Raw genomic sequence first — 57,671 nt, forward strand, 5'->3', positions numbered from 1 at the left:
CAGCTACTTTCAATGAATAATTATAACAATAGAAAAACAGGTGGAGAAAAACGAGTTGTTTTTCTCCACCTGTTTTATTTTCGGGACTTATTAGACAGCCCCTTCTTTTTTGTTTCATCTTATTCCGTCCATAACGACTTGTCCCTTGAATAGGTCAATTAGGATGATGCCGATACACGTCAAGGTCGATTTTTCCTTAATCTGTGATTTCGATTCCTTCGACTTTCAGCAAGAAAATTTGTTCAGTCGCCGGCCCTTCTTGTTTGAGTCCGATTTCTCCTTTGGCGTTAATTACCCGATGCCAAGGAAGATTGTATTTCTTGCTGCTTGAATGAAGAATGCGTACGACTTGCCTTGCACTACGCGGACTTCCCGCCAGTTCCCCGATCTGCCCATAGGTCATTACTTTTCCATGTGGAATATGTTGTATGATTTCAATTACTTCTTCAGTAAAGCGCTCCAAAAACGTCACCTCTACCTGATTTAATTAGCGATGATTGAACATGCTTCATCCGTCATGAACACTCCGTGGTGCTTCATTAACAAAGACTTTAATGCAGGATTCATCCTGCATTCATCATAGGCGCAAACGGATATCATGCTATTATCTGCAACGATTTGGTTTGCCCTTTTTTCATATTCGGTTATGTCATCGATCAATGTATGGTCACTTTTTCCCCACTCAACATGGCCCCATGTTTGTAAGGACACATCACTATCTTGATATCTTTCAACATTCTTTAAAAAATAATCAACCATCGTCGAAGGATAAAAGTTGCCTTCAAAGCAATAAAAATCGAAATTATTAATATGATGCACTTTCTTGAGCTGTTCCTCATTTAATTGTGCTTGTAATTTTTTATATACGAAAGGAAAAATCCGATCATTCTCGGCAACCATAATATCATTCCCTTGCTCCACACCGGAAATAATGAACATGGTTTCGTTATGTATATAGGTGTCTAGTTCATTGAAACAGTAGAACACATGGCCTCCATTTGATTCCTGTAGTTCTTTCATTAATTGTTTCATATTGTTATCCAAAATGGTCTCCCCTTTTAATACACCTTTACACTGTATTCCATCTAACTTTACCTATTCTCTTCGCAGAAGTAAAATTCCTTGAACATTATGACCTGTTTTTTTATACAAAAAAAACCGACACCAAATCTCATGGGTCGGATTTCACTTCTTTTTATAAATGATCATTGCGCTAAAACAGTATATCTGTTCATGCTCCTCTTCACCGGTCGTGGCGACATTGTACTTGATATCAACGATTTGACTATCCCGGATATCTAAGAGAAAGTCATTCATTTCCTCTTCCAGATCCTTTTCATGCTCATAATCAAATAATTTCACTTGAATCATTGGCTCTCCCCTGCCCTTCACGATTGATGGTTATTGAGCAGGGTGTCCATTTCTTTCGACTATTATACGTCTATACTATAATTTGATAATAACTTGACCACCTCATTGCCCACATCTTTGGTGGAAGAGTTCCCACCCATGTCAGGAGTGAGCACCTGTTGATTGACCATCACTTGTTCAATCATATCCAACACCTTCTTGCCCCAATCCTCGCGACCGAAGAAATCTAGCATCTGGCTTGCGGACCATATAGCGGCAAGTGGATTGGCGATACCTTGCTGGGCAATATCTGGTGCTGAACCGTGGATTGGCTCGAACATCGATGGATACACCCGTTCAGGATTCAAATTGGCTCCGGCGGCCAACCCCATCCCCCCAGCAATGGCGGCTCCCAAATCAGTGATGATGTCTCCAAATAAGTTGGAAGTGACGACGATTTGGAACCTTTCCGGCTGTTTGACAAAGAACATGCTCGCAGCGTCGACCAAGTAAGAATGCGTCTCAACATCGGGATATTCTTGTCCGATTTCTTCAAACACTTCATCCCAAAAAACCATTGAATAGTTTAAGGCATTCGCTTTACTGATACTCGTGAGCGTTCTCCCAGATTTCCGGGCCAATTCATAGGCATAACGGATAATCCGTTCCGTACCTTTACGTGAAAAAACGCCTGTCTGTAGCACGACTTCCTCGGGCTTCCCCTTAAACAGCCAATCTCCTGCACCCGCATATTCTCCCTCACTGTTTTCGCGGATGACCACCATATCAATTTGGTCAGGGGTCACATCCTTTAGGGGACATGGAGCACCCTTCAGCAATTTGATGGGACGTACATTCACGTATTGATCGAATTGCTTCCTTATCTTTAACAACAGTTCCCGTAGTGAAATGTGATCGGGGACACCTGGATAACCGACAGCCCCAAGATAGACAGCCTCGAATTCCTTCAATTGTTCCAGCCCATCATCCGGAAGCATTTTTCCATGCTCCAAATAATATTCACACCCCCACGGAAAATAGGTGAATTCAAACGAAAAGTCGCCGGCTAATTCAGCCACTTTTTTCAATACTTTTACTCCTTCATCCATTACTTCAGGACCAATTCCATCTCCCGCGATAACCGCTATTTTATGCACCTTCACTGACGGATTCCCCTTTGTCTATATATTCTGATTTCATCATCCTTATTTTAACATATCAATAGAAAAAAGAGCCCTCCGAAAGAAGGGCCCTACTCATTTAGCTCGGAAATATGCACGTCTTTCTGCATACCCCTTACACTGTGCACAAACATGTATTTTTTTTCGATCTTCGTTCAGATAGGTCGTGACGTCTTTCGTCTTCCGTTTACAAAAGTAACAAGGCTTCTTGAAAAACCCCATCACTTAACGATGACTTCCCCTGTCCAATGCATCATTCCGCCATCCATGTTCGCCACTTTATAGCCTTGCTCCTGAAGGTAATGGCATACATTCTCACTACGGCGGCCTGAACGGCAGATGAAGATATATTCTTTATCCTTATCGAAGTAGTCAAGGTTGTCAGGGATATCATTCATGCGAATGTGCTTCGCCCCTTCAATCATCCCTTCTTGCACTTCCTCGTTTTCACGGACATCGACAAGCTCGATCGCTTCTCCCGCCTCAACCTTTGCTTCAATTTCTTCTGGTGTAAAAATTTTAATTTGTTCCATTATAAGCACCCCAAGTTATCGTTTAATTTGTCTTGTATATTATAACAAAACTTTCAGGAAAACATGACTATTATGGATGGCATATAACAGACCAGTTAATTGAAAGGATACTTTTCTCCACCTCTGGCATACCGTTGTGGTCATAACACGTATTGGCAGCCTCCATGATTCCTCGATGGGTGAAGTATGTATTGGTAAACAGCAGCGACAAAATCAAGAAAAACGTCAAAAAACCAGTTAACACCATATATTGTTTTTTGCTCAATGATACGACCCCCTTCTCCTCTCAAAGATACCAAATCCCATTATACATGAAATTGGAAGAAAAAGGGATGGTGTACCGTCCATTCAGAGGAATTGTTGCGAGTTATTGCAGCCTCTTGGGCAACCTCATAACGGTTATTCAGACAGCCTCTTGGGCATGAGTACGGTAATGTGCTGGACTCATCCCTTTTATTTAGCCTTAATTCTTTTGTTATTAGAGTACATAATATATTTTCTAGTTCTACTTTGAAGTTACCTACACTTTAAGATTTAGAATTCCTATGAGTACTGCCTCTTTCTTTAAGGTTATGTCGGTAGTTTTTCATTTGATAGAGTCATCCTTGGTTTTTTCAACTGCTTGTGTGCCAACCTCACCCTAACGAAGTTAAAATTATGGCAATGGCGTTAAATGTACCATGAATGATCATGCCAGGGAGAACTGATTTGGTTTTTTCGTAGGTCCAAGCAAAGAGGAGCCCGGATACAAAAGTCACCGGCAAAACATTATAGTTCGGAATATGTACGATCATGAAAATGAATGAGCTAAGAAACAATCCGGCCTTCAAGCCCCATTTACTTCTAAACCATCTATAAAGGAATCCGCGATATAAGATCTCCTCGTATATAGGGGAAATGATGGCCGCCGATACGAATCCAATCACGAAATTGATCGGGGTCAGTTGAGACTGCACGCTTTCCGTTTTGCTATTTTCAACCCCTACCCCCATGATGTCCATCACGATGATCATCAAGATGCTAACCACAATCAATAGGATTGTCCAGCCGATTATGTTCTTCCCATAGCTTCCTGGAAACCGATTTAACCCCACCTCATTCCATTTAAGGCCCTTTGGCCTTAAAGTGATGAAATAGATGGCCAGCATGAACATGATTGACATGATGAACCCTACCAATGTTCCTGAATACAAATCATTTTGAAACAAGTTCAATAAGAAATTTGCCAATAAAAACTCAATGAAAAATGGTACAACGATTAAAACAAGTACGAGAATGGAGACGAGTTCCCTCCAAGACCATGGTATAGTTTTACTAGGCATCTTCAAAAATAATTCCCCCTCCGATAACGTTATCATCAGTTTAAAAGGTGACGTAACGTCACCTGCAAGCACTATTTTTAAAAAATGCAAAAAAGCATGGAGATTTTCGCAAAGTCTGTGTTATGTAATAAATGTATAAAGGCAGTTACCATTCATGTATAATTTGTACAATTAATGGTAACTTGAAGGGGGATATAATTGACTACTGAATGGGCGAAAAACAAGAAGAAAACTGGAAACAAGATCCTTAAAATTTTCCTTTTCATTGGATTATTATTTATCGGTATGATAGGGTATGGTGTTTATTGGGCGTTTTTTGATATGAACAGATTACCAACAGGAGATTATCTTACAGAAGAAACTTCCCCAGACGGAACCTATACATTAAAAACCTATCTAGCAAATGGAGGAGCTACTACTTCATATTCCGTACGAGGCGAATTAGTATTTAACAATCGCAATGGTAAGACGAAAAACATCTATTGGAATGACCGTGAAGAAACTGCCAATATTAAATGGATAGATGACGACACAGTAGTAATTAATGGACATAGACTTAATGTTCCTAAAGAAAAATTCGACTTTCGAAATCTATGATAGAAGAAAAATCTCAACCTCTATTGTTGAGGTTTTTTTGCACTTCTAAACATCTCAACCGTAGTAAGATTAGATTTTTGACATGCTGAAGCATGGTTAAGAAAGCAAAAGGCGATTTGAACACACAAAGAGGGCCGCAAGCAATGCTTACGGCCATCCTGTGTACTTTTTTTAATGTTTGAATGCTAATTCATACTGTTTCGGAAGATCGATCTTTTTGTTGAGAGTTTTAGAAGCTTCTAGCGTCCAGTAAGGATGACGCAGCATGCCTCTTCCAACCGCAACCAAGTCGGCTTCTTCATTACCAATGATTGAGTTTGCTAGGATTGGATCTTCCAATCGGCCTACAGCGATCACCGGGATGTCCAGCGCTTTTTTGATTTCCCTTGCTAATGGCGTTTGATAGCTGGCATGCGTACCTGGTCTTCCAGCAGCACCAATCGGGCCTTCTCCGCCAGAGCTGACATGGAACATATCCACTCCCGCCTCTTTAAAGACTTTCGAAAACTCGATGCTCTCTTCAATTCCGTATCCGCCATCCACATACTCTTTAGCAGAAATACGCATGATCAAAGGCATATCAGCAGGCATTTCGCTTTTCGCCGCCTTGATGACTTCCACTCCGAATTTGGTAAGGTCTTTTCCGTATTCATCTTCCCTTTTATTCGTAAGTGGAGACGTAAATTGGTGAATGAGATAGCCATGCGCACCGTGTAACTCAATGGCATCAAACCCAGCTTGTACAGCTCTTCTGACTGCCAGCCGGAACTTCTCGACCATTTCCTTCACTTCTTCTGTTTCCAACGCTCTTGGCGTTTTGTAGGTTTCATCAAAGGCAATGGCAGAAGGGGCTACAGGAATTTCTGCATCTTCTGCTTTACGTCCTGCATGTGCGATTTGGATACCAATTTTGGATCCATGCTCGTGCACTTCATCGACAATCTTAGTGAAAGCACCGACTTGATCGTCAGACCATAGACCAAGATCACGGTTGGTAATTCGGCCAGCCGGTTCGACATCGGTCATTTCCACGATGATCAATCCTGTGCCGCCAATGGCCCTGCTCACGTAATGATGCTGATGCCAATTCGTCGGTATGCCATCTTCAGCATAGACAGAGTACTGGCACATAGGGGGCATAACAACTCTATTTTTAAGCTCTAGATTTTTTATAGTATAAGGTGAAAATAAATGATTCATTTTATCAATCTCCTCCATTAAAAAAATTAATGCATGCACATGCATTTATATCATGCCGAAAATTCAGTGTCAACCAATTCAAATCGGACCGCTCTCTAAATACCCTATTGTCAATGTCCCCTCCTATTGGTACATTTAATGCATTGAATGGTATCTTAAAATAAATCGGAGGTAGGCGAAAAGAGATGTCCAATGAACAATCCCTTATGAATACTTGGCTATCCTTTACACATATTCATGCCATGCTCTCCAATGAACTTGATAGAGCCTTGCAGGAAAAGCACCAAATGCCGTTAAATGAGTTTTACGTTTTACTGTACTTATCACAGTCCCCCGAAAAAAAACTGAGGCTCCTGGAATTGCAGCAGCTTGTGGGATTAAGCCAAAGTGCCATGTCCAGACTTTCCGTCAGGATGGAAAATAAAAGCTGCGGGGTTATAAAAAGACTAGGGTATGAAGACGATCGCCGCGGTGTGTGTGCCCTTATAACGGATAAGGGAGAGCAGCGACTTCAAGAGATATTGGAAACGGTCAACGAAACGCTTACTACATCACTGTCAAACAGTGACATTGCTTCAGCCCTTACTTTTTTCATGAATATCAAAAAGTCGAGTAAAGATGATTGAATAGAAAAGAGATAGACCACAAAGCTTGTCTATCTCTCCATAATTAAAAGTCGAAGTTGTCAGGATCCGGGCCAACCCGATGATTCTGGTTCAACTTATTTATTTCTGCCATATCTTCTTCCGTTAATTCGAAATCAAATATGGAAGCATTCTCGACAATGCGATGCTCTTTAGTGGATTTTGGAATCGTGACGATTTCATTTTGTAAATCCCAACGTAAAATGACTTGCGCAACACTTTTGCCGTACGTAGACGCAATTTCTTGTAATCGCTCATCATTCAGTAGTTCTCCTTGCATCAGTGGAGACCATGCTTCTAACTGAATTCCTTGATCTTGGCAAAATGCTTGAAGTTCTTTTTGCGTTAACCGCGGATGGCATTCGACTTGATTGACCATCGGCTTCACTTCGGCGTCTTCCAGTAAATCTTTTAGATGGTGGATTTGGAAATTACTTACCCCAATCGCTTTTACCTTGCCTTCTTTATAAAGAGTTTCCATTGCTCTCCAAGCTTCTTTGTACTTTCCTTCTACAGGCCAATGAATTAGATAGAGATCCAAATACTCCAAGCCTAGTTTCTTTAAGCTTGTTTCGTATGCTGCCAGTGTCGATTCATAGCCCAATTCGGAATTCCACACTTTTGAAGTAACGAACAAGTCTTCTCTTGCTATTCCCGCTTCCTTTATTCCTTCACGAATGCCTTTTCCGACTCCCTCTTCATTGGCATAAACGGCTGCAGTATCAATGCTACGATATCCATGTTTTATCGCAACTTTGACCGCGTTCACTAATTCCAGGCCTTCTTCCACTTTAAATACACCTAGACCGAACCAAGGCATTTCGACGCCATTATGTAATGTCGTTGTTGCTTGTAAACTATTTACCATAATCAGAAACCTCCATTTTTCATTATGCACTAAAAGAAATGGATACTGCTTTTGGGCACCATCCACCTCACCATCAATTATGATATATTTTAGAAGTAAAATACAGTAATCCACCTTAAAGGATAAGGTGGATGGTGGTTTTCAGCACTGGAGGATAGTGTTTGAACGAGAAACTGAAAATTGACAAAGGGAGGAACCCTTGTGTCCCGTGTAGAAAACTATATACAGCAGGGGTAACAAAAGGAAATGATTAATAGGAGGAAAACATGAGAATACTTTTGGAGTTAATCCGGATTCTTTTAATTTTCGGCATTGCCGGTGCTTTTTGTTCGTCCGTATTAGCGAATGTTTATCAGAATTTCGGCATCAGTTATAATCAGTATGGCTATTTGGGTTCTGTGGCTATACTGATATTATTGTTTGTTTTATATCGAAACAAGCTGCAATTCAGCGGGTGGTACAAAGGAAAAAAAGAGAAGCTCCCAAAAAGAGTTACACGGGCTCTATTCATTTTTTCCATCGTATTATTATCTTTACCTCCCCTTTTACAATTTACAAGCTGATTGGAAACGTGATTATATAGTGAGTTGGGGTGAACGATGTGCGGAAAGTGATTAATCTATTGATTCTCTTTCTTCTTCTCGGCGGATTTTGGTACGGATATGGAAAAGACATTCAGGAGTCGGGAGTAAAGGCAGGAATCGAATCTTTCACGACGGATGTTCGCTCCCTCTTAACCAAACCTGAAGTATCAAATGCCATTGAAAAACTGAATACAGAAGTCAACCAGTTGATCGACAAATTGACCGATACAATCAATCAAGCAAGAGATGAGGAACAAACCGAAACGAAAAAGGTGGATAAACCTGACTTGAAGGCCCCTGCTGAATCCTCCTTTTCGGTCCGTAATATCGAGCTTGGCGACACAAAGGAATCTGTCGAAAAGCTGGCAGGAGATGCTAAACGCCATTCCCTGAACGAATATGGGGTGGAGTGGTTTGCCTATCATGAGAACTATCAAAACTTCTTCATGGTCGCATACGACAGTAAGGATAAAGTGGTCGGTCTCTATACAAATCAGGATTTAATTTCATCCAAACAAGGGATAAAACGAGGCACATCCAAGGAAACGGTGACGGAGAAACTGAGTGAACCCATCACAAAACTGCTTAAAGGGAATGTCTATTACCAGATCCAAAGCAATGGTGAATACGATATGTTCAAGATGGATAACAGCTTCGTCACGATTTTTTATGATAAACATGAGAAGAATACCGTCACATCGATCCAAATCATCAGTGCAGGTCTTGAACAGCAGAAGAGCACTTATTTCGCCCCCGCTAGCACCGAGCTTAAACAGGGTTTTGAATATCAACTCTTTGACTTGACCAATGCTTCAAGGGTCAATCACGGCCTTTCTGTCCTTTCATGGGATAAACAGGTTAAAGTGACTGCTCAAGATCACAGCAAAGACATGGCCGTCCATCAATACTTCAACCACACCAATCTTGAAGGAGAATCCCCCTTCGATCGGATGGAAAGTGATAAGATCACGTTCCGGATGGCCGGTGAAAACCTTGCCGCTGGTCAGAACAGCAGTATCTTTGCCCACGAAGGATTAATGAATTCAATCGGGCATAGGGAAAATAAATTACAAAAAGACTTCTCCTCACTTGGGGTAGGCGTCGCCTTTGAAGAAAACGAAAAACCATATTATACAGAAAATTATTTAGCAAGATGAGCATGTTCAAGCCGTCATCAGGGATAACCTGGACGGTTTTTTGTTTTTTTGTTAAATTATCTGATAATTACACACTTTAACTTGACTACTACTTTATTCCTGTTAGATAATACATGAGAGTTATATATTGGAAAATAATCATCACTAGGAATCCTTCTGATTCCCCATATTAAAGACCTAAAATTAACCATCAAAAAAAGTCATAGAGACAAAAAAAATCGGCTATTATGTCATAGAACTAAACCCAATCAGTCATTCTACTTTCTAGCTTGCAATGCTCTGGGTTATTTAAAGAACAAGGTTAGATTGGAGGATGATCATGGATCGCGAAGAAGAGCTTCAACAGGAGCCCCTTGATAGTTTATGGCTAGAACTCATTATAGAAGCGAAACAATGTGGGATAACGCTAGAACAGATCAGAACATTCATCGAACAGGATCCGAACGGTGAGGAATCGAGCCAAATGCGATAAAAGAGGTGAACTTCCATTAGAGGTTCATTTTTTTATTTTTACATCTATATCGGTCAAACGCCCATACTAGTTCTTATATAACCAAAATCAAGGACGTGAGTTTAGGTGGATTTTTTCTACAGCCAAGAAACACTTACCGGCCTTCAGTGGATCTTGAGAGCGATAGTTTCTTTCTTTTTTTTACTCTTTGCGGTCAAGATGATGGGGCGCCGAGCCATATCCCAGTTAAGGTTGATTGATTTTCTAATGGCCTTAATCATTGGAAATATTCTTGCCCATCCATTATCTGATGAACAGTTAGGCTTAAAGGGTCCCATGATCACTACTCTCGTACTGGTTATTTTATATCTTATCAGTGTAGTGGGGAGTCTTCATTGGGTCAGTCTGCGGAATTTTTTTGAAGGTTCCCCTTTGCCTCTTATAGAAAACGGACAAGTCATCCATAAAAACTTAGTCAAAGCACGAATTTCTATCGATATGATATTATCCGAATTAAGAAAGGCAAATATTGAAGACATTCAAAAAGTTGCTTTGTCATTTTGGGAACCAGATGGGACTATTTCTTTCTTCTTACTTCCCCAATACCAATCAGTGACCCCCGCTGATATACAGTTGACTACAAAGCCATTTTCTTTTCCTATAACCATCATTAAAGAGGGAAAGATTGATTCTCATGAATTAAACCGAGTCGGTAAAGATGAAGGTTGGCTGAAAAAGAATATAACCGTATACAATGCAGATGTAACCGATATTCTATTGGCAACTATAGATACTAACGGTAACCTCAAGATTTTCTTATATGGTTAAATTTCGAATCCAGAGAGATTTCAATTCATAGGAAAAGGCCACCAAATCGGCGGCCTTTTCCATTTTCCACTTACCAGTTCAGGGTATTTAAGAAGCGGTACACGTCCTCATACACTTGCTCGCGTTCTTTCCCCAATGTGATGATGTGCCCTGATTGCTCGTACCAGATTAATTGCCTATGTTGCGTATCGACTTCATTGAATATTGTCGGTGCACTATTCGTATAATCAGGACCATCCAATCGGCCTTGTTGAACAAGGGTCGGCGCCGTGATCAGGTCCAAATTCTCGCTCGTATCTTCAATGATATGCAAAACATCTTTCAATGATTCCATTGGTTCTTGTTCTAGGAGCTTAATTTCGGCATCGATTTGCTCTGCATCTTTGCCTTCAAATTTCTTATAGGCTTTGGCATAACTAATCATCCGATTATGTAATCGCCCGACATCTCTTCCAACCATAGGGGCGCACATGGAAACAACCCCCTTCATAGGGAATTCAGTTCCCATTTTCAAAGAAAAGACCCCGCCGAGTGAAATCCCGATAACAGCTATATCCTCATACCCTTCCTCTTTAAGGAAACGATATCCCTCCACTACGTCTTTCCACCAATCCTTAGGACCGGTATGAATCAGTTCCTCAGCTGGCACCCCGTGTCCTTTATAAAGAGGTGCGTGGCAGGTATAGTCGCGGTCATTTAGATAACGACCCAATTTTTTCATATCTGCCGTGCTTCCAGTAAATCCGTGAAGTAAGAGAACTGCTCTATCTCCACCTTTATATGTGAATGTCTCAGGTGCAACGACTTTCATACTATCTGCTCCTTTTCCTCTAGTTGTCTATGTAGAAATTTTAGATAAGATCATTTCTATAAAATATATCAATGTCATTATAGTATCTTGGCCTTACTTAGGACAAGTCATCCGGCTCGAAGCACATTTTACTATGACTGATTCTAATTAGCAATCTTAAATCTATATTTAAAAATTTTTAGAATCTTTTACCTTGTAATACGAGGTACATCGTATTACACTATAAAAAAAGGGAAAAGTTGGGTGATTATACTTGGATAAGGAAATGATGAAGGGCAGCATTGACCTCCTCATACTTTCGCTTCTTTCACAAAAAGAATTATATGGCTATGAAATGACGAAAGTTTTAAGAAAGATGGGCGAAGGACAATATGAAATCAGTGAAGGCACGCTATACCCTGCTCTTAAGCGTTTAGAAAGGAAGGAATACATTGAAGGGTATTGGCAAGAGTCCGAGGCAGGACGAAGGAAATATTACCGACTTACCGACAGTGGAAGAACGGAACTGGAAAGAAAACGTAACAGCTTCTCCTTCCTGGAAGGTTTAGTACGGAAAAGTGCGGAGGATTTCTGATGAAGACAAAATCTGAACGTTATATTCAAAAAATAGTCAATCAAACCGATTGTACCAAGGAAGAAAAAGAAGACATGTATGAAGAAATGCTTGTTCATCTTGAGATGAGCCAAGCCGATTTGGTCAAACAGGGGCATTCCCCTAAACAAGCGGAGAAAATGGCGATAGACCTTTTTGGAGACGAATGGGAAATTGGTAGTCAAATTCAACAGGCGCTCTTTCCGTATCGAAAAGAGCTAATGCTGACACTTTCCATCGTGTCCATTCTTTATACGTTCTCCGTATACTCATTACAACTTTTTCAAAATGGCGATGCTTACATCGGCTGGCTTCTTTTTTCGATACTGACTAGCGCTCTCTTACTCTCGCTCACTCTTAACCTCTTAGTCTCTATCAATCGCAAAATTTGGATCAATACAGCTTTAGTGACCCACACCCTTGTCTATCTATATGGCTGGGGAGTCGCTTCTGACCTCGACTTCACGATGTTTCCCTTATTCAGCCTGATTATTGCGGTGATTCTCTTGCTATCTGTGTATCTTATTTATAAAACAGCCTTGGTCTTGCCAAGCTATACCGGTAAGTCTTTAAGAAAAGCCAAACGGCTCCATTTATTTAATATAACACTTGGCATCTTGATTGTGGCTGCCACCATCTTTTACTTATATATCTTCCTGATTTTCTCAAGTGAGTTGCATCCCTTTATGTTGCTATTTTCCATCCCGGCCATTCTCTGGGTATTCCTATACATCTTGCAGATCAAATTATTGAAAAAACACCCAAAGGCTTCAACTATATGCACCATATTACAGTTTGTACTTGTAATTTCCATTGTTCTAACGCTGTTCAATTTTTACTGATAAGGAGCTCTTGAAATGAAAAAGAAATCGATTTACTTCATTCTGATTTCTCTCGCTTTCGTGACCGTTTTATTTGTCATTGCCGGCTTGGTCTTTAAAAAAGAGGAAAATGAAAAACAACAAGGTCTTACCAATCAATACGACGTTTCCAGTCAAGGAACGTTTGCCTATGTCACGCATGATCAAGGCAAACCACAATTAAACCTTTATAATCCGGACTTATCCTTGGAGGAAAAAGTCATCGAACTCAAAAACGATGAACAAATACTCGATCCCACCTTTTCCTCTGAAGGAGATACGCTCGCGTTTATTACAACAGATAAAAACCAAGGTGAAGATTCAACGAGTACAGTCCACTTGCTTGATCTGGGATCCAAGAAAGTCAGCGAATTATTCGATGCGGATTTTCTCCTCACAGAACTTGAATTCTCAGATCAGGACCGTTCCCTCTTTTATATCGGAGCGGGGACCTATAAAAACTATTCGCCAATCGCGGGGCCACGTCCACATGACCTCGATATCTATGAGTTTGATTTCGATAAGAATGAGTCTACCCAATTGACCACGTTCAAAAAATATGGTCTCAGTTCTCTAAATATCGCTGGGAACGGAAAAGCCGCATATTATCAAACGGACGATGATGACAATGCTAAAACGGCTGATGAAATTTTCGAAACGCATCAACGAATCTTTAAAATCGAATTCAAGAATAAAAAAATTGAAACCGTCTCCGATCCTGAAAGAGAGGTCGATGTGTTCGATTTTATAATGGGACCGGATGAAAAAACGATGGTTTTCCAATCTATCTCAAACGAGGGATCAGGGGATACTTTCATATATGAGCTTTATACGTATGACCTTGAAACCAAGACCGAAAAACAGCTCACACACTTAAATGAATACACCGAACGCCCTGTCTTTAGTAGCGACTCCAAGACCGTGTACTTCATGGTAGATAAAAAATTCGGTGTAAGTGATCCGCAGTATCACCTATATAAAGTGGGCATCGATGGAGATGCTCCAAAGGAAATTATCTTACCCCAAATGAATAAATAAGGAGGGGTTTGATGAAATATAGTAGGTTATCTATCGCTTTTAGCAGCATTGGAATAATTGGGGTTGGATTACATTTCTTAAATACCTTTACTCAGGGCTATTTCTTGTTTGGTTTCATAGTAGCATTAGTCGTGGGAGCCATTCTTAGTTTTATCGCCATAGGCGTAAAAGAAAAAGGCAGTATGAAATTCTTTTCTGTTGCCTCACTCTTTATCCTTTTATTATGGGTAACCTGGTATGAACCTTTTGAATTGATTCGGATGCTAACCTGGTTAAAGAACTAACAACCATAAGAAAACCCCGTTAGGACAACGGGGTTTTCTTATGGTTACGACCACATGCATACTCACGATTCTCGCTTATCCGGATTATGCTTTCTGTAATTGGCACATGAAAACTTCAGGCATTCTCCCTGGACTTGCGGACCATATTTCTCGCGAAAGGCCTCCAAGCAATAGCATTTGTCTGCTTCTTTTTTTGCATCATCCATCGAGCGCATTCCCTCCCGTACTTAACCGTTTTTCGAGTCTTACATGAATTTTACCCAATAGCACAGCACCGATAGACTGAATGATCGTTTTAACGAAGATCTGTCCAAAAATGGCTGCCGGTACTGCAGACCAAGGCAAAATATTCGCCCCCAATGGACTAAGCCCAATAACGACGAAAATCGCGGAATCCAATAAACCTCCAACAACCCCGGAGTAAAACACCCGCCAGCTCAAGGGTAACTTTAACCGGGTGTATATCTCCGTATCTGCCGTTTCCGCCACCACGAAGGATAGCGCAGAAGCAAATACGATCAATAATGTGTCCCCTAATAAGAATGATACACTTGCTGATAAAATCAGTGCTGTGATAATGCAAAGATAGGTCTTTGCCCTACCAAATTTATTTTGAACCAAGTCACGAAAGATGAAAGTCCCTCCGATGAACAATGTTCCCATCGGAATGATGAACACACCAAGTTGTAATGGTAAAAAAGCTGCTGTGACCACATTTGCGGTGACGATGGATAGCAAATACAATAAAATTCTGGTCATTTCTTCCAATCTCCTTATACAGGAAAAAACAGCACCCTAAGAAAGAGTGCTGTTCTCCTTAGTTTTTTTGAGAGGGTAGCTAGAACCTCTTCCACCTTAAGCGGATTTATTATTTTCCTTCTTAATCTTATCCTGAATGTGGAGGTAAATCAATAATTTTCAAATTAACTAAAAACATGTATTTTCGGACTGAACTCTAATTTTTTGCAAAGATTTCGACAATAATCATTACTAATCAAGTAAAAAGTGTAAATATTTATCTTTTTAGGTCGATATTCACAATAGGATGGACCTATTAATAGGACGAATGTCGAAAAATAGGCCTTGCACTATATAAGAGTATAAGAAAGGGAGAGCTAGTTTGAGTACATTTGAAGACGAATACTTCGTATACAAGAAAGTTAGAACGTCCGAAGAGTTTGAGACGTTCCATCAGATTAAAAACACGGCTTGGGATGAAATGGGGTTCGAAATCGAAGCTGCCAAAGAGGGGTCTGATCTATTTTTAATGATTGCGGATGATGGACTTCCGGGAGGAACCTATGAATTCATCCCCTATGGTATGGATACTGCTCCCCTTATCAAAAAACTATTTGAAGACGTGATAACAGACGACATGAAGGTAATGGAACTCGATAGCTTAGCGGTCTTGCCTCCATATCGAGGCAGGCTAGGTAAACATGTATTTTGTGCCATTATTGATTATGCGGAGAAGCACAATGTTACCCATTTAGTCGCTCTTACTGACCCTAAAGTGTTTCGTTCCCTATCGCATTCTTACCATATCCCTACCCTTCAAGTCGCGGGAGAAATTTTCTACAAAGGTGCCTATACCATTCCCACCGTTTTCAATCTAAAAGAAGTGTATGATAACAAACACCTGCAAAAATATGAATGGTTATCTCCTGTTATGGAAGCGAAAGAAGGTGTACTGAATGCAAGGTGAAATGCTAATGATAAGAAGAAACAATTGGGTCGTTCTCTTTTTCGCAGGTGTGGTTACAGCCATTCAGTTATTAAATTTAATCGTTGGCATACCTTTTATACTTGTGGCAACGGTCCTTGGCATTCTCCTATGTATACTTGGCCCATTAGCTTATATATCGAACCGGCCTCAATGGAAAGAAAAAATGGCATCTTTTACGAAATATTTCAATTTCATCATCATAGGAGTCTCGATGTTCATCATCATTGCCCTTGATCCTCATCTTATCAATATTATGAGTTTGTATTTTTATGTGGCTGTGATGGGCATATACCAAGACAAGATTATCAACATATGCACGATTGTTATTACGCTCTTCACCGTTTCCTATTATTTCTTTACACAAGGTGAGCTTATTTTCCATACAACCGATACGATGGACTTAATATATTTCTTGCTCACCTTTTGCATGGTGTCGGCCACGTCCGCTCTCCATTCCCTTTTTAATAACAAATTACATAAGGAAATGGTAATGCAAAAGGCTGAAGCCATTGAATCGAAAGAAAAATTGCAAGGAATTCTGAATGGAGTGAACCGGTCAGTCACCACCGTTAAGGGCTATCAACAGGAATTGAATCAAGCGACAGACGAGACTAACCTGCGTAGTACAGAAATTGTCGCTCTGTTGGACGAGATGCTTGGTAGCTTCGATTTACAAGTGGAGAATTCCAATCAGGTTCACGAAGGCATGTCCTCTACAAATAGTCGAGTCGAGGATATGACACATTCTATAGCCGACATGCACAAAAATGTGGAGTCTACGAATGTAGCGACGAAGCAAAGTGTCCAGCGTATCGATTTACTAGAAAGCGACCTAAAGTCTTTCAACGGTGACATTCATCATACGGTACATCTAATGAAAGAACTGACGGAAGAAACGGAATCCATCGAAAAGATCAGTCAGAGTATCGGAAACATTTCCAAGCAAACAAACCTTCTCGCTTTAAATGCCTCCATCGAAGCGGTAAGAGCGGGCGAACAGGGCAAAGGCTTCGCTGTCGTAGCCGAGGAAGTAAGGAAATTAGCTGAATCCTCTAAACTCTCGACCGAATCCATCGCTAGTCTATTGATGAGCATCCGTTCCAAGATCAATCAAGTATCTGAAACCATTTCCCGGTCTCAACAATCGATAGAAAATAATACGCAGGGTATGGTTGAAGTGAAAGGGATCTTCTCAACGGTAAATACCAACATGAAAAATATTACCCACCAGACTAAAGACTTACAAACTTTTATCTTGGATGTTCAAGGGCTGATGAAAGAAGTTAGCGTAGGGGTAGAAATTAACCGACATTCCACAGAGAATAACAAAGGAAGTCTCGAAGATTCACTTACATTAGTATCCAATCAACAACATGACATACAAGAGTTATCAGATGGATTCTCTAAACTCGAAGAAAGCATTGCTCATTTATTAGTTAAGCAGTAAAACTACGTACACCTACCTTTGACGAAAATCCTCGCTAATCAGCGGGGGTTTTAATCTTTCCTCCTTCTTTTCTAACATTAAAAAACACCCTCCTAAACTATCCATTATATTACAAATGTTTTATACTAACAGAAAGATATTTAAGGGGGGGAATAAGATGACAAGGCATTACCTAAGAGAAAGCTTCAATGAGCATGCCTCTCAATATGATGAGCAACGGCGTAAGCTTATTCCGTGCTTTGACGACTTCTACTCAATACCCATTACGGTTCTCGATACGAAAAATGAAAAACCCCATGTATTGGACATTGGTGCAGGCACCGGACTGTTTTCATCCTTTCTAAAAGAAAAATTCCCAAAAGCAAAACTGACTCTAATCGATATTTCCGAGAAAATGATGAAAATTGCAAAAGACCGCTTCAAAAGTGAAAGTGATGTCGAGTATTTAATAGCCGACTATACGGATTATGTTTTCGATAGGAAGTATGACTTCATCATCTCCTCCTTATCCATCCATCATTTAACGGACGATGAGAAAAGGAATCTCTTTAATTGTCTATACGATGCCTTAAAGCCTAGTGGAATGTTCGTGAACGCCGATCAAGTGCATGGTCAAACCGCCCATATCGAGTCACTTTATAAAGAAGATTGGGCGAATAAAATCAATAGTAGCGGACTGACGTTGGATGAAGTGGAAGCTGCCCACGAACGGACGAAGCTTGATAAAATGTCCACACTTGAAGATCAAATTCAATGGTTGCAACAAAGCGGGTTTCAGGATGTCGATTGTTTATATAAGTACTTTAATTTCGTTGTGTTATACGGAAGGAAAACGTGAATCAGGACGAATCGATAATGGAGGAATATACAATAAGAAGAAAAGCGGTATTTTTCCCTCATTGAATCCTCCATATCATAAAAAACGTAAGGCTTATTCCCTTCCGCCTGAAAGTTGGTAGTCACCTATAGATGATTTGAAGCTTTACCTCCGCTTTGCATTGGAATGAATGGAAATTCCTTCGTTTCCAATCACCTCTCCATAATCGAAGAAAAAAGCAGTGTGAATCCTTTCACACTGCTTTTTTCTTACACGCCCCGTTTGTTTCCCCATATATACGTATGCAATTGGGGTAGCACCTTCACATCATTCAGTTCGTTGTCTGCTATTACCTGATTAATTAAACGTTCGTATTTTTTCAAAAGATCACTGATTAACTGCCGGTCATCTGTCGTCGTACTATCATCGTTACCCACCTGCAAGTAAAAAGGAACATTGGGATACCGCTTATGTACGTTCTTTGCATACAGATAATCAACCTTATCAAAGACGACAACCTTCAATGAGAATTGGTTGTCGTGCCTTTTATCGGTTAGCTCTTGTATGATTTGATCGAGTACTTCAAAATCGGTTTTCATCTTTGAACTTGGTGGCTTGGGAGAAATCGTCAATTCATCAATATCGTGAAACCAATCCTGCCAACGACTCCCTTGCGTTTCAACGGCGATTTTGATGTTTTTCTCTTTTAAAAGCACAATCAAGCCGTCGAGATTTTTCAGCAGACCGGGATTGCCTCCCGATATCGTCACAAAAGAAAAACCCTTTCCTCCCTTCGCTTTTAGCTCTGTCCAAATTTCTTTAGCCGTCATGGGGATGATATCTCCCTTTCCTGTGCCATCCCAGGTAAAGGCGGAATCACACCAGACGCAGGAATAATCGCACCCGGCTGTCCTGACAAACATCGTTTTCTGTCCGATGACCATTCCTTCCCCTTGAATGGTCGGTCCGAAAATTTCCATCACAGGAAGTTTACTCACAATCCATCCACTCCCTTCTTGCTTCGGCATAACTCGTCGGTGTTTCGTATAGCCGGACAAATTCGACGCGGGCCCCTTTAACATCCTTGTTCTTTAGGGAATGCGCCATTTTTTCATAAATCCAGACGACGATATTTTCAGCGGTTGTATTCATAAGTGGCAATGTTTCATTCAAGTAGCGGTGATCAAGATGGATTTCGATTTCATTTTTCCAGATCCCTTTCAGTTCACCAAAGTCAATCATCAATCCGCGGGAGTCATTAAAGCCACTTACACCGAAAATGACTTTATAGGTGTGGCCATGCAGATTCTTGCATTTCCCTTCATAATCATGAAGATGATGAGCTGCATCAAACGTGAATTCCTTGCTCACTAACACCCGTCTTTGATGATAGTTCAATTGATTACGATGAATGTCCTGTTCTATTTTTTGAAGCTTATCGACAATCTTGAAACCATACATTATAGACTCACCTGCCGTCTACTCAGATAGTCATCCAAACCATTTTTTCGAAGCTTGCAAGCCGGGCACTGTCCACAGCCATCAGCCATGATTCCGTTATAACAAGTGAGCGTCTTTTCACGAACGAAATCGAATGCTCCGAGTTTGTCCGCCATTTCCCACGTTTCTTCTTTATTCAGCCACATAAGCGGCGTATCTATCACAAAGTTCTGGTCCATCGAGAGATTCAAAGTAACATTCAATGATTTAATGAACACATCGCGGCAGTCAGGATATCCACTGAAATCCGTTTCACAAACCCCAGTTACAATATGCTTCGCTCCAATTTGGCTTGCAAGCACTCCTGCAAACGACATGAACAGTAAATTCCTCCCCGGAACAAATGTTGACGGTAACTCCCCGTCTACTCCATCCACAACGGCAATATCCCTCCTGGTCAATGCATTAGGTGCCAATTGATTCAACAAGGACATATCCAGAACATGATGGGGAATCCCCAGCTCCTTAGCAATGTCCCGTGCGCATTCAATTTCCAAGCTGTGCCGCTGATTATAATCAAACGTCACCACTTCCACTTCATCAAATCTCTCCATTGCCCAGAACAAACAGGTGGTACTGTCCTGTCCTCCGCTAAACACCACTACTGCCTTTTCTTTCTTCATCATTTGGGTAAAACTCCTTTTCACAGAAAAAAACAGCACCCTAAGAATAGAGTGCTGCTTCTCCTTAGTTTTTTTAAGAGGGTAGCTAGAACCTCTTCCGCCTTAAGCAGAATATCTTTATTGCTAAAGTAATCATAACGTATATCTTATTGGGTTATCAATAAATATCCATTTTAAAATGATATTCCCAATTACACTATTTCCTTATTTTTTTCATTGTTAAACTTAATATATTCTTTACCTTTTCCGATATACAAAAGGTAAACTACTATACCGAAAAAGGGGACATCTACTTGAAACGAATTAAAACAAAGATATTGATTACATTTATGTTAGTCATTTCTTTATGTATCATCTTGGGGGCCTACAGTATTTACAGTAGCAATAAGTCTCTTACCAATTCTAGAGATATTATCGACCACGAGTTACCTCTTCTTATCAAAGATGAGCAATTACTATATAACATGTCACAAAGAGTGGCAATGGCTAGGGGCTATATTTTATTTGGGGATAAAAAATATAAAGAAGATTTCCTAGCTTATACTGAAGATAGCAAAATCCTTCAGGACGAACTCTTGGCTATATCTAATTCTGAAAGAACGAAGAAATTGATTGAAAAAAGTATAGATTGGAGAACCATGCTTGAAGAACGCGTCTTTACTCAGTATGAGCAAGGAGATGTAAAGCAAGCTAAACAAATATTATTAAATGAAGTGGCACCCATCAGCATTGAAGTAATGGCTGGTTTTAAGGAGCTCGCTTCCGAACGAGAAAAATTGATCGCTGATTCTGGTGAGAACATTGTCAGCAGTGGCGAATCCGTTAAAAAGACGAGTATTATTTTAACCGTTATTACCATCATAGCCGGAATTAGCTTTGCTCTTATTACTGCCAATCTCATTACAAAACCCCTTCTAAAAATTCGCGATAGAATGAAGTTAGTGGAGAATGGTGAACTGAACCACGAACCACTTAAACAGACAACACAAGATGAACTCGGGGAATTGACGCTTTCAGCCAACGAAATGCAGAGAAACCTTCGCGAAATCATTGAAAACATGTTGAATGTTTCTGAATCCGTTACGAGCAAAAGCGAAGAGCTGACCCAATCGGCACATGAAGTTCAACAAGGAAGCAGTCAGATAGCAACCACCATGTACGAACTATCGGAAGGTTCGGAGTCACAAGCCAACCAGGCATCCGAAATTGTCCGTATGATGGAAAAATTCTCAAGCAAAATTCAGAAGGCTCATCTAGAAGGAGAAGAAATTACCCAAACTTCCACCGAAATCCTATCCTTGACCAAGGAAGGAATGACGTTAATGAACAATTCGGTGCAGCAAATGCAAACGATTGACGGTATCGTCAAACAGGCCGTAGAGGAAGTAAAAGGCCTTGATTCGCAATCTCAGGAAATTTCACAGCTTGTTCAGGTTATACAAGACATTTCCAATCAAACCAATTTACTTGCCTTAAATGCAGCCATCGAGGCTGCACGCGCAGGCGAACATGGAAAAGGATTTGCCGTCGTCGCTGAAGAGGTACGGAAACTCGCTGAACAAGTTACAGACTCTGTTGGGGATATTACAGGAATCGTAACAGCTATTCAAACTGGTTCAAAAACCGTCGTCCATTCCTTGGAAGAGGGTTATACACAAGTAGATGAAGGCACCAAACAAATTACCATCACGGGCCAAACATTTGAAACAATCAACCAGTCAGTCGGAGCCATGAACACAAAACTACAAGCTATAACCAATGACTTACACTATATCTCTACCAATAGCAAAAAAATTAACCAAGCCGTCGAAGACATCGCTGCTGTGTCAGAAGAATCAGCAGCAGGGATTGAACAAGTTTCAGCCTCAGCGCAGCAATCCAGCTCTTCAATGGATGAAATCACCAACCATGCCAGTGAACTTTCTATATCGGCTGAACAGCTAACAGATCAAGTTAAAAAGTTCAGATTATGAGATGAGAATCAACTTCCTACATGTAATTGTAGGAAGTTTTTTTATCTATATATCTCCTCCTCTTCCCTATAACAATTATTTCCTCTTCATTAAAATTGTTTCACTACCATGAATATGGGGAATAAACTAATAACAGCATAGAACAAATAAAGAATAAAAATGAATCTTCTACAGAGAGAAAAAACTCATTTTCGCTTTTATTTTTTGAATATTCAACGTATAATAAATATTACTCCAGTAATATTTATATCAGAAAACAGTAGAATTACTACTTCCTCTCTAGAAGTGTTAGCACGCTTTTAAAAACATCTGAACCATACCAACTCTTAATTACTCTCATGACGATACCCGATTAACTGGAGACTTTCTAAAGACACGGAAAGATCTCACACATTAGCAAAATCATAATTTATAATCTAAACCTAATTCTAAATAACCACTTATTATAATTTTTATTACTTTTTTTATAATAAAATGTTATTTTCCACCTAAAGTATGTTACTATTAACCTAATACTTTTTAACCAAAACAAGGAGGAATTCATATGAAACGATTTTTCAAATTCATAGCAAAGTTAAACGAAGGGAAAGCCCAAGAAGAATTCTTTCGCAACGAATATGAAAATTACTTGAAGATGAATTCTGCCAATAAAGGGAACAGAAGATTAGCACCTATGCTTTATGTGATAGATGGTGGCAAAAAGGACGCACGACCAATGGTTTCTGACAGAAAGAAATCTAGTTGAATACAGTCGTAAAATAGTCCCTAGCATTCGTTAGTAAAGATACATTAGAACCTTAACCCTTATATTTTTAAAAATAGTATCATCCGAAAGCTCAGAATTTTATTCTGAGCTTTTTTGTTTTATCTCACATTAACACTATATTAATAGAAGAAACTAGTCATCGGCACCCAAAAACTAGAATAATCAATTTTTAAATTGTATAGCCCCAAGGGTATAAATAGACTTTTTGGCCAAAAAAAACAAAAAAAATCAGTGTGTGCTTCAGCCCATTTTTATCCAACTTTAATCATCATAGACAAAGGGGGTAAATAGAATCATCTCATGAAAGCAAACTCCGATTCTTCCATTTAATGTTATAAACCGATGACTCAACTGGGTATTTACAATTAGATAACCCTAATATACGTACCTTTCCACTACTAAATAACTATTCAAAAATAGCTAATAGGTTATAGGCATGACTACCTGTTTGTCAACTATAAACTGTTCAATAAATGGATTTTATTAGGAATTTACTTCTTTATTCCCTGCCCATTAAGATTATCATTAGGTATTTCTAGTTATAATTTTATTGAAGAAACTGAAACTACCTTAGTGATTATGGCACTCATATATAGATAATATTGTAAAAGGCGAAAAAAAGGTATTCTAGAATATAAAAATTTACTGTTGCTTAGTAGGTTTAAAATCATGTAGTGTGTATTCAGTAAATCAAATATATAAATAAAGAGAGGTTAAAAAATGGCACCGATATTTATTTGTGCATTATTTTTGCTTGCCTATGGAATCGTCGAACAAAAACGCCATCAAAAGCGTCTCGACTCCATTCCTGTACGTGTCAACGTTAATGGAATTCGAGGGAAATCCACTGTAACGCGTCTTATTACAGGTGTGATCAAGGAAGCTGAGTACAAGACAATTGGTAAAACAACCGGAACATCAGCAAGAATGATCTATTGGTTTACGGACAAAGAAAAACCGATTAAACGACGTCCAGAAGGACCGAACATCGGGGAACAACGTCGCGTAGTAAAAGAAGTTGCTGACTTAGGAACTGAAGCACTAGTTTGTGAGTGTATGGCTGTTCAGCCTGACTATCAACTAATCTTCCAAAATAAAATGATCCAAGCAAACATTGGCGTTATCGTAAATGTTCTTGAAGATCACATGGATGTCATGGGGCCAACATTAGATCAAGTTGCAGAAGCTTTTACTGCAACCATTCCATATAATGGTCATTTAATAACAATCGAAGGCGAACATTTGGAATATTACAAAGAAATTGCCAAACAACGTAATACAAAAGTGATCGTAGCGGATAATTCAAGAATTTCAGAAAAATTCCTTCGTGAATTTGATTATATGGTATTTCCTGATAATGCCTCTCTAGCTTTGGCTGTGGCAGAAGCTTTGGGCATTGATGAGAAAACTGCATTCCGTGGCATGTTGAATGCACATCCAGATCCAGGTGCCATGCGTATCACTAAATTCGGAGACGCTGTTCAACCCACTTTCTTCGTTAATGGATTTGCCGCTAATGATGCGTCATCTACGTTAAACATTTGGGAGCGTGTAAGCACATTCGGATACAGTACAGAAGCCCCTATCGTAATCATGAACTGTCGTCCTGACCGTGTAGACCGTACAGAACAATTTGCTAGAGATGTACTGCCTTACATAAAATCAGAAATCGTCATTGCTATAGGTGAAACTACATCACCTATAACGAAAGCATTTGAGCAAGGAAAACTGGATACAGTAGAATATTGGGATTTGGAAGAATGGTCAACAGAAGAAATCGTTGCCAAACTCCGTCCAGTCATGAAAAACCGTATCGTATATGGTGTCGGTAATATTCATGGAGCAGCAGAACCTTTAATTGATGCAATTATGAAAACTAAAACGAAGCAAAAAGCGAGTTAAGTAGGAGGAACCTTAATGTTTGGATCGGATTTATACGTGGCCCTAGTACTAGGGGTAACACTGAGCCTTATTTTTTCAGAAAAAACGGGTGTTGTGCCCGCCGGACTTATTGTGCCAGGTTATTTGGCATTAGTATTTGATCAATGGCAAGTCATGCTTGTTATCATTATAGTAAGTATCTTAACTTATTTCATTGTCGCACACGGACTTTCAAGATGGGTTATCTTATACGGAAGAAGAAAGTTTGCTGCGATGATGATAACGGGGATATGTTTAAAACTTGTTTTAGATTTCTTCTATCCCATCATGCCTTTTGAGATCTATGAATTCCGTGGTATTGGTATAATCGTCCCTGGCTTGATCGCTAATGCCATCCAAAGACAAGGAATGCCACTTACACTCGGCAGCACGCTTTTATTATCCGGAGTAACTTTCGGTTTAATGAACGTGTATTACCTATTCTGAGGTGGATAAAATGAAACGTACTTTAAATTTAAGAGAAAAAACACTTATCTTTACAAAGCGGACGAAAAGAAAGAATCTCAAATATACAGCTATTGTTCTTCCAATCTTGATTATCGTTTTAGTCTTTACTTCTTGGTTGGCACGGACGAAAGACGTGGAAGTTGTCGCGTCAAAACCAAACGATACTATTACAATGTCAATGGTCGGAGATATCATGATGGGCCGTTATGTAGAAGAGGTCACAGACAAACATGGTTTCGATTACCTCTTCCGTTACATGAAGCCATATTTTAATGCTTCAGACTACGTTAGCGGAAACTATGAACACCCTGCCCTAGCAAAGGATGTTTCCAGATACGAAGAAGCTGACACGGCCATTCGTTTAAACTCTTATGGAAACGGTATTGAAGCAGTCAAAAATGCAGGTTTCTCCGTCATGAACCTAGCTAATAACCATATGATGGACTTTGAAGAACAAGGATTGACCGATACGATTAAGCAATTCGAGAATAAAGATATGGATTATGTAGGCGTCGGTTCGAATATTACAAAAGCGAAAGAAAACATTAACTATCAAGACGTTAAAGGTGTACGCGTCGCTACTCTCGGCTTTACCGATGTATATGGTAAAAACGGGGTAGCCAAGAACAATCAAGCAGGGTTATTGAATTCTAATCCTGATCTATTATTCGAAATGATCGGTAACGCTAAGGATCCGAAGAAAGGCAATGCAGACTTAGTTGTAGTTAACATGCACTGGGGACAAGAATATGCTACATCCGCAACGGGTCGACAAACTGAATTAGCCAAAGCCGTGATCGATGCTGGCGCTGATATCATCATTGGCCATCACCCCCACGTGGTTCAATCGTTCGACGTGTATAAAGATGGATTGATTTTCTACAGCTTAGGTAACTTTATATTTGACCAAGGTTGGACCCGTACAAAAGATTCAGCGATGGTACAATACCATTTAACTGATGACGGAAAAGCGACTGTTGATGTACTTCCATTGCAGATTAAGGAAGCCACACCAAGACCAGCCACCTCTTCTAGTGATATATCACGTATTTTCCGTTCATTGACGAAGGAAACAAGCGACAACGTGCAATGGGCTAAGAAAGATGATAAGATTGAAATTAAATTGGATCATCAACGTGTTTTCGATCATAAGAAAGAACGTGAACAAGAAGAAACTGCATTAAAAGAGGCAAAGGCAGCGAAAGAAGCAAAAGCAGCCAAAGAAAAGAAAATAAAGCAAGAAGATAATGTTACCCAAGAAACCAATAATCAATAATCAATATGCACGAGCGTACAACTAGATATCGCGTGAATAAGAGTCTCACAAGCTAGCAAAACTATAGTTAGTAGACATACATCTTAGAAGGCACATCGAAAAGAGGCGATCAATCAGTGGTTTATCCTTTCACACGGAAAGTGCTCCTTTCCCTCTGTTTGCTCATTTTTATAGCAGGATGTTCAAATACTGACCCTCTTTCTGACACGAATGATACGAATGATCCCAATAAAAAATCAAATAAATCTTATGGAGTTAGCTCTTCCAACCCTATCGCAGTAGAAGTAGGGATGGAGATTCTGGATAACGGCGGAACAGCGGCCGATGCGTCGATTGCCATTTCCTATGTATTGGGTGTAACAGAGCCCTTTGGTTCTGGAATCGGTGGTGGTGGCGGAATGCTAATTGTACCTGAATCTGAAGATGCTAATTTTATCGATTATCGAGAAAGCGCTCCGGAAAGTACAAAATTAAAACATAATACAGGTGTTCCCGGTTTTGTAGCCGGGATGCAGACTGTCCATGATAAATATGGAACCATTCCGATGGAAGATCTCCTTCAGCCAGCCATCGACCTGGCTGAAGACGGATTTGAAGTGGATAAAATGTTATCCTCCCGTTTAATGGCAGCCAAAGCAAGAGTTTCTTCAAAAGAAACTCTCTTGTTTTATCCTGATGACGATACAATAGAGGCAGGAGAAATCTTAAAACAAGAAGAACTTGCCGACACAATGAAACTGATTCAGCGTAAAGGGCCTGATGCCTTTTATAAAGGGGACATCGCAAGGGATATCAAAAGAAAAACAGACATCGACTTAAAGGATTTAAAGCATTATGAAGTGAAAGAACGAGCACCGGTTCAAGGTACATTTGCCGGGTATGATGTTTTGACTGCCCCTCCTCCATTTTCAGGGGTTACGGTCCTTGAAATGTTGAAGCTCGCAGAAGAAACGAACTTAAGCAATGTTTCGAATAAAGCTGATTACATGAAATTACTCGGAGCCATTACCAACGCTTCATATAAAGATCGAATTAGCTATACCGGGGACGGAATCAGTGCTAACAAAGCTGAACAATTACTCTCTCCCCTCCACCTGAAAAATCTGAAAGAAGAGATAAATGAAGGTGAGTGGTCAAACGAAGAGTTCGAGTCAGAAGAGCATGAGAGCACGACACACTTCGTCGTCATGGACAAATATGGAACGGTCGTTTCGACGACCAACACTCTCAGCAATTTCTTTGGTTCTGGTGACTATACGAATGGCTTTTTCTTAAATGATCAAATGAAGAATTTCCGCTCAGGCCTGAATGCCATTGATGAGCATAAACGTCCTAGAACCTTCACATCCCCAACCGTACTTAAGAAACAAGGGGAATCCACCATTGGAATCGGTTCTCCTGGTGGAGATCGGATACCCCAAGTTCTTATGCAAGTGCTGTTTGCCTATGTACATGGGGAAGATACGTTTCAAAACATCATTGACCGTTACCGATTCGTCTTTGATGGCAATACTGTGTATACAGAATACCGGTCTACGGATGAAATAACCGCTGCATTGGAAGAAGCAGGATACAAAGTCGTACAAAAAGTCTCCCCCGTTTTTTATGGTGGCGTACAGGTACTTTCTAGAAATGAAAAGAACGGTCGCTTATCGGGAGCAGCCGACCCACGTAGATTAGGCAGCTGGCAAGCACAGCAATAAAGACAAGCCTATACATCTTGAGAAAACATATCAATTTTTATGGATTTATAAGGGGACGAGAAAATGAAAATATTCAAAAAGATAGTAAGCTGGGCCATGCCCGTTATACTAATTGCAGCCCTACTGTTCACAATGAACACGTTCAAACGGACTGAAACATTGACTCCTGATGAACAAAAGAAAATCGAACAATATACAAATACCCAAGAGTAATGGAAAAACGGATCGAACCTGATTAAGGTTCAATCCGTTTTTTGTTTCTCGTCCTTTTCCTAGGTTACTAGGTTCTTCGGTTATAATACTAAGATAAGCTAAGTTTTTTACATAAATAGATAATATGCGAGGAGGAAATCATGGAGGAGAACGGATATGCAAATTTTGCAGAACTACACCAAAACGAACAAGAAAACTCCGATTATAGCATCATATCGTATCATCGAAAACCGGAGATAGCCATATTGGCTATCCATGGCGGTAACATTGAACCAGGCACTAGTGAAGTTGCCACGATCTTAGGAGAAAGGCTGAATGCAAGTACCTATCTATTCGAAGGTCTAAAACGCAGGGATAATGGTAAGTTACATATTACCTCCACTGCCTTTGATGAACCAATCGCCATACTTATGGCCAATACAGCAAACACAATCTTGTCCATCCATGGTTATCGTTCATCACACGAAGAGTTAGTTTATATCGGTGGCAAGAATCAACTTTATAAACAACTCATACAAATAGCCTTAAACGATGCTGGTTTTCAAACAGCTGATGCCCCACCTCATCTATTGGGGATGAATGAATTCAACATTACAAATCGTTGCAAAACCGGAGCCGGGGTGCAATTGGAATTATCAAGAAAGTTACGGAATCGTTTTTTTCTTAATGATGACCCTAGGAGTAAAAACAGGCATAATCAAACAGAAACTTTAAATCGATTTGTCGGCGCCTTAGAAGAAGCCACAATGGAGTATAGAAAAGCAATTCTAGATGTTCTCTAGTATTGCTGAACTCAACATACGCTCCATATAGCTCAGGAGCGCCTTTCTATCTATCAAGCTATATTTTTTATAGAGGTTACTTTCCGGCCCCTTAGGAGAGCTTCTACGGGCTTTTACGACTAATCCCCCACTCTCATTGTATCATCAGGGATTTTGCTGTTATGAAACTGGCCTCCCTCCCTTTCCTAGACGCAACTTCATAGAAAATGAATACCATGTTACCTCTTTTATTTCTAAAGTAAAAAACTACCTGGTCCATTACGATCAGGTAGTTTTTATATTTAAAAGTCTATGGTTCTAATTCATGATGAGTTGCACACGTCCGTAGCTCTCGAACTTTTGGGCGAAATATCCTGAAGAAAGGTCAGATATATGAACACCAGCTTTCTCGGTTGTATGAATAAAACGGCCATTTCCAAGATAGATACCTACGTGAGTTACACCTTCCCTTGAACCTGTATTCCTAAAGAATACCAGATCCCCTGCTTTTGGTTCGGAGATAGCCGGCATCCACTCAAAGTAGGTAGCGGCCGAACTACGTTTAACAGAAATTCCTTGCTCTTTCATGGCCCAATAAATCAATCCACTGCAATCCATTCCATTAACCGGGTCGGCCCCGCTGAAAACATACGTGAATCCGCGTAACGTATAAGCGTATCTAATTACATCAAAGGCTTTATCATATGCTGGATCTTGCCCTTCATAAAACGGAAATAAAAGATCGCTGTATATTTGAAGATATTGCCCCTCCATTACCTCAGAGGTCGGTAGAGCATTACGTTTTTTTATGGAATTCATGTGAATGCTGTAATTTTCAGAAATGCTATTTAGCGTTTCACCCGGTTGTACAATATGTTCCCCTTTAGGTGTATACGTTTTATAAACAACTTGATATTTCATAAAATACTTTTCCGTGCTGTTTCTTATTTGAACGGTTTCTGATCCATACCCAGAATTCACGAATCGGTCTTTTCCAAGATAGATTCCTGCTGTCACGACTTTTGACGTATCTTTTTCTAGGAAAAAGATGATATCCCCTGCTTTAGGAGCTGATGTGTCCATCCCAAGCTTATAATATCCATCTACGGTTAAGCGGTCAGAGGCAACGTTCTGTTGAGAAAGAGCCCAATAAACCAATCCACTCGAATCGAAGCCTTTAGAAGGTGATTCTTCCCCCGCCGTTTTTTTGAAACCAACGAATGTTTCTGCATAGTTGGCAATTTGTTTTCCTCTCTCCGCCCACTGGTATATGGATGGAGTGTACGTTTTTTGTATGACTTTAAGCTTTTGACCTACATATAACCGGCTATTCGGTAAACCATTCGTTTTCATTAATTGGTCTGACGTTATGCCATACATTGAAGCGATGGATTCTACCGTTTCTTGTGAGGAAACTGTATGAATGCGATCGGCTGCTTGAACTTTAATACCAGGTGAAAATGTTAATCCAACCATGACTAGTAAAAATAGCGCCGTACTGACTAATAAATTTCTTCTCACTTTAACCATTCCTTTATGACTGGAAATACATGCCCAAAGGCATTTCCAGATTAATGTAAATCATATATATAATGTTTATGCATAAGTCTTTTTCCTTACTTACAATCATAATATCGGTAATACATATGTAACCTTTAGCCTATATATGACAAAAAGGTCACAAAAAAATTCCCTTTTTTAACAAAAATGTCACATTTGAAATAGGATATTATACTCATATATCTTCTGAAGCAACCAAAAGAGTCCAAACACCTAGGTGTTTAGACATATTAGTTTTTGTTAGATAATAATGAAATAGGCCAACAAGAAAAAGACTGTGCAAAAAGGGGAGATTTCTAAAATGAATCCCTTTCTGTACAATCATCTATGGCAAATATACTGTTTTAACATGTGAAAGTTTTAAAAACACACGATTTCCTTTTGCCGTCACTACTTCCACAAAGTCATTGTCCACCTTTTTAAGTAACCCTATTCTCTCTGGACTCATTCCGCCATCAAAGACAACGAGTTTCCCTTCACTTTTTTTCAACTGATCTGCTAGTGTTCGATAGAATGGTGACGTTTTGGGGGACATGTGGAGTTGTTCATGGCTAAGTGTGTAAGGTGTCTCGTTCTGGGTATATGGGGTAAGCCATTTAAGGTGATGGAGAGAAATGTACATGAACTTATAAACAGGAGAATAAAAGGTAAAGTAATCGTTAAAAACATTCGTAATATAACCATGTAGCGAGTTATGCCCTGTTACATGGATTTCAGAAAATACCCCTTTGGCATTCATTAATGCTTTACGATAGGAAATCGTTATATTGTCTGCCGCTATATAGAATCCTAGAGGAGGCAATATGTCCGAATCTATATCTATACTCAAATGGAACCTATGCACATGAAGCATCGGAAAATAGAGAAATTGCTTTCCGTTAAATAACACAAGAATATCAGAACCAAAGTCTGTAAGAATCCCTGTAAACCATTTATCACCTGATAGTTGAAGATCAATCTGTTTACCTAGCAATGTACTCGTATCATTCATAATTAACTCCCCCAAGGGATAGATTAGTTAAAAACCAATTGTACCCAATAGTATAAGAAAAGTAGTGTAACCACTGTAGCCAGCGGGATGACCAGTAGGGTTACGTGTAAATACTCTTTCCATCTTATTTTGATTTTATTTTGTTTTAAGATGTGCATCCAGATTAGGGAAGCAAGAGTGCCAATAGGCAATAACAACGCACCCATATCACTCCCAACTATACTGGCTAGATAAATGGTTTTTAGCGTAATGGGATCTAGTCCAAGTTCTGTTAAAGTGATGGTACCAATCATTAAGGCAGGATGATTATTGAAGATATTTGATAGGACGGAAACTAAGCCACCCATTACAATACTCGCACTTAGTAGGCCTTTGTTTAAAATCGGTTCAAATATTTGAACAAGGAATGCAGTAAGTCCTACATTCTGAAGGCCGTAAATGATGATATACATAGAGAATGCAAATATAAGAATGTGCCAGGGAGTCTTTTTCAATATATCAATTGGACTTGTCCGAAGATGATACCACCTCCACACCAGTAAAGATAATGACCCCATAACGGCGACCCATTCTATAGGGATCGATAGGTAAGAAGCTACAAAAATGAAACATCGCACCATGAAGACATAGATTAATACCTTGAACATGAATTTTGTACGTTGGCGTTTTGTTTCAACGGTCATTTTTCCTTTTAGCGGATGGAAATTCTTAATGAAGAATTTTTCCTCAATATCATAAGGAAGGCTAGGCAATCTTTTAGGTAATTTTTTTCTTACTACCAAAAACATCAAACAGGACATGAATAGCAGCCCTAACGTTGCAGGTACGAACATCATGGCTGTGTGCATATAAAGCGTCATGCCAACAATCTTCAAGGCAATTAAATTTACGATGTTACTGACTCCAATAGGCGCACTAGAGGCAGTTGCAATGAGGGCTCCACTCAAAAGATATGGGATGGCTTCATGTTTTTTCAGTCGAAAGTTTTTTAAAAGTAAGATTAAAATGGGAGTCGTAATCATGATACTTCCATCATTATTAAATAATAAGGTCATCAAAAAGCATAATAGTTGAATATACCAATATAGACGATATCCGGATCCTTTAGCCAGGGTGGCAAGTCTGGCGGCCGCCCAATGAAAGAAACCGAAGCTTTCCAAAATGACAGCCATGACAATCGTTGCCATGATGGTGATGGATGCGCCACCGATTTTACCGATAATATCTATTAAATCTTCTGTTGATACTATGCCAGTAAGTAAGATGATTCCCGCGCCAAATGAAGCTGGCCATGCTTCATTTAGCCCTCGTGGCCTCCATAATATGACTATCATCGTCATGACGAACACAAAAATAGTCAATCCAATTTCGAATTGCATATTGTTCTCCCCTTTTTGGGCCTTGAGCCATTGGACCCTACTTGTCCGATACTTATATATATATTCACCAATAGGTATAAGGAGCGGGACACTTCCCTACACATACGGAATTGTGCCATTGTCCTTCTAGTAATCATGTCCATTGTCGAAAAAAGTCTAGTTTAAGATTCTTAGTTAGATACCTACTAAATTGAATTTTCTACTGTTCAGAAAAAGAAAGACTGGTATAATTTTTAGAAATAACTGTAAACAAGAAAGGATGAGAAAAATGGAGTTCACCATTCGCAACATGGAAGTAGACGACATACCACAAGTACAGCACGTCGCAAGGACAAGTTGGCATAGTACATATGAAGGCATTATCCCCATTGATATTCAAGAGAGTTTCCTACAGTACGCCTATAGTGACGACATGATGAAAAAAAGGGTAGAAAAATCTTTCATTTACGTGTCCGAAGTGGCGGAACAGATTGTGGGCTTTGCTAATTTTTCACCTGTTAAGGAAAGTGGCGAAGCGGAACTGGCGGCTATTTACTTTTATCCGGAATATCAAGGGAAAGGAATGGGTACAGCCTTATTACAGGCCGGTATCAAACATTCAATAGGAATGAAAGAACTTTTTATAAATGTGGAAAAGGAAAATGAAGTGGGTACAGCTTTTTACAGAGCTAAGGGTTTCGAAGTTGTTTCCGAGTTTGACGATGACTTTGATGGGCATATCCTAAAAACAGTAAGGATGGTCCTGAATGTATCCGTATGGAATTCCCTTACAAACAGTCTGTAAGCTGGAAAATCTTATGGAATCTTTGTCCATTCAAGAGGTAATGTTATTACTTTCGCTTTCTAACATGATAGAGTGAATGTATGACTGCTATTACTTATAAAGCAGTGTCTAAAGTATAGGAGTGAACGACTTGATAACCATCACAAAAAAGGCCCAGGAAGTCATTAGGGATATGCAGCAGAATATGGAAGAGGAAACATTTTTACGGTACGGGGTAACCAGTTCCTGTTGCAATCAGATGAACTATTCTTTGAACCTGGCGCTTTACAAAACCGAACTAGAAAAAGTATATGTCGTAGATGGCATACAGATTTTAATGAATCCTTCTGATGCCCGTTATACGGATCATACGGAAATTGATTTTCAAGACAATGGTTTTGTCATCAATAATCCAAACCCATTAGTGTCACCCTTACAGTAATAAAAGGAAGGAAACCACAAAGATGGTTTCCTTCCTTATTATTCAATAATTTAAAGTTCCCTCATCGTATCTTCTAACTTCACTTTTAACTACCCACATCCATCCATTATATTTGCAGGTTTTCCGATAACTGCGTATATTAGCCATTATAGAGACAGGAGATTCATCCCAAGACGAATTGGCTAGGAGGATTGATCGCTCATACTTCCAACGGCTACGGGATAATTTCACGCTTTCTTCGAATAATAGCATCATACCAAATAAAAAAAGGAGACCTTACCCATGACTCAAAAAATAGCAGTAATAACAGGAGCAGCTGGAGGAATCGGCCTCTCTGTCAGTCTTAAATTAGCCACAAAAGACTACACAATAGTCCTTGTGGATTTTGATGAAAAAGCGGGACAGGCAGCCCTAGATAAGGTGAAGCAATCCGGCGGTGAAGGAATTTTCGTAAAAGCAAATGTTACCGTGGAAAGCGACATGCAGAATGTAATTGATACAACCATCAAACAATTTGGCCGTATCGATGTTTTCCATAATAATGCAGGAATCCTCGAGAAGCCTGCACCGCTTGCTGAACAAACACTCGAAACGTTCGACCGTGTGATAGGCATTAATGTACGCGGTGTCTTCCTAGGCATGAAACTAGTCATCCCGATTATGCTCGAGCAAAAATCCGGTTGCATCATCAATTCGGCATCAAATGCGGGTCTCTATAGTGAATACGGCAATAGCCTTTATTCAGCAAGTAAGCATGCAGTCATCGGCTTGACGAAAACAGCAGCGAACGAATACGGACGCTACGGCATCAGAATTAACGCAATCGCACCCGGCGCTGTTTCCACCAATATGACGGCCAATCATGCTAAGGAAATGGATATAGATTACAGTAACTACGATCGTTTTGCTTCGCTCGGTCCACTCGGTCGCCCAGCAGAATCGGATGAAATCGCCAACGTTGTATCCTTCCTTGCATCTGATGAAGCCTCTTATATGAATGGCTCCATCGTTCAAATTAACGGGGGTCTACGCGTATAACAGATTATGCCGGTCCACTCAACTGTGGCCGGCATTTTCATTGAAGTTTCTGACCTGCAAAGAGCAGTGAACTCTCCTAATTCATTCTCTTCTGGTCTTTTCTTCTTATTATAAAGATAGAAAATACATCCTGCCGTCCCACTGTTACCTCCTCCATTTCTCTCTATCAATAAAAAATGAAACCTTCCCTATTATCAGCCGTATATACATAAAAAGGAAAATACTGGGGGTTTATTCTTTGAAAAAGAATATTTTATATAATCGTGGAAAGTTATTAGTTCCAAGTCTGGTTGCAGGGATTGGCTTCTGGAAGTTTATGAAGGGTAGGAATGAGGCAACACCTGAATATATCGTTCAGTTCATAAAAAACAATATCTCTAGCAATGACGTATCTTTATTCATCAATCATAATGATGAGACATTAGTTGAGGTGAATCCCAACGTAAAGCTTCCGTTAGCGAGCACCGTAAAAATCATTATCGCAATTGAATATGCTCAGCAAGCTGCAGAAGGCATCATTGATCCGAAGCAAGAAGTGAAATTAGCGGACCTCGCAAAACTTTACATACCGAAAACAGATGGTGGCGCACATGAAGCCTGGCTTTCTCAGTTAGGAAAAGACAGTGATATCGTACCCTTACGTGAAGTCGTGGATGGAATGATCGCTTATAGCTCGAACGCAAATACAGATTACTTGATGAACCTGCTCGGGCTTGATCACATCAATTCCGTTCCAAAAAGTTTGGGAATTACCAATCATGATCCATTGTATCCCATCTACAGTTCTCTGTTCATACCTAGCACGTTGATGAAAGAAAAGAATTTGACGAAAAAAGAAACGTTACAGGCCATGATTAATATGGACGTTGCAGAGTACCGGGGTTGGGCTCTCGCCATTAACGAGAAGTGGAAAAATAAAGCACCTACCGAACAAGAAAAGAAAGAAGCTATGAAAATCATGAGTCTTGATTTTCAAAGAGTCTGGTCCGACCGTTTGTCCAGGTCTACCACAAAAAACTATGTGTCTATCATGAAGATCCTGAATAACAAAATAGATCTTGATCAAAATGTTCACAAACACCTCGATCCAGTCATGGAGCAATTAATGAAAAATCCAAACAATCGCAAATGGCTTTTGCATGCTGGTCAAAAGGGAGGTTCTACTGCTTTTGTCCTGACTAAGGCCATGTATGCAACAGACAAAGATGGCAACAGGACAGAGCTTGCCATTTTCACGGATAATCTATCTCCATCGAATCAAGAAAAGCTCGCTCGAAGTTTAAATGATTTCCAACTTCAAGTTTTAACCAATCCTAAATTCCGACAATTCATTAAAGAGGAAGTGGCTCTTTCATCAAACCAGAGCAGTAAATGATTCATGCACTCCTCTAATAAAAAAAGAGCAATTGCCCTTCATAAATGATAAAATCAGACTATTCAGAACTACAAACGGAGGTTTCTACTATGTTCGTACAAAAAGCCACATTAAATGAGCTTCATTCACTGAGCGAGTTATTTGACTTATACAGGGTGTTTTATGAACAACCCTCCAATCTTGAAGGGGCAAATGAATTTTTAAGAGAAAGGCTGAGGAACGAGGAATCGGTCGTTTTTATTGCCTTAGATGAAGAGAATTCGTTGGGGTTTGTCCAATTATATCCCTCTTTTTCATCAATAGGCATGCAACGGACATGGATCTTAAACGATTTATTCGTGAAGGAAAGCGCACGCAAAAAAGGTTTGGGTGAGAAGTTGTTACAGGCAGCGATCACTTTCGCTGAGGAAACGGGTGCAAAAGGGGTATCGCTTGAGACGGGGAAGGAAAATGCCAAAGCACAAAGGCTTTACGAAAGGTTTGGCTTTGTAAAAGAATCGAATTACTTTTATCACTATTCCATCTAATATTTCCATAGAATATAAGGGGCCATTCTCGGCCCCTTAAGTATGTCACTATCTTTCATATGGTCGAAATAAGGATTTTTTATTTCTTCACGGACTCTTTGACCGGATAGCCATAAATGGACTTAAGATGAATCCTTTTCTATTGATTTAGGTACAGGCTTTAAAATTTATCCGAATTAGCTTAATAATCCAGAAGGCGCCCATTATCATGCCATTGACCGTACATTTTATTATCTCTTGTGTTTGATAACTTGTGTTTGATAAAAATTTGTCTAATCTACGCTTAAATAATTCCGGCTGATTTTTATTGCTTTGTATCGTGTCGATTCGGACTCTTTTATAAAGAGGTGAAAATGCTTTGAAATTCTCATATACTTGTTCTTCCTCTTTTAGTTTTTGCTCTATCATCTTATCTTTTGTAAATGAATCGTAATCCATATCTGGAAGTACCTTTCTTCCTTCATCTCTCATTAACCCCAACTTTTCGAGACGACGGACACGTTCTTTATTCAATTCAGTCCATGAACTTCCTTTGCTTCTAGGAGATAGTCTCTGCGCAAGTTCAGTTTCAGATATTTTCTTTTTGACTCCATCTATCCATCCAAAGCACAGCGATTCTTCAACCGCGTCCAAATATAGCAACGTATCTGACTTTGGCGTCATACTAACCACTACCCAACAAAATTTTTCAGTCATGCCATTTTCCTGTAGCCAAATCCGCAAATCTTCTCTCGAATTTACGGTAATTAGATTTTCAATTTCCATAGATAAAAATATCTTCTCCTTTCTAGTATGAAGAGTAAAAAGGTCGACTTCTCTGTTCTCAGAAATGTCGACCTTTTTTTAATTAAATGGATTTCACAGGTTCCTGATACCAAAAAAACGAATAGTCATTCATGGTGGAGGCGTGGCCCAACTGGCGCAACATGGTCGAAATATTACCCCGGTGGTAGGTGCCGTGGTTGACCACATGGAACGCAATTTCAGATAATCGTGTACTACGCGTTCCGACGTACGGATTCTCAAGCACAATGGTTTGTTCCAAGTCGTCTTGGCTTCGGAACCATGCTTTGTATTGCTCCGCTAACTCACTGAAGACCACCATGAATTCTTCGGCAGAGTATCTCAAGGTTTCTTGCTGAAGTGGAAGGCACGCTTCGATCGCCTTTGACATACTGGTACCGCTCATAATCTGAAGCCAACACTTCTCAATTGCATAGACATGAGCGAACGCTTCGCCGATGGTGGAAAATGATGTGTTCACTTCTTGTTGCATTACCGAGGATGGGAGTTCCTTGATTCTTTCCAAGAGTGTTTGAGTAGCCCACGCATTATAGTTGGACATTTGTACTGGATGATTCATTTAGATCGTCTCCTTTTCACTTTTCATGGGTTTGTTTTTGAATCTGTTGTAAGTATATAAAAAGAAGTATGACAACAGTCTGTCATACTTCTTCATAAATTTTCAGTGCATTTTGAAGTTGTTCTTTTAAGATTCCTCGCAGTTCAAGAGGCTCAAGTACTTCAACCCCACTGCCCAAACTCAAGAGAAATGACCAAAGCCATCGCGCTTCCAACGGCTGATATACAGGAATACGCATGATCATACTTCCATCGTCATGTAATTGCTTTTCCGCCTGGTGAAAATGATCCATCGCCTCCGCTAACGCCTTCGGACCTATCCTAAACACTACATCCCTCACCTGACCTTGCCATCCGCTTTTTACTGTTCTAGTCTCTTTTGGCAACTCGTCATGCGGCTGAAAGGTTCCCTCTGTCAGGAAGAAATTCATCATCCGGGATAGTCGGAACTCTCGATAATCCCTCCGTCTTCGGCAAAATCCATAAATGTACCAATTTCCATATTTAAAATGTAGCTGCACCGGTTCCATCTCACGGGTTGTATATTCATTATTTGCATTGATGTAATCAAAACGGACGACTTTACACTCCGTAATGCCCGTGCGCAAATGACGAAGCACATCGGGATCCGTACGGAGTGTTTTAAAATCCATCGCTAGACTCGGAGTCTGATTCTCAGTTCCAACCGTTTGCAGTCGTTCAATCGTCCCCTGAACACGCTCGTCTTCAAACACAGTGGAGAGACTTCTGAGTACGGTGATCAGGGAATCGACATCATACGAACCGAGCAAGCTTTTATCCATTTTGTATCCGTCGATCATTCCAAATCCACCTTTATTTCCTTGAAATGATAGGACGGGAAAACCCGCAGCACAAATTACATCAATATCCCTATAGATGGTTCTAGTGGAAACATGAAACTCCTCGGCTAGCATCGAAGCGGACAGAACTTCATTGTTCAACAGTTTGTAAATCATCGAAATCAATCGTTCCAATTTCATAAGTATCCCTCCGTTTCACTTCCCTGGTTATCTTTGTCTTTGCTATTATCATGATAGTGTATAATGAAATATATTCCATTATATGAAGGAGGTCAATCGTGTTATCCAGTAATCATATATATATAAGACCACTTATACTATCAGATGCTGAAAATTTACTACAATTGCTTGTGGAAAATAAGCAGTTCTTTGAACCATTTTCGATAGACCAGCCAGCTACCTACTATACTTTAGAAAAACAAAAGGAAATCATAACCTCGGGACAAAAATCAAAAGGAAATAGTAGTTACGAGTTTGGTATCTTCCTGAATACCAATCATGAGTTAATAGGTACGATCAGCCTGTTTCATGTTATTCGCGGACCCCTTCAAAGTGCCACTATGGGTTATTACTTAGACCAAAAAAACAATGGGAAAGGTTACACTACAGAAGCAGCTAAACTGTTGGTGGAATATGCATTTGAAACGATTGGATTACATAGGATTGAGGCTGGCGTCATGCCACATAACATAGGTTCCATACGGGTTTTGGAAAAAGCCGGTTTTCAAAAAGAAGGAATCGCCAAACAAAGTGTTAAGATACATGGTCGCTGGGAAGATCACCAGGTATTGGCCATAATCAATCCAAACGATTAACTTAAGAGTATGGCAATCTCGAATAAGAAATTGGGAGATTAATAGAAAAAAGAAAAAAAGTGCAACAGGTAATTTCCTCCCGTTGCACTTTTTCACTTAAGAACTATTATTTTGCTGTTTCAAGGCTAGCTTGAATTTCTTTAATTAGAAGTTCTGCGCCTTCTTGGCTAAGAATTAACTTACCACCAGCAAGTTTCATATTATCATCAGATGTTTCACCTGTTACTTGGCAAGTCATGTTTGGTTTATATTTTTGAAGAATGATGCGCTCTTGTTCTACATAGATTTCCAAAGCATCTTTCTCTTTTATTCCTAATGTACGGCGTAATTCAATTGGAATTACCACCCGGCCTAATTCGTCAACTTTACGTACAATACCTGTAGATTTCATTTGTCATTACCTCACTATTTATTATGCATTATTATTTTCGTCAAAATTCGACATTCTTTTCTCTTTTTAAAGATACCACCCCTTCCCAATTTCGTCAATTACCGTATCTTAATATATTATCTACCTTCTGTTAGAAGATTCGAAAAATACGAAATAAATATTGATATAATAGTACTTTTACAGGTTTTATGGGGGTATTTTTTATCATTTCTTAAATATTAGTATAATTTCATTGAAATTATCTTCAAATATACCAACATTTACACATTGTCGTATTTTGTCGAATATAAGCAATTCTTTATTTTTAATAAAGCATTGTTGATCTTATTTGGTAACTAGTAAACAATTTAACAAAGAATTACGTTTCAGTACTTCGATTGCAACCGAGGTATAAAGGTTTAATGAACCCTTTGCTATGCAGCCGAAATTATATGGTTGATGGAAAAAAACAGATAGAGGTGAGTCGTCTGCGACCGATTTTACTAGGGGTTTGTTCCGCTCTCTTTTTTGCGTTTACTTTCGTTCTCAATCAATCAATGGAATTGGCTGGGGGAAGCTGGATTTGGAGTGCTTCACTGCGATATATCTTTATGGTTCCTTTTCTTCTATGTATCGTCCTTTGCAGGAAAAACCTTCGTCCCCTCATACACGTGATGAAAGAACAACCCGGCACCTGGCTACTTTGGAGTTTTGTGGGGTTTGGATTATTCTATGCGCCATTATGCTATGCTTCCGCTTACTCACCTGGTTGGTTGATTGCCGGGACTTGGCAAATCACGATCATATCCGGTGCCTTACTCGCTCCGCTTTTTTTTGAAAGCGTTGAAAGGAAGGATGGACTTCTCAGCCAAAGAGGAAAGATTTCCTTGAAAGGTCTTAGCATGTCCTTGGTTATTCTGCTTGGAATCGTTTTGATGCAAGTGGAGCACACGAAGCACATTACGTTTAGCAACCTCTTATTAGGTGTCGTTCCCGTCCTTATCGCTTCCTTTGCTTACCCACTTGGAAATCGTAAGATGATGGATGTTTCTCGAGGGCGTTTGGATGCTTACCAACGGGTGTTGGGCATGACCTTGGCAAGTCTTCCGTTTTGGCTCTTACTTTCTTTATACGGCTTTTTAACAGTTGGACCGCCAACGAACATGCAGAGTTTCCAATCACTTTTGGTAGCCCTTGTTTCAGGCGTCATCGCTACGGTCCTATTTTTCAAGGCCACCGATATGGTACGTGGGGATATGCAGAAATTAGCAGCCGTTGAAGCGACACAATCAATGGAAGTCCTATTTGCGCTAGCAGGGGAATTGTTACTTTTATCACTTCCGATTCCCTCTCCCTTATCCTGGTTAGGAATCTTCATTGTGATTATTGGGATGATTTTGCATAGTTACGTGTCACACCGTAAAGAAAGGAAATCCGGTACAACCACTGCAAGCGCCTAAAATTCGATACTTTAAAGAAGGAAGCTACCGATAGCTTCCTTCTATCTTATTCATATTTTTAAATTTCACGAAAAAGTTCTTTGAAGTGAAGGTTAATGGCCGTGTCCCTTTCCGCTTTTTAAGGACTTCCGCTCCATATCGTAAATATACCCGAGCTTCCGATGGTTGATCATGTCTTTAGGAGTTGTGTCCCACGGGAACATGGGGTCATGTAAATTATGGCTGAATGGCCCTCCTCTTCTAGGCATATACCTTTCATTCCGGTTAAGGATTTTCCACATCACCCATATCCGGTCAATATTCGCATGATGTAAAAAGAAGACGGGATCGTTCGGCGAGGTCGGTACAGAACCCATATGTCCTCCAACCCACCCATGCACACGATTATGCAATTGTGGTCCATCTATAAATCCTTCAAGTTGATTGCGGAAACTTGGATTGCTTGTTGTATCCCATGGAGGAGAATCATATGGAGTGACCTTCAGCACTTCGCTCACATCTTCTTTCGTAGGCAAGGTGGCCACCGGTTCACTTGCCGCAAAGTTACGTTTTAAGCCCCCTGCAGGATTCCCCTGTTCGTCGATCACTTCCCACTGTCCAACCGCGAAAGGTCCCTCGGTGACGAGGAAATCCCTTCTCCTATTCCCGTTACCTCCCATGAAATCATTGTCCCATATCGGGGACGTTGAGGGATCTTCCAGTTCCGAATCTGCAGCCCAATCCCAATAAGGAATGGTGACACTTGGGTCAATCTTCTTTAGATCTCGTTCAAAGCGCCAAAGGAAATCGCGATGCCATGGCAGAAACGCCGGTCCCATATGCGCTGCACTTCTGTGATCTCTGTGGCTTCCATGTAAGTTTTCTGCGACATTCTTCGCACTGGGATTACCATGTTGATGTGCAGGTTCTTCAGCAGACCTATCGCCTCCAGGAGGTGTTTGAAAGCCACCACCTGCAGCGTGCCACGCCACATACCGATCGTACACTCCTTTTTCCTTTAAAGCTAAGACAGCATGGATATACTTTCGTTTTTCCTTATCCGTAAGGTGAAGAACATTCTTCCTAACATTATACTCAAGTGTCATGGTTATACCTCATTTCTAGATGGTCATCTATCCTGAACCCTTTGATATTTTAAGACATAGATGCTAGAAACGTTACGTGTCAAAAGCGGAGATTTGGAAAAATGGGCATTGGAGCCCTCATTTGCTTTTATATCGTATTTTACGATATAATCGCTTTAAACGATTCAATAAGGTGGTGTTATCATGATTTCAGATATCAATTCCTACTTCACCAACATCTATTACCATCTACATCCACTGCATCAAGAAGCGGTTTCCCATCAAAGTGTCCGGATTTTGCAAACGATTCAAAAAAGGCGGTATGTCATGATCCGCGATATCGCTGAGCAATTATCCATTTCTCAAAATACGGCTTCTGAGCATGTGAAAAAATTAGTCCAGCATGGGTGGGTGATTAAAGAAAGATCTGAAGCTGACCAGCGTAAAGTGTATTTACATCTAACGGATGGCGGTTTAGCGGTCTTAAAACAGAACACGGAATTGGATGAAGAAAAACTACAAAATGCCCTTAGCAAATTATCAGTTTCCGAAAGGGAACAGATAAAAGCAGCATTCCGTTTATTAAGCGAGGTATCTACTTGAATGTATTTGTTCATAAAAATAATCAGTTCAGCCGCCATTATAGGAATCGTAACCGAACTGGCTAGAAGATTTCCTTTATATGGGGGAATCGTGGCTGCACTACCTTTAATCAGTATTCTAAGTATCATTTGGTTAACGGTTCAAGGAGAACCCACTCGAAACATCAACACATTCACACTTGGCGTTCTGGCAGGGTTTCCGGCAACAGCCATCATGCTCCTTGTGATCTATATTTCATTAAAGCACTCGCTTCATTTAGTACTAGCCATTCCACTTGGTATCGTGGCTTGGGCGATATTTTTAACCGTACAAAAATATATCATGGATGGGTTTGTTTCCTGATTCCGTTTTGGTATGATAAGTATGTTAAATAACTAAATGAAGGTGATTTACTTTGTCTGAAGATACTCCTAAAGAAAAAAAGGTATATGACACCACAATCATTTATGATTATGCAGAGTATCCTGACATAGTCAGTGGTCGTTGTGACAATTGCGGCAATGCTCAGTTCAAAAGTTCCGTTAAGGATTATGTATATATTCGTACATGCAGAGAATGCGGCATGAAGAAATCGATTTGACCCTATTTTACGATAGGGTTTTTGTTTGTTCACTTTTTCTTTTTCTTGAACGTAACGCATAAGGATTTCCCTTCACCGATTACCTTCATATCTAATTGATTAAATTCCACCTTTTTTTCTTTACTTAAAAATCCTCCCTGAAAACTTCTTGTTATAGAAATCCGAATGAGATGGTGGATAGAACTGTCCGGACTGGCCGCTAGCAAAAACGTTGCCAGGTAACAGAGATAAGGAACATAAGACAAGTAGAATCTTTATAGTCATGTGACCTCCAGAATCGTTTTCTTTTTTATATCGGCGTTTCTATCCATATTTTTACCATATTAACCCATAAAATAACTCTTCCTAATCGATGGTATTTTCAGACCTACACTTCCCATCATTTGAATGAAAAAACGGCCATCAAGAGAGTTCATCCTTTGACGGCCGTTTGGTTATTTTAATTCTTTTAGGAGTAGGTCAAGGCCCTATCTTCCCTCTCTATATCATCAGTATTTCCTTGATGTCTTCTTCAGTAAGTGTAGAAGAAGACTGATTTTTTGAATCAATGATTTCTTCAATCAGGTTTCTTTTTTTCTCCTGCAATTCATTCATTTTTTCTTCGATCGTGCCCTGTGCCACTAGCTTGATGACCTGGACCACACTCTTCTGGCCCATGCGGTGCGCCCGGTCCGCCGCTTGCTCCTCGACGGCTGGGTTCCACCAAAGGTCATATAAAATTACGGTATCCGCACCCGTTAGATTGAGTCCTGTACCCCCTGCTTTCAATGAAATGAGAAAGACATCACGTTCCCCTGCATTGAAACGATTGCATATCTCGACACGGTCTTTTGATGGCGTCTGTCCATCCAGATAGAAAAATGGCTGTCCTTGAAGCGCTAAATCCCTGCCAATGATCTGAAGCATTTTCGTGAATTGTGAGAAGATCAGTACCCTTCTCCCAGAAAGCTTTGATTCCTCTAGAATTTGCATCAGCTGTTCATATTTTGCCGAGCTCCCTTTATAGCCGTCCACAAACAGAGCAGGGTGACAACAAATCTGCCGGAGCCGGGTCAAACCGGCAAGAATCCTGATCCGATTTTTCTTGAGGGTATCTTTGTCCAAGTGTTTCAACGTGTCCTCACGTAGTTTGGCCAAGTAAGCCGCATACAGTTTTTTCTGATCAGGAAGCAGTTCCACCGACTCCATCGTCTCGATTTTTTCCGGGAGCTCAGCAAGCACTTCTTCTTTCAAGCGGCGGAGTAAGAATGGTCGGATCCTGCGAGCAATCTGTTTTCGTGAGAGATTGCTATATTCCTTAAGTCCCATGAAGAGTTTAGGAAAGACGACGTGAAAAATCGACCATAGTTCCTCCAAAGAGTTTTCCACAGGAGTGCCAGTGAGGGCGAAGCGATGGTCCCCCTTGAGTTTCTTAACAGAACGGGCCGTTTGCGTAATAGGATTCTTGAATGCCTGGGCTTCATCGAAAAAGATCGTGTGAAATTCTTGTTTTTCGTACCAGAGAATATCCTTGCGCAATAGCGGATATGAAGTGATCACCGCATCTACTTCCCCTATATCCTTCTGTAGCTTGGATCGCTCCGTTTTATTCCCGTCGATGACAACGGCTTGTATTTCCGGGGCAAATTTCATGAATTCACTGAGCCAGTTATACGTCAACGAAGAGGGACAGACGATAAGGACGGGAAGCTTCCTTTGACGGATGTTAGATAATTCGGAAAGGATGAATGCAATGCTTTGCAGCGTTTTACCAAGGCCCATATCATCGGCCAGAATTCCTCCAAACCCGTACCCCGCAAGACTCTTCATCCACTTATAGCCGTTTCTTTGGTAATCCCGCAGTATCGGCTGCAAACGCTCCGGCAACTCGAACTCGAGATTATCCGGGTTGCGGATGTTCTCCAAGAACTGACGGAACGACTCCTCCATTGAGAATGTACCATCATCTGCAGAGTCAAGCAGTTGAAACCCCTGGACAAGCGGTACATTCAGACCGCTTTCCAAATCTTCATGTTGAACGGGAAGGGCGTTCAAGAATCGATTGATTTCTTCAAATTCCCTTGTTTCCAAGGACATCAGTGACCCGTTTCGCAGGCGATAATACTTCCGCTTTTCTTCTAGTGCCTCGAGTATCTCGCGTATCTGCTTTTCAGGAATTCCATCCATTTCAAACTTGAATTCCAGCCAATTGGTCCGCTCCTTCTTGATCTTCACCCTTACCATTGGAGGGGGATTCCCCCTTGAGATCCGATTTCTAACGGCAGTGGTCGCATAAAGCTGGAGAAGCTTTTGAAGCCTGGGAACTCCATGATACAAAAAATTGTATTCCAGTTCTTCATTATGTAAGAAATAGCCTCCTTCATTCTTGGCGAACTGGCTATCTTCCATTAATGTGAGAATCACATTTTCCTTTTGCATATCCCTAATAAGCAAAGGCACCGCCTTGCTTTCCCGACTTTCCAAGGGATTCAGCACAATATTGCCATAGTGGAATTCGAGTCCTGCCAGCAATTTATTATTGACACGATCCAAGTATAACTTGGCTATCAAGGGTGTCTTCACAAACTGCTCGGTAATTGTTTCTGAAATATGGACAACACCTATTCTCTTCAAGCCTGGGACCACTTTTTCAAGGAATAAATCCAGTTGATCCTGAGCAATCCGGATTCGGTTCGTACCGGAAGTCTCCAGCATCGATGCTAACTCGATAAGGCGCCGGCAGTCTTCTTTTTTCAATGGGACCAATTTCCCATCGACTAATACCGAGTCATAGGCATTCAGCACAAGAACTGAATCCAGACCCTTGATTTTCAGCTGATAACCCTTACTTTCTGTTTTGGTAAAATCAAACTGGAGCGGCAAAAGTCCTTCCGATATGTGCAATCCGTCCGTGATTGTCCCCTCATGCCAAAGTTTCACTAAAGGAGCTTGGACCAGGAGCGGAACAAGCTTATTCCAAGAAGAGGGCGGCAAAAGCAATAAGGAATGAACCTTGGTATAATCCGATTGACCGGAAGCATCCAAATAGACCTTTTCGTCAGAAATGACCGTGATCAGCTGCTGAATGACTTCATCATTTTCTTTTTGAAAACATTGAAGGCCCGGATCATACTGAAAAGAAAGGGACACATTGGCGCGTTTTCCCGCTCTCACCTGCTTTAGGAAGTCGCGGATATTCGGCACATCAATGGAACCAATCTTCATCTCGATTCCGAACATATATTGTCCTTTAGAGACCATCACCGGTTTACATATAAACTCCGTAACAAGCACTTCCCTGTTCTCAAAGTGAAGCTGATGGCCGCTTGATCTTGTGGGTTGATGATTGAAAAGGTTCAGCAATCCCTCCGTCAGCAACGGGTTCGACTCCGGTTTAGAAATAGGAACGGTCCCTTGGCGTTGATGATGATAGACCGCTAGTAAAACGGCCGCAATATGCTGGCAATCCTTTGAAAAGGATGCGAGTGTAGGACAGCTGCACTCCGTACGGAAGCCCCCGGTCTTATCCACTTCAATCGTGACATGAAAATCTTCCACTCCAACAACCGTCGCTTTGCAGCCACTAGGACCATATGTATCAAATAGCACTTTTTTAGCACGATAAAAAGCGTCCCCTCTTTTGAAGGAGACCGTACCGCACATATCTTTTATGAGGTTTTGATTCAACTTGATATTCATTGCCTTTCTCCTTCCTGGGGACATGCGCCTTTAAAATCAAGATCTTAAAACTCGTCTATCAATCGTACCATAATATAAGAGAATATAAAAAAGGCAAATTCCCTTCAAAACAAAGAGAATTTGCATGGATTAGTATTGTTTTCATTTTTAATTTTCATTACTTCCTTTCCTTCTTTTTTGGATAAATGATAGGAGCGGTCCCGCAAAAAAGAAAAACAGAAGGGTACAAAAAAGAAAAAATTCTACCTTATCCTCCACCTTAAATGGATTAAAGATATGGGTGATGGACCTATCCAAATTCAATCCAGAAAAGATATTACTCACTATACTATAACCGGTTAGGATGACAAAGATGGAAATGGAAACACCTATGATTTTCATGAAATCACACTCCAAAGGCTAGCTAGTCTTATTTTTTTTTTCGTTTTTTAAAATAAGCAATGATTAATAGGATGATTGGAAAAATGACTTGAAAGGGAAAATGCACGTACATGGGTAGCCATTCTATCACTTCCTCATTGTGTTCCGCATAACTGCTTGCAATTACCATGGATAACAGTAAAACCACTATCCCCATAGGATAGACCAAGCGAGAGGATTCTTGAATGTTGAAAAGAGTGGCGGCACCCGTGACTGCTGCATAGAGGAACACACCCAGCTTAAAGAACCCGCCAATCATAAGCACAAGTAAAAAATAAATATCAAGTCGTTCAATAAATCCCGCTAACTCAATGGACTGCACGAGAGTAAGCAGCGGATATTGGGAGCGCTCTGTATAATCAACCCCGAGTACCGTTATATTCAAGAGCACGGTAAGTGTTAGGAATAAGCCACTTAGTATTAAAGATAGTAAGCTAGTCTTGACTAACTTACCAGGCTTACTTATATACGGAAAAATCATTAAAAAAACAACTATTTCTCCAAAAGGAAAGAATATCGTTTTTGTAAAGGCGGTTTTCATCACTTCTGTTGCACCGCTTTCAAGTACCGGCTTTAAATTGTATAGATGGATAAACCCAGAAATGACCACTAATATGATAAATCCGATGGCAAGTAAAAATGCAATAACAAATAGAAGTTCTCCCGTTCTCGCCATCACTTCAATTCCTTTATGAACCATATACACCACAATTAAAATCATGACAGCATTCGCACAAAATATTGGGATATTTGTATAGGCGAAAGTCAGCAACGTCTCTCCAAAATCCCGCAATACAATGGATGCAAGGTTCACAAAATAGAGGATATACAAGAAGGCTACAATCTTTCCGAAGAACTTTCCTAATATGTCTTCAATAAATTCAGTCAACTGTTTATCCGGATAATATTTGTATAAAGCATAATAGATTAAATACAAGACACATCCGCCAGCCATTGCAAGGAGTGTAACAATCCACGCGTCCTGTTTAGCATCTTTTCCGAGAGGGAAAAGCTGTGCCGTGCCAATTTCAAACAACACCATGAGGACGAATAGCTGGTAAGCGCTGATTTTCGCCTTTTCCAAGAAGGTTTCACTTCCTTTCATTTATTGTTCGTTTTCAAAAAATCCGAAAGAAAAGGTTTATTCCGTAAGCCTGTTCGGCGGATATACGTCTCTACCTGGATATCCACTTCAATAGCAGGGAAAAAATCATCATTCCATTCTTCTTTCATTTCCCTCCATTCTTTTGGGTAGTTTTGATGGACCATGTCACCAAAACCAAAAATATCCGCTTTATTTTTTTGGGCTAAAACAACCGATTCTTTTATCTGGTTCTTGATTTTATCTGAAAGTTTCTTTTCTATATCCATGAGCACTTGCGTATCTTTAAGGTTAAGGGGGGCTGTTGCCTCTTGCAGATCTCCTTCTGCCATAACCTTTATGATAATTTCAGGCTTACCGTTGATCATTTTTACCTTTACCTTTGTTTTTTGACGGACAGCTCGATAACTTATCGCATCTTTTTTATTATTCCAATCAATATTCACATTGACGGTTTTCATTTTATTAAGAGCCCATAATGTTCCCTGTGCTTTTTCTCCATCGACCCAGTCCACTAACTTTCCCTTTTTAAAAATGGCTATCCCGGCGGTTTTAGGATTAGCAAGGTTGACAGTAGAAGATAAAACTTCCACGTTCCTTTTCTTTTCATCATTATTCTTAATGGTAATACCGCCGATAACTGGCTCCTTCCCCGGATTGACGAGGTTCTTGATGAGTTCTTGTATATTCACACTGATACTTTCTCCTATATTTTCTTCCGTAGACTCTATAGTTTTAATCACCTTATCGGCCGACACTTTATCAATCGAAGTCAGCGTTTCGACTATATCCTTTGCCTTTACATCCCGGGCAATCACGAGCCTCGCTGTTGAACGGAAGTTGGTCGATCTGTCAAAGGCATCCAGAAAGGTTTCTATGCCTTTTTCTCTGGCCAGTTCCTCACTTATGACAAGCAAGTTCGCATGTGGCAAATACATATATCTCGAACTCTTGCTAGAAGCAGACTTATCCAACTCCAGCACATTGTTTCCCGTAGAAGACAGAACCGTTATGGTTGGCTTTTCCCCGCTTCCCCCTCCTTGTAACGCTCCGGCAACATTGCCAGGATTGATAATTTGGTAAGAGCCCATTAACTTTCCGTCCTTCCCTTTATCAAGGCCGATTGCCGAGACAAGAGCTATCTCATTTAACTCTTGCTTATCCCAACAACCAGAAGTAAAGGTTGTGGCAATTACCATTAGAAATAAGAGCAACTTCTTACGACGGTTCATTGTTATCACCTTTGTTCTTCCTAGCCATCTTCATTCCTCGTGATTGAGGAGGTTGTGGCTTTTGACTTTTCCCTTCTCTAGTCAGATTTTGGGAGTCGCTAACCGATTTAGGACGTTTATCCATTGCCCAAAATGGTTTTCTCAATATTGAATCGCCTACTTCAGACGGAATGAAAGGTGCAAGGGGTGACATATAAGGAACGCCGAACGAACGCAAACTGCATAAATGCACGATAAGGAGGAAAAGGGCCAAGATTATGCCATAAATCCCAAGTACGGCCGCGCTTAGCATGAACCCAAACCGGAGTAACCGTGCAGAAATGGCAATGGAATAAGACGGTGTCGCAAAACTGGCGATGGCTGTTATGGACACGATAATGACCATGGCCGGCGAGACCACTCCCGCTTGAACCGCCGCCTGCCCAATCACCAGCGCTCCCACGATGGATATGGTCGAACCAATTGCCTTGGGCATGCGAAGTCCTGCTTCCCGTAAGATTTCAAATGCAATTTCCATGATCAGCGCTTCAATGAAGGCTGGAAAAGGCACAGTTTCCCGTTGTGCTGCAATGGCAATAAGCAGCTGTGTGGGTATCATCTCCTGGTTGAACGTTGTTGCCCCTATATAGAGGGCCGGACCGACCAAGGAAATCAAAAAGACGACAATACGCAAAAAGCGTGTGGCTGATCCTATATCAAATCGATTATAATAGTCTTCGACCGATTGAAAGAACTGTATAAATAATGCAGGAACTAATAGTACAAAAGGCGTTCCGTTAACGAGAATGGCTACTCTCCCCTCAAGGAGATTTCCAGCGACCATATCCGGTCTTTCTGTATTAATGATCGTTGGAAACGGAGTCATGGCTTGATCTTCAATCAATTGTTCAATATAGCCCGATTCAAGAATGCTATCGATTCGAATATCTTTTAAACGTTTTCGTACCTCTTTGACGACTTTATCCTCCGCAATGCCATTTAAATACATGATGGAAACATCCGTATTCGTCACCGTACCAATTTTCATGGATTCCACCCATAAATCCGGGCTATTAATAATCCGGCGGACCATGGCGATATTGGTTTCGTTTGATTCAGTGAAGCCTTCTTTAGAACCCCGGACGGCCAGGTGTGTGCTCGGTTCCTGTATCCCACGCTTTTCTCCACCTTGTGTGTTGGCAGCCAGCGCTTTACTGATACCATCAATGAAAATAATCGTTTGGCCTGATAGCAGAGATAGGAATAAAGATTTCCAATCCTGTACGGTTGTGACACCATCGAGAGAAACCACGTCATCAGAAATCATATCCAGCGCTTCATCCGCACTAAGCTTCACGTGTAATTCGGGGTGATTCATAATCGACTCAATTAGAAAGTCCGTAACGGTCGGATTGTCGATTAAACCCTGTACATAGACAATTACGACTTTTATTAGTGGATCTTGACTGATAGATAACGTCCTACTACTGATATCCGCGCTATTTCCTGTCTTTTGCTTCAGGTATTCCAGGTTTGCCGATATGGAAGAACAAAGGTATTCTTGTTTTTCATTCTCCGTTGGCTTTTCAGTATCTTGAATTTCCTTCTGACTTTTTTTCTTTTGTCCGTTTTGTTTGAAAAAAGAAACCATTGACCGAACCTCATTCCCTTTTCGATTCGTTTTATTTTAGCCCAGCCATATTTTTCTTATTCTAAGTTAATTTCCCTTCATGCATAAAAAAAGGACCTTCTACCGAAAGTCCTTTTTCCTTTAGATGATTTTCGTACAGTTCCCCTATGGTAATTTATCGGATATAAAAAAACACTTTATCCTGAAATTAAGATAAAGTGTTTTTTTTTAAAGTTCTAAATGCTGTTGTGGAACCTACGATACCTTCAACATTATCATCCTATAAGATCACTAAATGAATTTCATTGCCTGAGGGATCAGTGACTATATACTCTTCACCTTCTAAAGATACCTTAGCACCCATTTCTTTCAGCTGTCCGATCACTTTATTTCGCGCCGCTTCGTCTGCATAAACAAGGGTAAACCAGTTTAGCCCAACACTGTTTTTCTTAGGTGTCGGTGCACCGATGCCATTCCATATGTTCAAACCGATATGATGATGATACCCTCCCGTTGAGGTGAAGAGTGCCCCATCGTAACGGGTTACAATCTTGAATCCAAGTCCCGATACATAAAATTCCTCTGTATCTTGGAGGTTGGCCACATGCAGATGAATATGCCCCATCAATGTTCCCGCGGACAAACCACTCCATGCGGCATCACTTTCTGCCAGAATGCTATTTCCGTCTAACTGCTCTGTCACCATTTTTACTTCCCCATTCGTCCATTCCCATTCTAACGAAGGACGGTCATAGTACACCTCAATGCCATTTCCATCGGGATCTGTAATATAGAGGGCTTCACTTACCCCATGATCCGCAGCACCAAAAGGATATTGGGTGGCAAGCAAGTGCCGTAAAAAGACCGCTAAGTCCGCACGTGTCGGCAGTAAAAGGGCAAAATGATATAACCCTGAGGTGCGTCCTTCTTTTGGAATCACATCTCCCGGCTGTACAAGCGTTAATAAAGGGGTTTTACCATCTGTCGTTAACACGGCTTTACGCTCCGTTTTATTCAATATCCGGAACCCAATCACCTCTTCATAAAATATCAGGGCATTCTCTAGATTCAGGACATTAATACTAACTTCTCCAACGTACGTTACGGGTTTTCGATGAAATTCACTCATATCCATACACCTCTCTTCTTCATATTTTGTAAAAATTTACAGGGTATGCTTCGTATTCATGCCTAGTATCGCCGTAAGGGCAACAAGCAATTCGATAAAAATCAGTCCTAAAACGATGTGTTACCCTATTCATTTTTTAGTCTTTTTTAGTTACTTTATGTAAGTTATTATATTTTAGTAACTTATTGTTGTCAAGATGGTTTTTAGAACGATCCAAAGCACCATGGAATTTCCCATGGTGCTTTGGAAGGATATATAGTAGTCTAATAAGCTGATACTATAGCGGAATGATTCCCAAGAATAGACACACCACAATCATGACAATCGTCGATCCACAAGCCCATTTCAGGAATGTGCGCTGTAGGGCTCCAAAATCTTCTCCTACCATCCCAACCAATAGATAGGTAGATGGAACAAGTGGACTTAATAGATGAACCGGTAACCCTAATAGTGAAGCTCTGCCAATCAAGGCTGGATCAATTCCATAAGCAGCCCCTGCTTTTGCAAGTAATGGAAGCACTCCATAGTAAAAGGCGTCATTGGACATGAAGAAGGTAAAAGGCGCGCTTATGATGGCCGTGATGACGGCAAAGTGTGAACCCATTGCATCTGGGATATGCTGGATTAACGTGTTTGCCATAGCGTCCACCATTTCTGTACCAGATAGGATGCCAGTGAAAACACCTGCTGCAAATATCATGGAAACGACAGACAAGGCATTGTCGGCATAATTCGCCACCCGTGCTTTTTGATCACTGATTTTCGGATAGTTAATCGTAATCGCGATTGCAAACCCGACCATGAACAGAACCACCGAAGGCATAAATTCACTGATGAGTGCCACTAGGACAGCCAACGTCAATACGTAATTAAAAATAATTAATTTCGGACGCTTAAGGTGTGCATCTTCAGTGGCAGCTGCATGTGGAGAGTCAGCATGATAGTCCACGTCTATAATTCCAATTCTTTTTCTTTCTTTTCTACCGAAGCAATATGCCATGAAAAGGACGAAGAGCACTCCTCCCACCATAGCAGGAATGACAGGCGTGAAGACTTCCGACATTTCAAGATCTAACGCGGTCATCACCCTTGCCGTCGGACCTCCCCATGGAAGAAGGTTCATGACTCCAGAAGCTGAAACAGCAATCCCCGCTAATACGAGAGGTTTCATGCCGATCCTTTTATATAACGGAAGCATAGCTGAAATCGTGATCATGTATGTAGTGGTGCCGTCTCCATCTAATGATATAAGCAATGCCAAGACAGCGGTACCGATTGCTATTTTCACCGGATCTCCTTTAACGACTTTAAGGATGGTCCTGATAATAGGATTGAAAACGCCTGCATCGATCAAGATACCGAAGAAGAGAATGGCAAACAGAATCATGATGCCTGTTGGGGCGACACTCTTAATTCCTTCCAACGCCATAGAACCCATATCACTTCCAAAACCGCCAATAAGTGCAAAGACACTTGGTACGACGATCAAAGCAATCATTGCCGATAGTCTACCTGTCATTATTAATAGCATGAATACAATAATCATCAAATACCCTAATAAAGCGAGCACATCCATCACTCCTTATCTTCTAATTAGATACATTGTAATCGATGGATTCTTAATTGTAAGCGTTTTCAATATATTGTGTTTTAAAACCATTATGGTGATTTTGTTCATTGTGTTCACGGAACAACTCAAGAGGAAAACAAAAAACATCCTCTTGGAAGGATGCATTCATGTACTTCCCTTAATTTTATAATACCTGCGTTCTGGTCTTCCCACCACTCCATACACGACTTCCGCTTTACATTCATGGACAGATATCAAGTATTCCAGATAGCGCCTGGCTGTAGTCCTTGATGCGCCTATTTGCAGGCTCGCTTGCTCGGCCGACAACCCCGCCTCTGTCGATTCAAGAACCTCCATCACCTTCGTTAACGTGATCTCATCGATTCCCTTTGGCAATAGCGGAACCGTACTAAGGCTTGGGCTCGATAACCCAGTTTTAAAAATATGATCGACAAAACCCTGATCTAATTCTTCTGTGGATTGCATAAGGTTGGATTTCTTGAGATACTCTTCAATCACTTCGTTGAATCGTTTCATTTCAACTGGTTTAATCAAATAATTCTCTACCCCATAGTGAAGTGCCATTCTAAATTGGCTTTTTTCGGTGGCTGCCGTAATCATGATAATATCCACATTCGGATGTTCTTGACGAATAAGTGGAAGCAAATCGGTACCCAGCTGATCTGGCATATATACATCAAGAAGAAGCAAGTCAGGGTTACTTTCCTTCAACATTTCCATGGTCTGCTTTGCATTCAGTGCTTTTCCTACCACTTCTATTTCTGCAAAGTTTTTTAAGAATTTTTCATGGATGGATGCTACACGAAAATCATCTTCCGCTATGATTACTTTTATTTTCAACCCTCTTCCTCTCCTCTCTGTACCTTGGGAAGATAAACGGTGAATACAGTATTTTCTTCCTCGTTTTGAAATTCAATGATGCCTCCCAATTCCTTGACCACTTGATCAGCGTTATAGAGCCCGTAGCCCCTTGGACTTTCACCCATTTTCGAGGTAAAACCACGATCAAATAGGTGGGCAATATTTTCTTCTCCAATTCCCTTTCCATTGTCGCACACCTCAAAAATCAAATCATTCCCAATATCCGTGGTGAAAAATTTCACCTTAGGCTCTTTCCCATCAAAAACTGCTTCAAAGGCATTATCTATAATATTGCCTAAAATCAAGGTTAGTTGTGATAGTTTAATATGGTCCGGTAATTTCTCTAAGTAACTTTGTGAATCTATCTCAAAGTTAATTTTCTTTTCTGAGGCTTTTCCCAGCTTTCCTAGTAAAAGGGCCTGCATCTTCGCATCCTTTATCTGATCGAACACAACACGGTTGAGAGACTTCAATTCTGATGTTTCACTTTGAATCATCTCTATGGCTTCTTCATATTCACCTAACTGAAGCAATCCCGAAAGTACATAAAGCTTATTGGCAAATTCATGGGTTTGCGCCCTTAAATCCTCCGAATGCATTTTCACTTCTGATAATGTGTTTATCATCTCTTCTATTTCCGTTCGATCGCGGAACGAAGCGACCACACCACTCACACCACCATTATCATCAAAAATCGGGGTACAATTCACAATAATCGATTTTTCTTTCCAAAATATTTCCTTATCCCTTTGTGGCTTTCCGGATTTCAACACTTCAAATAAATAGCTAGAAGGAAATAATCCATCCACTTTTAAATGCCGAACCGATTCTCGAATATGTAGAATTTTCTTTGCCTGTTGATTCATGGATGTAATCAATCCATTTTGGTCAATGGCGATGATCCCTTCTTTTACCGAATGGAGCACAGCATTTTTCTCTTTATATAGATTAGCAATCTCAAAGGGCTCTAATCCGAACGTATCTTTTCTTATACTCCTAGCCAGCATATAACTGCCAAGAACTGATATCATAATGGCAACCAAAGAGATGATTATCTCAGTGGATAAGGCTTTAAAGATTTGATGGCGAACATCTTCCACTAAAAAACCGACGGATACTATCCCAATTATGTTGCCTTCTCTATCGAATATCGGGGACTTTCCCCGAATGGAAAGACCTAGGGAACCGGCTGCTTCGGAGGTATAGTATTCGCCCTTCTCTAACGCCCGGCCATTATCTCCGCCCTCCATGGGTTTTCCGATTTCAGATACTTGCGGATGAGAGTAGCGAATACCGGCTGCATTTCCCACAACGATGAATTCGGCCCCCGTTTTCTTGCGAATCTTTTCAACGATGGGCTGAATGACTTCAGAAGGATTCTCCAATTCAAAGGATTCCTCAATTGA

61 protein-coding genes, 1 pseudogene and 2 riboswitches (1 of these 64 running past the window's edge) are annotated in these 57,671 nt (G+C 40.4%); of the genes and pseudogenes, 31 read left to right on the forward strand and 31 right to left on the reverse strand.

Features of this window, described 5'->3' with window-relative positions; genetic code table 11:
• Positions 1-196 precede the first annotated feature (196 nt).
• From ACQKL5_RS07195 to ACQKL5_RS07225, 7 genes are all read right to left on the reverse strand, one after another.
• Positions 197-463, reverse strand: coding sequence for an MGMT family protein (locus ACQKL5_RS07195; RefSeq protein ID WP_427607550.1), 267 nt, complete (start codon positions 461-463; stop codon positions 197-199).
• Between the two features lie 20 nt (positions 464-483).
• The gene (locus tag ACQKL5_RS07200) at positions 484-1,032 is read right to left on the reverse strand and encodes an MEDS domain-containing protein (RefSeq protein WP_427607552.1); all 549 of its coding nucleotides are present in this window, start codon (positions 1,030-1,032) and stop codon (positions 484-486) included.
• 153 nt (positions 1,033-1,185) lie between these two features.
• Entirely contained in the window at positions 1,186-1,371 is a 186-nt protein-coding gene (locus tag ACQKL5_RS07205) for a sporulation protein Cse60 (protein WP_427607554.1), read from the reverse strand.
• Positions 1,372-1,433: 62 nt separating this feature from the next.
• Positions 1,434-2,513, reverse strand: coding sequence for a tartrate dehydrogenase (locus tag ACQKL5_RS07210; protein ID WP_427607556.1), 1,080 nt, complete (start codon positions 2,511-2,513; stop codon positions 1,434-1,436).
• A 239-nt stretch (positions 2,514-2,752) separates the two neighbouring features.
• Positions 2,753-3,064 (reverse strand): rhodanese-like domain-containing protein, encoded by a 312-nt coding sequence (locus ACQKL5_RS07215; RefSeq protein WP_427607558.1) that lies wholly within the window; start codon positions 3,062-3,064, stop codon positions 2,753-2,755.
• A gap of 70 nt (positions 3,065-3,134) precedes the next feature.
• Complete coding sequence (locus ACQKL5_RS07220; RefSeq protein ID WP_427607560.1) at positions 3,135-3,329, reverse strand: hypothetical protein; 195 nt, start codon at positions 3,327-3,329, stop codon at positions 3,135-3,137.
• A gap of 370 nt (positions 3,330-3,699) precedes the next feature.
• Positions 3,700-4,386, reverse strand: a complete 687-nt coding sequence (locus ACQKL5_RS07225) for a CPBP family intramembrane glutamic endopeptidase (RefSeq protein WP_427608076.1) — start codon at positions 4,384-4,386, stop codon at positions 3,700-3,702.
• A 198-nt stretch (positions 4,387-4,584) separates the two neighbouring features.
• Here ACQKL5_RS07225 and ACQKL5_RS07230 point away from each other — a divergent pair, with 198 nt between their 5' ends.
• The gene (locus tag ACQKL5_RS07230; protein WP_427607561.1) at positions 4,585-4,983 is read left to right on the forward strand and encodes a DUF5412 domain-containing protein; all 399 of its coding nucleotides are present in this window, start codon (positions 4,585-4,587) and stop codon (positions 4,981-4,983) included.
• A gap of 171 nt (positions 4,984-5,154) precedes the next feature.
• Here ACQKL5_RS07230 and ACQKL5_RS07235 read toward each other — a convergent pair whose 3' ends face one another.
• Positions 5,155-6,183, reverse strand: coding sequence for an NADH:flavin oxidoreductase/NADH oxidase (locus ACQKL5_RS07235; protein ID WP_427607563.1), 1,029 nt, complete (start codon positions 6,181-6,183; stop codon positions 5,155-5,157).
• 206 nt (positions 6,184-6,389) lie between these two features.
• Between ACQKL5_RS07235 and ACQKL5_RS07240 the strand changes: the two genes are divergently transcribed.
• Positions 6,390-6,809: a MarR family winged helix-turn-helix transcriptional regulator gene (locus ACQKL5_RS07240; RefSeq protein WP_427607565.1), complete on the forward strand. Its 420-nt coding sequence runs from the start codon at positions 6,390-6,392 to the stop codon at positions 6,807-6,809.
• A 43-nt stretch (positions 6,810-6,852) separates the two neighbouring features.
• On the opposite strand, the gene ACQKL5_RS07245 is transcribed toward ACQKL5_RS07240, so the two are convergent.
• Positions 6,853-7,695, reverse strand: a complete 843-nt coding sequence (locus ACQKL5_RS07245; protein WP_427607567.1) for an aldo/keto reductase — start codon at positions 7,693-7,695, stop codon at positions 6,853-6,855.
• Between the two features lie 266 nt (positions 7,696-7,961).
• On the opposite strand from ACQKL5_RS07245, the gene ACQKL5_RS07250 reads away from it, so the two are divergent.
• The 4 genes from ACQKL5_RS07250 (at position 7,962) to ACQKL5_RS07265 (ending at position 10,715) form a co-directional block, all read left to right on the forward strand.
• Positions 7,962-8,258 (forward strand): hypothetical protein, encoded by a 297-nt coding sequence (locus ACQKL5_RS07250; RefSeq protein WP_427607569.1) that lies wholly within the window; start codon positions 7,962-7,964, stop codon positions 8,256-8,258.
• Between the two features lie 38 nt (positions 8,259-8,296).
• Positions 8,297-9,436, forward strand: coding sequence for a CAP domain-containing protein (locus ACQKL5_RS07255; protein ID WP_427607570.1), 1,140 nt, complete (start codon positions 8,297-8,299; stop codon positions 9,434-9,436).
• Positions 9,437-9,755: 319 nt separating this feature from the next.
• Positions 9,756-9,908, forward strand: a complete 153-nt coding sequence (gene sinI, locus ACQKL5_RS07260) for a DNA-binding anti-repressor SinI (protein WP_427607572.1) — start codon at positions 9,756-9,758, stop codon at positions 9,906-9,908.
• Between the two features lie 105 nt (positions 9,909-10,013).
• The gene (locus tag ACQKL5_RS07265) at positions 10,014-10,715 is read left to right on the forward strand and encodes a DUF421 domain-containing protein (protein ID WP_427607573.1); all 702 of its coding nucleotides are present in this window, start codon (positions 10,014-10,016) and stop codon (positions 10,713-10,715) included.
• A 70-nt stretch (positions 10,716-10,785) separates the two neighbouring features.
• Here the strand turns inward: ACQKL5_RS07265 and ACQKL5_RS07270 are convergent, their stop codons facing one another.
• Positions 10,786-11,526 (reverse strand): alpha/beta hydrolase, encoded by a 741-nt coding sequence (locus ACQKL5_RS07270; RefSeq protein ID WP_427607575.1) that lies wholly within the window; start codon positions 11,524-11,526, stop codon positions 10,786-10,788.
• 253 nt (positions 11,527-11,779) lie between these two features.
• On the opposite strand from ACQKL5_RS07270, the gene ACQKL5_RS07275 reads away from it, so the two are divergent.
• From ACQKL5_RS07275 to ACQKL5_RS07290, 4 genes are read left to right on the forward strand one after another with little or no spacing between them, the layout of a single operon-like run.
• On the forward strand, positions 11,780-12,100 hold the full coding sequence (locus ACQKL5_RS07275) for a PadR family transcriptional regulator (RefSeq protein ID WP_427607576.1): 321 nt from the start codon (positions 11,780-11,782) through the stop codon (positions 12,098-12,100).
• Positions 12,100-12,960 (forward strand): permease prefix domain 1-containing protein, encoded by an 861-nt coding sequence (locus ACQKL5_RS07280; protein ID WP_427607578.1) that lies wholly within the window; start codon positions 12,100-12,102, stop codon positions 12,958-12,960. The genes ACQKL5_RS07275 and ACQKL5_RS07280 overlap by 1 nt, the downstream gene beginning before the upstream one ends.
• Before the next feature lie 15 nt (positions 12,961-12,975).
• The gene (locus ACQKL5_RS07285; protein ID WP_427607580.1) at positions 12,976-14,016 is read left to right on the forward strand and encodes a hypothetical protein; all 1,041 of its coding nucleotides are present in this window, start codon (positions 12,976-12,978) and stop codon (positions 14,014-14,016) included.
• A gap of 11 nt (positions 14,017-14,027) precedes the next feature.
• On the forward strand, positions 14,028-14,300 hold the full coding sequence (locus tag ACQKL5_RS07290) for a hypothetical protein (RefSeq protein ID WP_427607582.1): 273 nt from the start codon (positions 14,028-14,030) through the stop codon (positions 14,298-14,300).
• A 62-nt stretch (positions 14,301-14,362) separates the two neighbouring features.
• Here the strand turns inward: ACQKL5_RS07290 and ACQKL5_RS07295 are convergent, their stop codons facing one another.
• Positions 14,363-14,506, reverse strand: a complete 144-nt coding sequence (locus tag ACQKL5_RS07295) for a hypothetical protein (RefSeq protein ID WP_427607583.1) — start codon at positions 14,504-14,506, stop codon at positions 14,363-14,365.
• A complete protein-coding gene (locus tag ACQKL5_RS07300) occupies positions 14,499-15,059 on the reverse strand; it encodes a VUT family protein (RefSeq protein ID WP_427607584.1) in 561 nt (186 codons plus the stop codon). The genes ACQKL5_RS07295 and ACQKL5_RS07300 overlap by 8 nt, the downstream gene beginning before the upstream one ends.
• A gap of 52 nt (positions 15,060-15,111) precedes the next feature.
• A riboswitch (PreQ1 riboswitch) is annotated at positions 15,112-15,154 on the reverse strand.
• 266 nt (positions 15,155-15,420) lie between these two features.
• Here ACQKL5_RS07300 and ACQKL5_RS07305 point away from each other — a divergent pair.
• The 3 genes from ACQKL5_RS07305 to ACQKL5_RS07315 all read left to right on the forward strand — a co-directional run bounded on the left by ACQKL5_RS07305 (position 15,421) and on the right by ACQKL5_RS07315 (position 18,311).
• A complete protein-coding gene (locus tag ACQKL5_RS07305) occupies positions 15,421-16,005 on the forward strand; it encodes a GNAT family N-acetyltransferase (protein ID WP_427607586.1) in 585 nt (194 codons plus the stop codon).
• A 7-nt stretch (positions 16,006-16,012) separates the two neighbouring features.
• On the forward strand, positions 16,013-17,473 hold the full coding sequence (locus ACQKL5_RS07310; protein WP_427607588.1) for a methyl-accepting chemotaxis protein: 1,461 nt from the start codon (positions 16,013-16,015) through the stop codon (positions 17,471-17,473).
• A gap of 157 nt (positions 17,474-17,630) precedes the next feature.
• A complete protein-coding gene (locus tag ACQKL5_RS07315; RefSeq protein ID WP_427607589.1) occupies positions 17,631-18,311 on the forward strand; it encodes a class I SAM-dependent methyltransferase in 681 nt (226 codons plus the stop codon).
• Between the two features lie 248 nt (positions 18,312-18,559).
• On the opposite strand, the gene queE is transcribed toward ACQKL5_RS07315, so the two are convergent.
• From queE to queC, 3 genes are read right to left on the reverse strand one after another with little or no spacing between them, the layout of a single operon-like run.
• Positions 18,560-19,288, reverse strand: coding sequence for a 7-carboxy-7-deazaguanine synthase QueE (gene queE / locus ACQKL5_RS07320; protein ID WP_427607591.1), 729 nt, complete (start codon positions 19,286-19,288; stop codon positions 18,560-18,562).
• Positions 19,281-19,751, reverse strand: a complete 471-nt coding sequence (gene queD, locus ACQKL5_RS07325; RefSeq protein ID WP_427607593.1) for a 6-carboxytetrahydropterin synthase QueD — start codon at positions 19,749-19,751, stop codon at positions 19,281-19,283. The genes queE and queD overlap by 8 nt, the downstream gene beginning before the upstream one ends.
• Positions 19,751-20,413: a 7-cyano-7-deazaguanine synthase QueC gene (queC, locus tag ACQKL5_RS07330; protein WP_427608078.1), complete on the reverse strand. Its 663-nt coding sequence runs from the start codon at positions 20,411-20,413 to the stop codon at positions 19,751-19,753. Before queC ends, queD begins: the two co-directional genes overlap by 1 nt.
• A gap of 58 nt (positions 20,414-20,471) precedes the next feature.
• Positions 20,472-20,514: riboswitch (PreQ1 riboswitch) on the reverse strand.
• Between the two features lie 192 nt (positions 20,515-20,706).
• Between queC and ACQKL5_RS07335 the strand changes: the two genes are divergently transcribed.
• The 8 genes from ACQKL5_RS07335 to ACQKL5_RS07370 all read left to right on the forward strand — a co-directional run bounded on the left by ACQKL5_RS07335 (position 20,707) and on the right by ACQKL5_RS07370 (position 29,514).
• A complete protein-coding gene (locus ACQKL5_RS07335; RefSeq protein ID WP_427607594.1) occupies positions 20,707-22,386 on the forward strand; it encodes a methyl-accepting chemotaxis protein in 1,680 nt (559 codons plus the stop codon).
• Between the two features lie 544 nt (positions 22,387-22,930).
• Positions 22,931-23,131, forward strand: coding sequence for a hypothetical protein (locus tag ACQKL5_RS07340; RefSeq protein ID WP_427607596.1), 201 nt, complete (start codon positions 22,931-22,933; stop codon positions 23,129-23,131).
• 741 nt (positions 23,132-23,872) lie between these two features.
• On the forward strand, positions 23,873-25,054 hold the full coding sequence (pgsB, locus tag ACQKL5_RS07345; RefSeq protein ID WP_427607598.1) for a poly-gamma-glutamate synthase PgsB: 1,182 nt from the start codon (positions 23,873-23,875) through the stop codon (positions 25,052-25,054).
• Positions 25,055-25,069: 15 nt separating this feature from the next.
• On the forward strand, positions 25,070-25,519 hold the full coding sequence (pgsC, locus tag ACQKL5_RS07350; protein WP_427607600.1) for a poly-gamma-glutamate biosynthesis protein PgsC: 450 nt from the start codon (positions 25,070-25,072) through the stop codon (positions 25,517-25,519).
• 10 nt (positions 25,520-25,529) lie between these two features.
• Complete coding sequence (locus ACQKL5_RS07355; RefSeq protein WP_427607602.1) at positions 25,530-26,816, forward strand: CapA family protein; 1,287 nt, start codon at positions 25,530-25,532, stop codon at positions 26,814-26,816.
• 116 nt (positions 26,817-26,932) lie between these two features.
• Positions 26,933-28,519: a gamma-glutamyltransferase family protein gene (locus ACQKL5_RS07360; protein ID WP_427607603.1), complete on the forward strand. Its 1,587-nt coding sequence runs from the start codon at positions 26,933-26,935 to the stop codon at positions 28,517-28,519.
• 63 nt (positions 28,520-28,582) lie between these two features.
• On the forward strand, positions 28,583-28,732 hold the full coding sequence (locus ACQKL5_RS07365; protein ID WP_427607605.1) for a CapE family protein: 150 nt from the start codon (positions 28,583-28,585) through the stop codon (positions 28,730-28,732).
• A gap of 140 nt (positions 28,733-28,872) precedes the next feature.
• The gene (locus ACQKL5_RS07370) at positions 28,873-29,514 is read left to right on the forward strand and encodes a poly-gamma-glutamate hydrolase family protein (protein ID WP_427607607.1); all 642 of its coding nucleotides are present in this window, start codon (positions 28,873-28,875) and stop codon (positions 29,512-29,514) included.
• Positions 29,515-29,811: 297 nt separating this feature from the next.
• Here ACQKL5_RS07370 and ACQKL5_RS07375 read toward each other — a convergent pair whose 3' ends face one another.
• The 3 genes from ACQKL5_RS07375 to ACQKL5_RS07385 all read right to left on the reverse strand — a co-directional run bounded on the left by ACQKL5_RS07375 (position 29,812) and on the right by ACQKL5_RS07385 (position 33,423).
• Positions 29,812-31,014 carry an NlpC/P60 family protein gene (locus ACQKL5_RS07375; RefSeq protein ID WP_427607608.1) on the reverse strand — a complete coding sequence of 401 codons (1,203 nt, stop codon included), beginning with the start codon at positions 31,012-31,014 and terminating at the stop codon, positions 29,812-29,814.
• A 364-nt stretch (positions 31,015-31,378) separates the two neighbouring features.
• A complete protein-coding gene (locus tag ACQKL5_RS07380; RefSeq protein WP_427607610.1) occupies positions 31,379-32,044 on the reverse strand; it encodes a DUF2642 domain-containing protein in 666 nt (221 codons plus the stop codon).
• A 23-nt stretch (positions 32,045-32,067) separates the two neighbouring features.
• On the reverse strand, positions 32,068-33,423 hold the full coding sequence (locus ACQKL5_RS07385; protein WP_427607612.1) for an arsenic transporter: 1,356 nt from the start codon (positions 33,421-33,423) through the stop codon (positions 32,068-32,070).
• Between the two features lie 268 nt (positions 33,424-33,691).
• Here ACQKL5_RS07385 and ACQKL5_RS07390 point away from each other — a divergent pair, with 268 nt between their 5' ends.
• From ACQKL5_RS07390 to ACQKL5_RS07410, 5 genes are all read left to right on the forward strand, one after another.
• The gene (locus tag ACQKL5_RS07390) at positions 33,692-34,207 is read left to right on the forward strand and encodes an N-acetyltransferase family protein (RefSeq protein WP_427607614.1); all 516 of its coding nucleotides are present in this window, start codon (positions 33,692-33,694) and stop codon (positions 34,205-34,207) included.
• Positions 34,208-34,337: 130 nt separating this feature from the next.
• A complete protein-coding gene (locus ACQKL5_RS07395) occupies positions 34,338-34,628 on the forward strand; it encodes a HesB/IscA family protein (RefSeq protein ID WP_427607615.1) in 291 nt (96 codons plus the stop codon).
• A gap of 282 nt (positions 34,629-34,910) precedes the next feature.
• Positions 34,911-35,666: an SDR family NAD(P)-dependent oxidoreductase gene (locus tag ACQKL5_RS07400; protein ID WP_427607617.1), complete on the forward strand. Its 756-nt coding sequence runs from the start codon at positions 34,911-34,913 to the stop codon at positions 35,664-35,666.
• A gap of 238 nt (positions 35,667-35,904) precedes the next feature.
• Positions 35,905-37,041: a serine hydrolase gene (locus tag ACQKL5_RS07405; protein ID WP_427607618.1), complete on the forward strand. Its 1,137-nt coding sequence runs from the start codon at positions 35,905-35,907 to the stop codon at positions 37,039-37,041.
• Positions 37,042-37,130: 89 nt separating this feature from the next.
• The gene (locus ACQKL5_RS07410; protein WP_427607620.1) at positions 37,131-37,568 is read left to right on the forward strand and encodes a GNAT family N-acetyltransferase; all 438 of its coding nucleotides are present in this window, start codon (positions 37,131-37,133) and stop codon (positions 37,566-37,568) included.
• Positions 37,569-37,749: 181 nt separating this feature from the next.
• Here the strand turns inward: ACQKL5_RS07410 and ACQKL5_RS07415 are convergent.
• From ACQKL5_RS07415 to ACQKL5_RS07425, 3 genes and pseudogenes are all read right to left on the reverse strand, one after another.
• A pseudogene (locus ACQKL5_RS07415) lies at positions 37,750-38,333 on the reverse strand (YdeI/OmpD-associated family protein).
• 82 nt (positions 38,334-38,415) lie between these two features.
• Complete coding sequence (locus ACQKL5_RS07420) at positions 38,416-38,931, reverse strand: DinB family protein (protein ID WP_427607622.1); 516 nt, start codon at positions 38,929-38,931, stop codon at positions 38,416-38,418.
• 82 nt (positions 38,932-39,013) lie between these two features.
• Entirely contained in the window at positions 39,014-39,931 is a 918-nt protein-coding gene (locus tag ACQKL5_RS07425) for a helix-turn-helix transcriptional regulator (protein WP_427607623.1), read from the reverse strand.
• 98 nt (positions 39,932-40,029) lie between these two features.
• Between ACQKL5_RS07425 and ACQKL5_RS07430 the strand changes: the two genes are divergently transcribed.
• Positions 40,030-40,566, forward strand: coding sequence for a GNAT family N-acetyltransferase (locus ACQKL5_RS07430; protein ID WP_427607625.1), 537 nt, complete (start codon positions 40,030-40,032; stop codon positions 40,564-40,566).
• Positions 40,567-40,672: 106 nt separating this feature from the next.
• Here ACQKL5_RS07430 and ACQKL5_RS07435 read toward each other — a convergent pair whose 3' ends face one another.
• Positions 40,673-40,957, reverse strand: a complete 285-nt coding sequence (locus tag ACQKL5_RS07435) for an AbrB/MazE/SpoVT family DNA-binding domain-containing protein (protein ID WP_402873851.1) — start codon at positions 40,955-40,957, stop codon at positions 40,673-40,675.
• Positions 40,958-41,388: 431 nt separating this feature from the next.
• Between ACQKL5_RS07435 and ACQKL5_RS07440 the strand changes: the two genes are divergently transcribed.
• On the forward strand, positions 41,389-42,396 hold the full coding sequence (locus ACQKL5_RS07440) for a DMT family transporter (protein ID WP_427607627.1): 1,008 nt from the start codon (positions 41,389-41,391) through the stop codon (positions 42,394-42,396).
• 92 nt (positions 42,397-42,488) lie between these two features.
• Here the strand turns inward: ACQKL5_RS07440 and ACQKL5_RS07445 are convergent, their stop codons facing one another.
• Positions 42,489-43,481 (reverse strand): tyrosinase family protein, encoded by a 993-nt coding sequence (locus tag ACQKL5_RS07445; protein ID WP_427607628.1) that lies wholly within the window; start codon positions 43,479-43,481, stop codon positions 42,489-42,491.
• A 183-nt stretch (positions 43,482-43,664) separates the two neighbouring features.
• Here ACQKL5_RS07445 and ACQKL5_RS07450 point away from each other — a divergent pair, with 183 nt between their 5' ends.
• The 3 genes from ACQKL5_RS07450 to ACQKL5_RS07460 are packed head-to-tail and all read left to right on the forward strand — an operon-like array spanning position 43,665 to position 44,643.
• Positions 43,665-44,063, forward strand: coding sequence for a MarR family winged helix-turn-helix transcriptional regulator (locus ACQKL5_RS07450; RefSeq protein ID WP_427607630.1), 399 nt, complete (start codon positions 43,665-43,667; stop codon positions 44,061-44,063).
• On the forward strand, positions 44,064-44,405 hold the full coding sequence (locus tag ACQKL5_RS07455; RefSeq protein ID WP_427607632.1) for a DUF3147 family protein: 342 nt from the start codon (positions 44,064-44,066) through the stop codon (positions 44,403-44,405).
• Positions 44,406-44,457: 52 nt separating this feature from the next.
• The gene (locus tag ACQKL5_RS07460) at positions 44,458-44,643 is read left to right on the forward strand and encodes a hypothetical protein (protein WP_427607633.1); all 186 of its coding nucleotides are present in this window, start codon (positions 44,458-44,460) and stop codon (positions 44,641-44,643) included.
• A 480-nt stretch (positions 44,644-45,123) separates the two neighbouring features.
• On the opposite strand, the gene ACQKL5_RS07465 is transcribed toward ACQKL5_RS07460, so the two are convergent.
• The 8 genes from ACQKL5_RS07465 to ACQKL5_RS07500 all read right to left on the reverse strand — a co-directional run.
• Positions 45,124-48,321: an SNF2 helicase associated domain-containing protein gene (locus ACQKL5_RS07465; protein ID WP_427607634.1), complete on the reverse strand. Its 3,198-nt coding sequence runs from the start codon at positions 48,319-48,321 to the stop codon at positions 45,124-45,126.
• A 409-nt stretch (positions 48,322-48,730) separates the two neighbouring features.
• Positions 48,731-49,825 carry a GerAB/ArcD/ProY family transporter gene (locus tag ACQKL5_RS07470; RefSeq protein WP_427607635.1) on the reverse strand — a complete coding sequence of 365 codons (1,095 nt, stop codon included), beginning with the start codon at positions 49,823-49,825 and terminating at the stop codon, positions 48,731-48,733.
• 17 nt (positions 49,826-49,842) lie between these two features.
• The gene (locus ACQKL5_RS07475; RefSeq protein ID WP_427608080.1) at positions 49,843-51,075 is read right to left on the reverse strand and encodes a Ger(x)C family spore germination protein; all 1,233 of its coding nucleotides are present in this window, start codon (positions 51,073-51,075) and stop codon (positions 49,843-49,845) included.
• Positions 51,062-52,705, reverse strand: coding sequence for a spore germination protein (locus ACQKL5_RS07480; protein WP_427607636.1), 1,644 nt, complete (start codon positions 52,703-52,705; stop codon positions 51,062-51,064). Before ACQKL5_RS07480 ends, ACQKL5_RS07475 begins: the two co-directional genes overlap by 14 nt.
• Before the next feature lie 259 nt (positions 52,706-52,964).
• A complete protein-coding gene (locus ACQKL5_RS07485; protein ID WP_427607638.1) occupies positions 52,965-53,813 on the reverse strand; it encodes a VOC family protein in 849 nt (282 codons plus the stop codon).
• 277 nt (positions 53,814-54,090) lie between these two features.
• Positions 54,091-55,383 carry a CitMHS family transporter gene (locus ACQKL5_RS07490; protein WP_427607640.1) on the reverse strand — a complete coding sequence of 431 codons (1,293 nt, stop codon included), beginning with the start codon at positions 55,381-55,383 and terminating at the stop codon, positions 54,091-54,093.
• A 165-nt stretch (positions 55,384-55,548) separates the two neighbouring features.
• Entirely contained in the window at positions 55,549-56,238 is a 690-nt protein-coding gene (locus ACQKL5_RS07495) for a response regulator (RefSeq protein ID WP_427608082.1), read from the reverse strand.
• Between the two features lie 2 nt (positions 56,239-56,240).
• Positions 56,241-57,671, reverse strand: partial view of an ATP-binding protein gene (locus tag ACQKL5_RS07500; RefSeq protein ID WP_427607642.1) — the 3' portion only. 168 nt of this gene lie beyond the right edge of the window; only the last 1,431 of its 1,599 coding nucleotides appear in the window; its start codon lies off the right edge, out of view — the gene reads right to left on this strand; its stop codon occupies positions 56,241-56,243.

It is taken from the genome of Peribacillus sp. NPDC097675 (genome assembly GCF_050277655.1).
In the GTDB taxonomy this organism is placed as follows: Bacteria; Bacillota; Bacilli; order Bacillales; family DSM-1321; genus Peribacillus.

Excerpts from the sequence above, each read along its gene's own strand:
- ACQKL5_RS07200 (WP_427607552.1), bottom strand. The coding sequence starts at position 1,032 with ATGAAACAATTAATGAAAGAACTACAGGAATCAAATGGAGGCCATGTG.
- ACQKL5_RS07205 (WP_427607554.1), bottom strand. The coding sequence starts at position 1,371 with ATGATTCAAGTGAAATTATTTGATTATGAGCATGAAAAGGATCTGGAA.
- ACQKL5_RS07215 (WP_427607558.1), bottom strand. The coding sequence starts at position 3,064 with ATGGAACAAATTAAAATTTTTACACCAGAAGAAATTGAAGCAAAGGTT.
- ACQKL5_RS07225 (WP_427608076.1), bottom strand. The coding sequence starts at position 4,386 with ATGCCTAGTAAAACTATACCATGGTCTTGGAGGGAACTCGTCTCCATT.
- ACQKL5_RS07235 (WP_427607563.1), bottom strand. The coding sequence starts at position 6,183 with ATGAATCATTTATTTTCACCTTATACTATAAAAAATCTAGAGCTTAAA.
- ACQKL5_RS07240 (WP_427607565.1), top strand. The coding sequence starts at position 6,390 with ATGAATACTTGGCTATCCTTTACACATATTCATGCCATGCTCTCCAAT.
- ACQKL5_RS07245 (WP_427607567.1), bottom strand. The coding sequence starts at position 7,695 with ATGGTAAATAGTTTACAAGCAACAACGACATTACATAATGGCGTCGAA.
- ACQKL5_RS07250 (WP_427607569.1), top strand. The coding sequence starts at position 7,962 with ATGAGAATACTTTTGGAGTTAATCCGGATTCTTTTAATTTTCGGCATT.
- sinI (WP_427607572.1), top strand. The coding sequence starts at position 9,756 with ATGGATCGCGAAGAAGAGCTTCAACAGGAGCCCCTTGATAGTTTATGG.
- ACQKL5_RS07270 (WP_427607575.1), bottom strand. The coding sequence starts at position 11,526 with ATGAAAGTCGTTGCACCTGAGACATTCACATATAAAGGTGGAGATAGA.
- ACQKL5_RS07280 (WP_427607578.1), top strand. The coding sequence starts at position 12,100 with ATGAAGACAAAATCTGAACGTTATATTCAAAAAATAGTCAATCAAACC.
- ACQKL5_RS07285 (WP_427607580.1), top strand. The coding sequence starts at position 12,976 with ATGAAAAAGAAATCGATTTACTTCATTCTGATTTCTCTCGCTTTCGTG.
- ACQKL5_RS07290 (WP_427607582.1), top strand. The coding sequence starts at position 14,028 with ATGAAATATAGTAGGTTATCTATCGCTTTTAGCAGCATTGGAATAATT.
- ACQKL5_RS07295 (WP_427607583.1), bottom strand. The coding sequence starts at position 14,506 with ATGGATGATGCAAAAAAAGAAGCAGACAAATGCTATTGCTTGGAGGCC.
- ACQKL5_RS07300 (WP_427607584.1), bottom strand. The coding sequence starts at position 15,059 with ATGACCAGAATTTTATTGTATTTGCTATCCATCGTCACCGCAAATGTG.
- ACQKL5_RS07310 (WP_427607588.1), top strand. The coding sequence starts at position 16,013 with ATGATAAGAAGAAACAATTGGGTCGTTCTCTTTTTCGCAGGTGTGGTT.
- ACQKL5_RS07315 (WP_427607589.1), top strand. The coding sequence starts at position 17,631 with ATGACAAGGCATTACCTAAGAGAAAGCTTCAATGAGCATGCCTCTCAA.
- queD (WP_427607593.1), bottom strand. The coding sequence starts at position 19,751 with ATGTATGGTTTCAAGATTGTCGATAAGCTTCAAAAAATAGAACAGGAC.
- queC (WP_427608078.1), bottom strand. The coding sequence starts at position 20,413 with ATGAAGAAAGAAAAGGCAGTAGTGGTGTTTAGCGGAGGACAGGACAGT.
- ACQKL5_RS07340 (WP_427607596.1), top strand. The coding sequence starts at position 22,931 with ATGAAACGATTTTTCAAATTCATAGCAAAGTTAAACGAAGGGAAAGCC.
- pgsB (WP_427607598.1), top strand. The coding sequence starts at position 23,873 with ATGGCACCGATATTTATTTGTGCATTATTTTTGCTTGCCTATGGAATC.
- pgsC (WP_427607600.1), top strand. The coding sequence starts at position 25,070 with ATGTTTGGATCGGATTTATACGTGGCCCTAGTACTAGGGGTAACACTG.
- ACQKL5_RS07355 (WP_427607602.1), top strand. The coding sequence starts at position 25,530 with ATGAAACGTACTTTAAATTTAAGAGAAAAAACACTTATCTTTACAAAG.
- ACQKL5_RS07365 (WP_427607605.1), top strand. The coding sequence starts at position 28,583 with ATGAAAATATTCAAAAAGATAGTAAGCTGGGCCATGCCCGTTATACTA.
- ACQKL5_RS07370 (WP_427607607.1), top strand. The coding sequence starts at position 28,873 with ATGGAGGAGAACGGATATGCAAATTTTGCAGAACTACACCAAAACGAA.
- ACQKL5_RS07380 (WP_427607610.1), bottom strand. The coding sequence starts at position 32,044 with ATGAATGATACGAGTACATTGCTAGGTAAACAGATTGATCTTCAACTA.
- ACQKL5_RS07385 (WP_427607612.1), bottom strand. The coding sequence starts at position 33,423 with ATGCAATTCGAAATTGGATTGACTATTTTTGTGTTCGTCATGACGATG.
- ACQKL5_RS07390 (WP_427607614.1), top strand. The coding sequence starts at position 33,692 with ATGGAGTTCACCATTCGCAACATGGAAGTAGACGACATACCACAAGTA.
- ACQKL5_RS07400 (WP_427607617.1), top strand. The coding sequence starts at position 34,911 with ATGACTCAAAAAATAGCAGTAATAACAGGAGCAGCTGGAGGAATCGGC.
- ACQKL5_RS07410 (WP_427607620.1), top strand. The coding sequence starts at position 37,131 with ATGTTCGTACAAAAAGCCACATTAAATGAGCTTCATTCACTGAGCGAG.
- ACQKL5_RS07420 (WP_427607622.1), bottom strand. The coding sequence starts at position 38,931 with ATGAATCATCCAGTACAAATGTCCAACTATAATGCGTGGGCTACTCAA.
- ACQKL5_RS07425 (WP_427607623.1), bottom strand. The coding sequence starts at position 39,931 with ATGAAATTGGAACGATTGATTTCGATGATTTACAAACTGTTGAACAAT.
- ACQKL5_RS07435 (WP_402873851.1), bottom strand. The coding sequence starts at position 40,957 with ATGAAATCTACAGGTATTGTACGTAAAGTTGACGAATTAGGCCGGGTG.
- ACQKL5_RS07440 (WP_427607627.1), top strand. The coding sequence starts at position 41,389 with ATGGTTGATGGAAAAAAACAGATAGAGGTGAGTCGTCTGCGACCGATT.
- ACQKL5_RS07445 (WP_427607628.1), bottom strand. The coding sequence starts at position 43,481 with ATGACACTTGAGTATAATGTTAGGAAGAATGTTCTTCACCTTACGGAT.
- ACQKL5_RS07450 (WP_427607630.1), top strand. The coding sequence starts at position 43,665 with ATGATTTCAGATATCAATTCCTACTTCACCAACATCTATTACCATCTA.
- ACQKL5_RS07455 (WP_427607632.1), top strand. The coding sequence starts at position 44,064 with ATGTATTTGTTCATAAAAATAATCAGTTCAGCCGCCATTATAGGAATC.
- ACQKL5_RS07465 (WP_427607634.1), bottom strand. The coding sequence starts at position 48,321 with ATGAATATCAAGTTGAATCAAAACCTCATAAAAGATATGTGCGGTACG.
- ACQKL5_RS07475 (WP_427608080.1), bottom strand. The coding sequence starts at position 51,075 with ATGAACCGTCGTAAGAAGTTGCTCTTATTTCTAATGGTAATTGCCACA.
- ACQKL5_RS07480 (WP_427607636.1), bottom strand. The coding sequence starts at position 52,705 with ATGGTTTCTTTTTTCAAACAAAACGGACAAAAGAAAAAAAGTCAGAAG.
- ACQKL5_RS07485 (WP_427607638.1), bottom strand. The coding sequence starts at position 53,813 with ATGAGTGAATTTCATCGAAAACCCGTAACGTACGTTGGAGAAGTTAGT.